We start from the raw sequence: 57,671 nt of genomic DNA on the forward strand, positions 1-57,671 counted from the left end.
TGTAGCGCCGCAGGAAGTCGAGCCGGCGTTGCTGCTGGTCGACTTCTCTTGCCAGCTTACGGATTCGCTCACCGCGCGGCGCGTGGGTGACGAGGTAGTCGGCGACCTTGTGCGCGCGTTCGCTCATCGCCAGCAGGCGGTCGACGCTCTCGCCGCCGGGAAAACGCCAGACCGGAAGGCGAACCGCGCCACGCTCGCTCATGTCGAACGGGTTGGAGTCGAAGTACATCCGGACCAGTTCGTACAACCGGCTGTAGGTCAGCGCGTTGCGCGATCCGGAGGCGACGTGGAGGTAGGCCGCGTTGCCTGGCTCGGGCGGCGTGGCGGCTGCCGCCAAGGTGGCGTTGACAACGTGGTCGACCGGCACGATGTCGCAGATCGCGTCGGCGCTGGCCGGGAACTCCGGCAGCTCGCCACGGCCGTAGGCCAGGATCAGCGGCTCGGCCATCTTGAAGCCTTCGATCCAGCCGACGTGCGGAGTCTGCAGCGCGCTCTCGATGATCGACGGGCGCAGGATCGTCACGGGCAGCGGCGCGCCGACCTCCTCGACGACGCGCTCCCCCATCGCCTTGGTGAAGGTGTAGACGTCGGTCCAGCCGAGTGAGTGCGCGCGTTCGCCGCCGGCGGAGACGAGCTTCTTGTCGACCCACTCGCGGCGCCGGCGCTCGGTGTCCTGCGCGGTGGTGATCGGCCCGGCGCGGCGGTGCTCGCGCTCGGCCTTCTTCCGCAGGCTCACCAGCACTCCCGGTGCGCGCGAGGTCTCCTCGATCCGGTCGCGCATCGCCAGACCCCAGCGCGCCTCGGTGCGCCAGTCGACCTCGTGCTCGACCGGGCCCTCGGGGATCGCGCCACGCCGGCGACCCGAGACGTACGCGGTCGACACGTGGACGTAGTGGGTGCGGGTGCCGCTCGAGTCGGCGCCCGCGACCAGCTGCTTCAGCAGCCGTTCGGTGCCGAGGACGTTGGTCTCGAACGCGACGTGGATCGGCGGGTCGAACGACACGTCGCCCGCGCAGTGGATCACGACGTCGAGGCCGGTCGGCAGCTCGGGCAGCTGGTTCAGGTCGCCCTCGACGACCTCGATGCGAGCCTCCAGCAGGGCTTCGACGCTGCCGGCTGCTTCACGTACGTTCTCGAAGATGGCCTTGCCGAGCAGTTGCTCCATGCGCGCGCGGGCGGTGAGCGAGCCCTTGCGGCGTACCAGCGCCACGACCTTGGTGTCGGGGAGGTCTCCGAGGATGCGATGCAGCAGCGCCTCGCCGACGAACCCGGTGACTCCGGTGAGAAGCACTCGCTTACCGGCGAGCCGTTGTTTCAGCCGCAATGCCGTGGCCCTCCCGGGTTTCGCCTTACGTTGCCCGTACGTCGCCTGTACTTCGTCGTACATGGACAGTCTGAGCTTAGGTGGTTGTGCCCCCTTCGCGGGACACACCCTACCCAGCAGTTAACCCCGGGCAGAAGACCGACCTATGAGACTTTCCCGACGCATACAGTGCGTGTGGCGCTGAGCCCCGCGCCAGCCTACGCGGCCGCTGCCGAAAGTGGTCACGCTGTCGTGATTGGTAGCCGGAGCGGGCGGTTGAAGTACTTTGCTGGGCAATCGCCACGGATACGACCTTCACGAGGTGACACCGGAACGGTGGAGCACACATCCGCGCCGCAGCCCGATCCGGGCCGGCCTGCCACGGCCGACGAGATCTGGGAGTCGGCGTTCGCATCGTTCCCGTGGCGGCGGTCGAGCCGGCAGCCGGAGCGGCGCCCGGGCCGGTGGTGGCGGAGGTTGGCCTGGCTGGTCCTCGTGGTGGTCGTGCTGCAGGTGCAGGGCAGCGTCAGCGCCCTGCTGAGCGACCCGGAAGCGGCCGGGGAGCTCGTGTTCCCGGGCCTGCGGGTCCCCCATGGTGCCGTCGTGCTCGGCGACGTTCCCCCCGTCGTCCCGCTGGAGTCGACGATGGACTCCAGCAGCTGGCCGGTGGTCGGGACGACGCCGGCGCCGGGCGCCGACCGGGTCCTGCTCGGGCTGGACGCGGATGCCTACGCCGTCGCGCGGGAGTTCGTCCGTGAGCTCCGGCAGGCCGGGCTCCGGCCCACGCCACAGCGGCCACGAGCCTGTGAGGACGCGGAAGGGCAGGTCACCTGCGTGATCGGGGCTCGCACCGCCGACGGCGGCACGGAGATCCTCGTCTCGATCCAGGCGCGGGATCACCTGGGGTTCGCGATCGTCGACCGGTTCGCGGCGACTGCCTCCGAAGCCGACCGGCCTGGGGGCGCCGCCGGCTGGCCGGTCGTACCAGCCGGCCGGTCGGCCTACGCCGCGGCCAGAATGCTGCGGCCGGGCGACTGGATCGCCGCCCCCGGTTTCTCGCGGTTCAACGAGCTCACGGTCGCCGACGGCAGTCGCGTGGCCGGAGGCGTCCTGCCGTGGACCGAAGGCGGCATCTACGCCGAGTGCAGCATGGGCGGCTTCGTCGCATACGTCCGGGTCAACGATCCGCGCCGGTTGGAGCAAGTGACCGAAGCGTACGAGGAGCAGGCCGGGGTCGCGGGCCTGCTCGGATGGGACGTCACGATCACGGCCGCGACCCCGCCCGGAAAGCGACCGCTCGTCCTGGTCTCCCGCTGCGGCGAATGACCAGTACCTTCACGCGGCCGGGCTGTCCGCACGAGACAGCCGGCCAGGAAACGCCACCTGGCTCAGCGCCTCGGCCAGCGCACTCGCCGGGTCGGTGGGCAAACCGGCCGAACGCCACGCGACGACGCCGTCGGGGCGGACCAGGCCGGCGCCGCCCGCAGCCAGGCCGTACGCCTGTCGGAACGCTGCCGGGTCGTCCGGCCGGAGCTCGTCGCCGATGCACTCGTAGGCGACCGAGACCCCTGTATGTTCGGCGGCCTGCTCCGCCGCGGCCGCCCAGGCCTCGGACTCGGTGAGGAGCACCCAGCCGCGCTGGAACAGGTCGAGCGTCGACAGCCGCTCGCCGTCCGCGCGGGTCAGCCACAGGTGCGGCGCGCGCGTGCCCGGCTGTCCGGCCCACTCGTCGGGGCGTGCGGCCGGCGGCAGGTCGTCGCCCGCTCCGAGCACGGCGGCCGATCGGTAGAGAATGCCGAACGCCATCGCACGGTCGTCGATGATCGTCTCGAGGTCGGCCTCTTTCCGGGCGGGGTCGTGACCGTCGGCTCGGGCGAAGATCTGCTGGTGGCACAGCCACGCGACCGGCCGGCGCTCGGCTTCGTACGTCTCGAGCAGCTCGGCCGACGACTCGCCGGACAGCACCGCGGCCAGCTTCCACGCCAGGTTGTGCGCGTCCTCGATACCGACGTTCGCGCCGTAGCCTCCGCGACTCGGCGGCAGCGTGTGCGCGGCGTCGCCGGCCAGGAACACGCGGCCGTCGGAGAACCGCTCGGCGATCGACGCGGTGACCTCCCAGCGGCCGGTCGTGATGATCTCCACCCCGATGTCCGTCCGGCCGATCGCCTGCAGGATCGCCTCCCGCTGCGCGGCTTCGTCGCGCTCGAGCTCGTCGTGGAGCATCAGCACCCACCGGCCGTCGCCGTAGGTCAGCAGAGCAGCGTCGAAGCCCGGCTGGTCGATCATGAACTGCCCGAACCCGTCGCGCAGATACTCCTCCAGCGGCGCCCGGAACAGCACGCTCAGCGACGTACGCATGTAACCGCGCCCACCGCGCTGGATGCCGAGCGTCTCCCGGACCCGGCTGCGATGGCCGTCGGCAGCGATCAGATAGCGGGAACGGACCGCGTACGGCTCGCCGCCGTCACGCGGCTGGACGACCGCGAGCGCGCCGTCGCCGTCCTGCTCGAACGACACCAACTCCAGGCCGAGCCGCAGGTCGGCGCCCAACCCGGCCGCGTGGGTACGCAGGATCGGCTCGATCCTGTCCTGCGCGAGGCCGACACCCCGGCACGGCGAGTACTCCTCGAGGTGGCCGGACGCCAGAGCCTCGGCCTGTTTCGCACCGGGCGGCGTCCAGTGGAGCTCCTCGAACCACTCGCCGGTCAGGCTCTCCACCCGGACGCGGCGCGGCACGCTCTTCCCGGTCGGCACCTCCGGAAGCACGCCCGCCAGGCCGGCGCCGCGGTAGATCTCCGCCGTCCTGGATCGCAGCCCGACCGCCCTGGGGTGCAGCGAGCTACCGAGATGCTTCTCGACCAGCATCGTCGGCACTCCGCGCGACGCCAGGAACACCGCGGCCGACAGTCCCACGAGCCCGCCGCCGACCACCAGCACCGAAGTCGTTTCCGTACGCATGATCGCTCTCCCATTCATCGATACGCCGTATCTATCAATACACTGTATCGCAGCAGACGATGTATCGTCTGCGTGTGACCATCTGGGAGCGTCCGGAACCACCGAGCCGGCCGGCGCCGAGCCCGCTGAGCAGGGAGCGGATCGTCCGCGCGGCGATCGAGCTCGCCGATCGCGACGGCCTGGCCGCGGTATCGCTGCGCAAGGTCGGAGCCGCGCTCGACGCCGGGCCGATGCGGCTCTACGGGTACCTGTCCACCAAAGCCGAGCTGCTCGACCTGATGGTCGACGTGGTCTACGCCGAGATCACCACACCCGAGCTACCCCGCGGCGACTGGCGAACCACGCTCAGGACGCTGGCCCGGCGCACCAGGCAGGCCGTCCACCGGCACGAGTGGTTCGCCGAACTGGTCGGAGGCCGGCCGCAGGTCGGTCCGAACGCGCTGGCCTACCTCGAGGCCGTGCTGGCCACGCTGAACGACGCACCGGGCGTCGGCCACATCGACACCGTGATGCAGGCGGCCCACGCGGTGAACGCCTACGTCATCGGCGCGAGCCGGTCGGAGATCATCGAGTGGCGCGCGGAACGCAGCAGTGGCCTGGACGAGCAGCAGTGGCAGCGGTCGCTCGGCCCGTACCTGCGGCAGATGCTCGACACCGGTCGCTTCCCCACGCTGGAGAAGGTAATGGTGGAGGCGACCCATCCCGGTGCGGATCAGACGTTCGAGGCCGGACTGGAGTACGTGCTCGACGGCATCGCCGCCCACTTCACCGGCTGACCGGCTGCGGTCAGTACTCGTCGCGGTGCTGGATCCACTGCATCGTCGGCCAGATCCAGCAGGACCTCCAGATCTCCCGCAAGGTCCTGACCGAGCGGCTGACGTGGCTGGTCGAGGCCGGCGTGCTCGAGCGCCGGGAATACTCCAGCCGCCCGCCGAGACACGAGTACGCACTGACCGCCAAGGGCATGGAGCTCTGCGACCTGCTGCTGGTGATGGTGCGCTGGGGCGACCGATGGCTGGCCGGCGAAGCCGGACCGCCCGTACTGTACCGCCACCACGCTTGCGGCCGGATCAGCCACGTCGAGCCGCACTGCTCGGAGTGCGACCAGCCGATGCGCGCGTCCGACGTCGACGTTCTGCCCGGACCTGGAGCCGCTGCCACAGAGATGTAACAGCCCTTATATAATTTTCGCGTGACTGAGTACCCGGACCCGACCGAGGAAAGCCGCTGGCGGCCGCTGCGTCTCCTGCTGGAGTCGATGGACGGCGAGATCGCCACGCTCTACGCCGAACGCGGTGTGACGGGCGTCCGCCCGAGGTTCACGATGCCGCTGATCCGGCTCGGGCGGCGCGGGCCGATGACGATCCGGCAGCTGGCCGACAGCCTGGACGTCACGCACTCGGCGATGAGCCAGACCGTCGGGGCGCTGCGCCGCGAAGGGCTGGTGACCAGCTCGCCAGGCTCCTCCGATGCACGGACCCGCGAGGTGACGCTGACCGACAGGGCACGCGAACTGGTGCCGTTCCTGGAGGCCGAGTGGCGCGCGACCGAGCGGGCGGTGGCCGAGCTCGAGTCGGAGCTGCCGTACCCGCTGAGCCAGGTCGTCCGCGACATCACGGACGCGCTGGCACAGCGCTCGTTCCACGACCGGATCGTCGGTCACCTGTCCGAGGCTGAGAGCGCCGAGAGCGCAGAGAGCGCCGGCGAGTGAAGGCGCTGGTCGACACCCGGCCGCTGCGGTCCAGCCCGGCGTTCCGGCGGTTGTGGATCGGAAGCACGCTCTCCGGACTCGGCGGGCAGTTGACCACGGTCGCGGTGCTGTACCAGGCCTGGCAGCTCACCGGCAGCCCGGTCAGCGTCGGCGCGATCGGGCTCGCCCAGGCGATCCCGATGGTGGTGTTCGGGCTGGTCGGCGGTGTGCTGGCCGATGCTGTCGACCGCCGCCGGCTCGTGCTGCTCACGACGCTCGGACAGATCGTTGCCGCCGGGCTGCTCGCCGGCCAGGCCGTCGCGGGCGCCGGCTCGTGGTGGGTACTGCTCGGGCTGGTCGCGCTGCAGGCGACCTGCGCGGCGCTGGGGGCGCCGGCCCGGCGTACCTTCGTGGTCCGGCTGCTGCCCGCCGATCAGGTCGCGGCCGGGATCGCGCTCACCCATCTCAGCTTCCAGGTGGCGATGCTGGCCGGTCCGGCACTCGGCGGCCTGATCATCGGACAGTGGGGCGTCAGCGCCTGCTACGCGATCGACGCTGTGACGTTCGGTGCCGCGTTGTACGGCGTGTTCGGGCTGCCCGCGCTCCGGCCGCTCGGCGAGGAGGCCGCTTCGCCACGGCCCGGCCGGGCGAACTGGGAGGGCTGGGCCACGCGGCGGAGCCGCAAGAAGGAGTGGAGCATCTGGAGCCGGCCGGTGCTGACCGGCGCGCTGCTCACCGACGTACTGGCGACCGTGCTGGCGATGCCGGTCGCGCTGTTCCCGGCGATCAACGCGGAACGTTTCGGCGACCGGCCGGAGACGCTCGGCCTGTTCCTGTCGGCGATCGCGGTCGGCGGAATCGCGGCGGGCACGGCGTCCGGCGCGGTCACGCGGACGGGCCGCCCGGGTCTGGTGATGCTCTGCTCGGCCGGCGGGTGGGGCGCCGGGCTGGCCGGGTTCGGGCTGGCGTCGCCGTTGTGGCTGGCGCTGGCCTGCCTGGTGATCGCGGGCGCGGCCGACACCCTGTCGGTGATCTCTCGCGGCTCGATCCTGCAACTCGAGACACCGGACTCCCACCGCGGCCGCGTGAGTGCCGCGGAGCACATCATCGGTGTGTCCGGCCCCGACCTCGGCAACTTCCGGGGCGGGCTGGTGGCGAGCGTGACGTCCGGGCCGTTCGCGGTGGTTTCCGGCGGGCTGCTCTGCCTGGCAGGAGTCGCCCTGGTGGCCGGCCTGAACCCGGCCCTGCGACGGTTCCGGGCGGTGCCGCCGGACAGCCGGTGGAACAGTGTGGGCACTACGGAGCAGGCCACGTCCGCCTCGTAACGCCGGCCGCGCGTGTCGGTGGTCGTTCGTAGGCTGGGAAGCGTGGACGAGCCACTGCTCCAGTCCGTCGCGGCCAGGCCCCAGCCCGCGCTCCGGCCGTGGGTCAGCCGCTACCTCGGCTACCACCTGCGCACGCGGCCGGGCAGCCACCGTGGCCTGCCCTCGCGCAACGTCACGTTCATCATCACGCTCGAGGGCACGGTCGACGTGGCCGGCCACGGTGCGTTCCCGACGCTGGCCGGCGGCCTGCACGCCACGCCCGTCCGGATCGATCATGACGGGCTGCAGCACGGCATCCAGGCCGAGTTCACGCCGCTCGGCGCGCGGGCGCTGCTCGGTCTGCCCGCCGGTGAGCTCGCCGGCGCCGTCGTCGATCTCGGCGCCCTGCTCGGCCGGCGGGCTGCCGAGCTCGCCGACCGCATACGCACGGCGACCACTTGGACCGGCCGCTTCGCCGCGCTCGACGCGATGCTCGAACGGATCGCGATGCCCGGCAGCTCCCCCAGCCCCGAGCTCGGGTGGGCCTGGAAGCGCCTGACCGAGTCCGCCGGCAGCGTCGAGATCGGCACGCTCGCCGCGGAGATCGGCTGGTCGCGGCAGCATCTGCGCACACGGTTCCAACGCGAGTACGGCCTGGCCCCGAAGGTCGCCGCCCGCGTCATGCGATTCGAGACGGCACGGAGCCTGCTGACCGATCCGAGCCCGCCGCCGCTGGCCGACGTCGCGCAGCGCTGCGGCTATGCCGACCAGGCGCACTTCAACCGCGACTGGCTCGACTTCGCCGGCACCACGCCGTCGGCCTGGCTCTCGGAGGAGATTCCATTCGTTCAAGACGACGGCGAGCTGTGTGGGCAGGCTGATCGGTATGACTGACACGAGCACCCCGACCGTCTGGGCAGGCCTGTCCTACGCCGACGCGCCCGCCGCGATCCAGTTCCTGACCAAGGCGTTCGGCTTCGTCGAGAAGCTCGTCGTGCCCGGCGCCGGCGATCGCGAGATCGCGCACGCCGAGCTGCGCTGGCCGGACGGCTCCGGCGGCGTCATGCTCGGCACCGTGCGCGACAAGGACGACCCGTTCTACATCCAGCCGGGCAAGGCCTCCGTCTACGTCGTCACCAGCGAGCCCGACGCCCTGTTCGCCCGCGCGGTCGCAGCGGGTGCCGAGGTCGTCAGCGAGCCGAAGGACGCCGAAGGTCACGAGTCGCGCGACTTCTCGGTGAGGGACCCGGAAGGCAACGCCTGGAACTTCGGCACCTACCCCGGTGCCTAGGCTTTCGGCTCGCGGTTACCAACGGTCGTGGATCTCGGGCCGGATCAGCTCGTCGTAGGTCTCGCGGACCGCGGCGAGCTGCGACTCCGACAGCGGCTCGAGGTCCGCGGCGGCCGCGTTGCCCCGCGCCTGCTCCGGGTTGCGCGCGCCCGGGATCACCACGCTCACGCCGGCCTGGTCGATCACCCAGCGCAGCGCGAACTGCGCCATCGTCGCCCCGGCCGGGACCTCCGGCAACAGCCGCTTGACGGCGGCCAGGCCGGTGCCGAAGTCGACACCGGAGAACGTCTCTCCGACGTCGAACGCCTCACCGCGCCGGTTGAACGTGCGGTGGTCGTCTGCGCCGAACACCGTGCTCTCGTCGTACCGTCCGGACAGCAGGCCGCTGGCCAGCGGCACCCGCGCGATGATGCCGACGCCGGCCTTCCGAGCAGCCGGGAGCACCGCCTCCAGCGGCTTCAGCCGGAACGCGTTCAAGATGATCTGCACGCTCGCCACACCCGGCCGCGCGATCGCCGTCAGTGCCTCGTCGCAGGTCTCGACGCTCACGCCGTACGCCGCGATCCGCTCCTCCTCGACGAGCCGGTCCAGCGCGTCGTAGACCGCGTCGGTGGAGTAGACCGGCGTCGGTGGGCAGTGCAGCTGGACCAGATCGAGCGTGTCGACGCCGAGGTTGGCGCGGGAGCGGTCGTTCCAGGCCAGGAAGTTCTCCAGCGTGTACGCCGACGGCTCCTGCGGCACCCGTCGCCCCATCTTGGTCGCGACGGTGAGCCCGGCGTCCGGTCGCTCCCGCAGCAACCTGCCGACGATCTGCTCGCTGCGCCCGTCGCCGTAGACGTCGGCGGTGTCGATGAACGTCACCCCCGCGTCGACCGCGGCATGCAGCGTCGCGAGCGCGTCGGCCTCGCTGACCTCGCCCCAGTCGGCACCGAGCTGCCAGGCTCCGAGCCCGATCACACCGACCTGACGTCCGGTCCGTCCAAGATCGCGTTTCTCCATGGGGGCCAGCCTAGGCCCGGTCGACTGGCGCAGTGCGCTCTACTGTGCCGGGCGGCCGCACCTTTCACGGCTCGGCGCCTGTCGAGCCGGCTTGGGGTGCGGCCCCCTCGTCCGCACCACCACAGCCGGCGACCAGCGCCCCAAGCCCGCCGACGTCAGCTCCTTCGCTCAGCCTTCCGAATGAGCCGGCGTCGGCTCAGCAGCCCTCTGCTGGACACCATCTAGTCCTCCCCGGCGACAAATGGTTACACCAAGGCGCCTTGCCTGATCCGAAGCGGCAAAGAGGGGACGTCAGGCCAGCAGCTGTTCGGCCCGGTTCGCGATCACTCGGTAGCCGGTCGTCCGGGCCAGGGCCAGCGCCTGCTCAGCGAACGTCCGGCGCGCGCTGATCTCGCCCTGCCGGCCGAGCAGCTCCGCCAGTGCCAGCAGGCCCCGGGCCTCCGCCGACCGGTAACCCACCGACCGCGCCAGCTCAAGCGCGTGTTCCAGCTGACCGGTCGCATCATCGGCCGGCAGCAACCGGCACATCGCCCGCTGGATGCACGCATCGGCCTCGGCCGCCGGGCCCAACGAGACCGACAGCGCCACCGCGCGGTTCGCGGTGGCCATCGCCTCCCGGTCGCGGCCGGCGTCGTGGAGGACGCCCGCGAGGTAGCCCAGCGTCTCGGCCTCGCCCAGCTTGTCGCCGGCTCGCGAGTGTTGCCGCAGCGCCGACCGCAGCGCCTCGGCCGCCTCGCCCAGCCGACCGAGGTCGTGCTGCACCAGACCCAGCCGGCACGCCACCCGGGCCAGGAACTTCGACTGGCCCAGCTCGCGGAACAGCGCGCCCGCACCGACGTACGCCTTGCCGGCGTGCTCCGGCCGGCCCAGCTTGCGCATGCCGTCGCCGAGGCTGATCAGCGTGAACGCCTCGCGCAACTGGTCGCCGACCGTACGGCTCAGTGCGATCGCCTGCAGCGCGTGCTGAACGGCCGTCTTGGCGTCGCCCAGGGCGTCCTGCGCCTGGCCGAGCCGCATGTACATCGCCGCTTCCGCGTCCCGGTCGTCGGCCTGCATGGCCGCTTCCAGACCGATCTGTGCCGCGGCCACCGACTCGACGCGGTGTGCTCGCATGCCGAGGTAGGTCGACAGCACGTCGACCACGTGCCATGCGACCGCCTGCGGCCCGCGTTTGGCGGCCTCGGCGATCAGCGTCAGCAGGTTGGAGTGCTCGCTGTCGAGCCAGGCCAGCGCGGCGTCCGGATCGTCGAACTCCAGCGGCCGGAGGTCGACGTCGACCGGCGGCAACGGCAGCCACAGCGGCGCCGGGCTGAACGTCTGCACAGCGGCCGCCGCCGAGTGGAGGTACCAGCTGAACAGCCGCCGGCGTACGGCGATCCGATCCTGCTCGTCCTCGTCCGAGCGCAGCTGCTCGCCGGCGTAGAAGCGCAGGAGGTCGACCATCGCGTACCGGCCGGGCCCGACCAGCTCGACCAGGTGCGCGGTCACCAAGACGCCGAGCAGCCGCTCGGCCTCGCGCTCGGTCGAGTTGATCAGGATCGAGACCGTGGGCGCGGCGAAGTCGGAGCCGGTGATGTGGCTCAGCCGCCGGAACAGCCGCTGCGCGAGCGGGTCCAGATCGTCGTAGGTCACGTCGAACGCCGAGTGGACGGCGCTTTCCTCGGCACCGGTGTCGGGCGTGGGCGACGGCGAGCGCCCACCGCCGAGCTTGCGGACGTACGTCGCCAGCGCGAGGTTCGGCCGGGCCGCGAGGTACGCCGCGGCGATCCGCAACGCCAGCGGGAGATGCGCGCACAGCCCCGAGAGGTTCCATGCGGATTCGGGCTCGTCGGACAGCCTTTGGTTGCCGAGCACGCCGGCCAGCAGGTCGAGCGAATGAGCCGGTGGCAGCGCGCCGAGCTGGAGCCGCCTGGCCCCTTCGCGTTCGACCAGAGCGGTGAGCGGGTCGCGGCTGGTGACCAGCGTGAGGCAGGCGGAGCTTGCCGGCAGCAGCATGCGCACCTGGTGGAAGCCCGCCGCGTCGTCGAGAACGACCAGCACCCTGCGCTGTTCGAGCAGCGAGCGGTAGAGCGCTGCCTGACCGGCCGGGTCGCCGGGCATCTCTTCACCCGGAACGCCCAGACCGCGAAGCAGTACGGCGAGCGCCTGCTGCACACCCATCGGCTCACCCGGGCCGAAGCCGCCGAGGTTGAGGTAGAGCTGACCGTCGGGGAAGCGGTCGGCGACCTGATGCGCCCAGTGGACGGTGAGTGCGGTCTTTCCGGACCCGGCGGGTCCGCAGATCGCCGCGACCGCACCGGCGTCCTCGGCCAGCAACGACCCGAGTGCCGCGAGGTCGTCGTCGCGGCCGACGAACAAGCTGGTCGGTTCGGGCAGCAGCCGCGGAACGGGCGCCTTCCGGACGGCTTCCAGCGCGGCCTCCGAAGCGGGCCGGGCCCGATCGCTCTCCGCACCGCCGGCCAGGGTCGTGGTCAGCGCGGCCTGGATCCGGTTCCAGGCGGCGACCCACGGCGTGGCCTCGGTCTCGTCCAGCCCGAGCGCGCGTAGGAGACGCTCGACGTTCTCCAGCGTGGGCAGGCCGACCCGTTCACCGCTCAGCGCGTCGGACAACGTGCTGCGAGGAACGCCGGTGAGCTGGCGCAGGCGGTCCAGCGAAGGGTCTCCCGCCCAGACCTTGAGCAGGCGTAACTGCTCGGCGAAGCCCGCGACGTCGACCGCGAGCGACGGGTTCGGCCGCACCGTTCGCGGTGTCGCCGTGTCCTCCGCTGCGTCCCTCCCCATCTCACCCATTCCTGACACCCCCATAGTGCCTGCCCCGTCATCCGCCGAGCCGAGTCTAGACCGCTGCCAGTGCCTCCTCCAGCGTGAAGTTGCCCGCGTACAGCGCGGTTCCGACGATCGCGCCCTCGACGCCGGCGGGCACGAGCTCCGCGATCGCCAGCAAATCCCGCAGGCTCGAGATGCCGCCGGACGCGACGACGGGCCGGTCGGTCGCGGCGCAGACCTCGCGGAGCAGCGTGACGTTCGGGCCTTGCAGCATGCCGTCCTTGTTGACGTCGGTGACGACGTAACGGGCGCAGCCTTCGGCGTCGAGGCGGGCCAGCGTCTCGAACAGGTCGCCGCCCTCGCGCGTCCACCCGCGGGCGGCGAGCGTGTGCCCGCGGACGTCGAGACCGACGGCGACCCGCGGGCCGTGCGTCGCGATGGCCTTCGCACACCACTCGGGGTTCTCGAGCGCGGCCGTGCCGATGTTGACCCGGGTGCAGCCGGTGCTCATAGCCCAGCCGAGGGAGTCGTCGTCGCGCAGGCCGCCCGACAACTCCACGTTGACGTCAAGCTCGGCGAGCCGGTCGATCACCGACGCCAGCAAGACCCGGTTGTCACCCCGGCCGAACGCCGCGTCCAGGTCGACGAGATGGACCCAGGAAGCTCCGGCCCGCTGCCAGCGCAGCGCCGCCTCGAGCGGGTCGCCGTACTTTCCGCCGCTTCCGGCCACGCCTTGGACGAGCTGGACCGCACCGCCTTCGACGACGTCGACGGCGGGCAGGAGGTCGAGGGATCGCGAAGAACTGGAGTTCACAGTCGGCGAGGTTAATCCACCGACCGCGTGCCGGCCAATTGCCCGTTACCTTCTGGAGGTACTTTGCCTGCCCATGCCGACGGTGCTGCCAACGACGATGCCGACCCGACCCGCCGCCGACGCGGCCGAGCGCCCCCGCCCCTGGCGTAGCCGCCGCGACGCGCTGGGCTGGCTCGGCGTGCTCGGGGTGACGCTCGTCGTCGCGCTGAGCTGGGCGCCGGTGCTGGACGCCGCCTACGGCGACAATCACGAAGGCAGGGTGTTCGCCCGGCTCGCGCTGCAGATCCGCAACCTCGACCGGATGGGCCTGGTCGGCTCGCACTTCGGTGCCGACTGGTCGCCGTACACCTCGTTCGAGGAGAGCGTGACGACGTACGCCCACCACCCGCCGCTCGCGACGCTGGTCTCGGCGCTGTTCGGCCTGCTGCCGGGCGACGGCGAGTACCAGATCCGGCTCGGGCCGTACCTCCTCGGCGTGCTCGCCATCCCGGCGGCGGCCTGGCTGCTGCGGGCGCTCCAGGTCCGCTGGGTGCCGCTGCTGCTCGCGCTCGGCCTGATGGCCGCGACCGGGCTGTTCTGGATCTACGGGCGGATGGTGTTCGAGCTCGGCCCGATCCTGATCCTCGCGGCGGCGATCGCGCAGCTGCGCCGGCGGCCGGAACCACCTGGATGGCTGATCGGGCTGGCCTGCGCGGCCGGTGTGCTGTCAGTGCTCACCGGCTGGCTGAACGTCGGGTTCGCGGCGGTCCTGGGGTTGTGGCTGTTCGCGAAGAGACGCTTCGACAGGCCGACCGTCCTGGTGGGTGCCTCGATGGTCGGTGGGCTGCTGGTCACGCTCGCGTTCGTCGTCGGGCTGTCGGGCGTCACCGATCTCAAGGCGCAGACCGAGTTCCGTACCGAGGGCGGCGGCTTCACCGTCCGGGAGTTCGTGCTGCAGCAGTGGCAGTGGCTCACCGACCTGCTGCCGGCGTGGTACCTCGTCCTCCTCCCGCTCGGGATCGTGGCGGGCCTGCTCAAGCGCAGCACGCGGTTCGTCACGGCCGCGTCCACGCTGCTCTCGATCGGCTGGATCGTGGGGTTGCCGAACGGCTCGTTCATCCACGACTACTGGATCTTCCCGATCCTGGTGCCGGGCGTGGTCGGGATGGCGGCCCTGCTGAACCTGATCTGGGTCCGGCTGCCGTCGGCCGTGGGTGCGGTGGCCGGCGTTGCCGGCGGCGGTCTGCTGGTCGCGGCGTTCGTGGGGCTCGTGACCGGTGACCAGGCCAAGGACTACGTCACCCGCCCACTCGACGCCGGCGAACTGGTCAGGACGCACGGTCCGGCGTCCGGCCAGGAGGAAGGCTGGAACGTCTCGTTCGGCGCGGTCCGCTGGCTGGCCTACTACTGGGACATCCACCCGAACCGCTTCCGTCCCGACACTGCCGCGAAGGCCCGCCCGGACGACCTCGTGCTGCTCCGGGAGGACTCCATCCCGGTCTGGCTGCGCGGGTCCGAGGTCCTCGACCACGTCGAGGCACGCAACGGCATCTACTTCCTCGTCCGTGCCTCCGACCTCGATCGGGCCATGGTCAAGCCCTGAACACCAGCAGCGACCCGTCCGACGACGCGAACACCTGCTGCCAGCGGGACGGAACCTTCAGCGGATCGCCGAACAGCTTCCGGGTGTAGCGGTAGCAGTGGTCACACGGCCACCGGCCCTTGACGCTGTAGAGCACGACGTACTCCCCCGGCTCGGGCAGCACACCCACGCTCGCCTGCACGCTCTCCGGCGGATACATCGTCCGCAGCCTGCCCGACCAGTTCACTCCGCCGGCCGGCCCGCTGAAGTACAGCGGCAGGATCCGCACCGTTCGCGCGTCCGTCCACAGCACGTCCACCTCTGAGCTGTGCGCGGCCAGCCAGCCCCGGAACTCCGACAGCTGGTACGTGTGCAGCGTCCGGTATCCCCGTTGCTGCTGCCAACCCGGCGCCGCCATCGCCAGCCCGGTCCCACCGACGGCGAGTACGCAGACGGCCGCGATGACGCCGGCACGACGGCGCAGCGGCGGAACCCGCCGGGCCAGCCACCGCGCCACCAGCCATCCGACCGCGACCCCGCCGATCACGATGGCCGGGATCACCGGGAACCAGTAGCGCGTCAGCTGCAGCCGGAGCTTCGGCGCGTCCGGGTCGAGCAGGCCGCCGAGCAGCACGAGCGGTACGTACACCAAGCCGGCCCAGACCAGCAGCCAGCCGACCCGGCGCCAGAACACCAGCCCGCCGGCCACGAACGCGGCCAGCGCGCCGAGCAGCCAGTACTTCTCCGGGCCCTCCGCCAGGCCCGCGGGCAGCCGGGTGAGGTACCACCATCGCGACTTGTCCTGGTAGGTCGCGGCCAGGTCGGGGCGGATCTCGCCGCCACCGTGCCCGGTGACCGCGCGTTCCCTGGCCAGGAAGTCGCCGTAGGTCCACTGGTTCAGCGCGAGCTCGAGCGCGCCGGTCAGCACGAGCGGCGCGAGCAGGAGCAGGTAGCCGCGCCAGCCGACCCGGCGGACCAGCAGCAGCGGGATCAGCGGCCAGGCGAACACGATGTACTCGCGGGCGAGGTAGCTCCAGCCCAGCAGCGCGCCGATCGCGAGCAGCACGATCGCGCGCCGGAGCCGCGTCCGGGTCACCGCGCCGCGGCGCTGCCGGAGGGCGACGGCCAGCACGACCGCCCAGGTGAACAGCGCGGTCGACAGCAGGTCGGGCAGCGGCTGCATCAGGTCGTAGACGATCACGTTGTTGGCGATCACCATCACCGCGGCGACCAGGCCGACCGTACGCGAGAACAGCAGCGAACCCAGTGCGAAGACCGCGAGCACCAGCGCGACGCCGGCGAACATCGCGACCGCGAAGTAGGACACCGTGGAGTAGCCGAACAGCTCGATGCACAGCCGGATCGGCAGCAGCAGGCCGTACCGCGTGAACTGGTGGACCGCCATCCCCTCCGCGGGCACCGGGAAGTCGCGGGCGCTGTCGACGTAGTTGATCTGGTCCGAGGGGTACGGCGAGGGCAGCAGCCAGAGCTGGAAGATCACCGCCGCGACGGTCAGAGCGACCGCGGCGAGCGTGGTGTAGAGGGGGCCCAGCCGGCCGGACCACCCACGCGGCCCACGCCCACTCGAGGTCCGGGCGGGTTCGGCGGTCTGCATGGTGTCCGTCATGGCGGGAGCAACTTATGGGAGTGAGCGGGGTGGAGCAAGCGGGAACACCCGGCAGACCTGCGATCGTCACGCTTCGTTCGCCAATTGTTTACGGCTCGTCAGGTCGGAATGCGATCGAGCGCTTCGGGCAGGCAGTATTCTTACGGCCCATGACGTCGTCGTTCATGCGTCTCGACCCCGCGAAGCCTGCGGCCGAGCCCCAAATGATCCCACCAGACGACCAGGGCGGCCCGCGGGTGACGGTCGTGCTCCCCTGCTACAACGAGCAGGAGCACGTGCTCGCGGAGATCGAGCGCATCACCACGACGATGGACGCCAGCGGCTACAGCTACGAGCTGCTCGTCATCGACGACGCGTCCACCGACAACACGCTCGAGGTGCTGCGGTCGGCCGAGCCCAGCTACCCGAAGATGCGGCTGTTGCCGTTCCACCGCAACGGCGGCTCCGGCACGGCGCGGCGCGTGGGCACCCAGCAGGCCCGCGGCTCCATCGTCGTCTGGACCGACGCCGACATGAGCTACCCCAACGAGCAGATCCCGGACCTCGTACGCATCCTCGAGGAAGATCCGACGATCGACCAGGTGGTGGGCGCCCGGTCGTCGGAGGAGGGAACGTACAAGTTCCTCCGAGTGCCGGCGAAGTGGCTGATCCGTAAGGTCGCGGAATACCTCAGCAACACCAAGATCCCGGATCTCAACTCCGGCCTGCGGGCGTTCCGCCGCGAGGTGTCGCTGCCCTACCTCCGGCTGCTGCCCCCCGGCTTCTCCTGCGTCACGACGATCACGATGTCGTTCCTGCACAACCAGCACGACATCCGCTACGTGCCGATCTCGTACGCGAAGCGGGCGGGGAAGTCGAAGTTCCACTTCGTGAAGGACGCCTACCGCTACATCCTGCAGGTGCTGCGGATGGTGATGTACTTCAACCCGCTCAAGGTGCTGATGCCGCCGGCGCTGATCCTGCTCCTGCTCGGCAGTGGAAAGGCGATCTACGACGTGATCGCGCATCCGGTGCGGATCGCCAACAACACGCTGTTCCTGTTCCTCGCGGGCATGATCATCGCCTCACTGGCCCTGCTGGCCGACCTGATCGTCCGCTCCCGCGACGGCTGAACCCGCCCGACCGCTCGAACTGTCGGGACGAGCCGGCAACCGGGGCGGTTGCCGGCTCGTTCCGACGGTTCTAGCGCGCGTCTGTGTCCGACTCGGGCAGCTGGGCCTTGGCCACCAGGCCCGGCCCGTGTCCGGGCACCGCCCGCTGCAGCATCCGGAACGGCAGCGTGCCGTACTGCGTCACCGCGCCCTGCAGGCCCGAGCTCGGCTGCAACAACCTTCCGCTGCCGCTGGTCAGCTCCGCCTTCGACGACGACGCGTTCGCCGTCTCCCGGCGCCGGCCGACGTAGTTGCGGCCGGCCTCCAGCACGTAGCCCAGCGGCCCGCCGAACTGCTGGACCTGCACGTTGCGCAGCCCGATGTCGTGCAGCAGCTGCGTCATCACGGGCGGGTCGTACCGCCGGAAGTGCCCGGCCATCGTGTCGGCCGGAGCGAACCGGTGCTGGAACGCCGGCGTGCTCAGCACCATCCACCCACCCGGTCGCAGCCGCTCCGCCCACTCGGTCAGCGCCTTGCGGTCGTCCTCGATGTGCTCGATCACCTCGAACGCGCACACCAGGTCGAACTTCTTGCCGTCGGGCAGCACCGACAGGTCGCCGTTGTGCACCTCGCCCCGGCCGCCGGCCGCCTTCAGGCGGGCCCGAGCGACCTCGTACGCGATCTCGTCCAGCTCGACGGCGGTGTACGAGGGGTAGTGGGACGCCAGCCGAGCGGCGAAGCCGCCCTGGCCACAGCCGACCTCGAGGACGTCACGGGCGCCGGGCGGGAGCAGCCTGGACACCAGGTCCCAGCGCATCCAGGCGTTCGGGCTGAGCGGGGGCAGGGTCACGACGACTCCTCTGGCTTCGTGGCGGGTGGCTGGGTGGGCTCGGTTACCTGGCGCAGCCGGTCGACCAGCGGTGTTGCCACCTGGTCCGGCGAGAACCGGTTGCGGGCGAGCGTACCGGCCACCGTACGCAGCCGGGCGAGCTCTCCCCTGTCACCGGCGAGCCGCGCCAGGAGCTTCGCCAGCGCAGCTGCGTCGCCGGCGGGCACGTACGCGGCGGCCTCGCCGAGGACTCGACGTTGCGGCGCCGTGTCGGAGGTGACGATCGCGCAGCCGGCCGCGGCACCCTGGAAGACCTTGTTGGGTACGACCCGTAGCGCCTTCGGGCCGGTGCCGAACACCCCGAGGCAGACGTCGTGCCCGGCGACGACCTCGGGAAGCTCGCCGGCCGGCACCCAGTCCAGCCAGCGCACTCGCGGGTTGGACGCCGCAGCGGCTTCGGCCGCGGCACGGTCCTGACCTCGCCCGATCATCGTCACCTCGATCCGTTCGTCCGCGAGCTCACCCAGCGCCTGACCGATCACCGTCGCGCCTTGCAGAGGTGTATACAGCCCGAAGAACGCCACGCGCAGCGGGCCCGCGCTGGGTCCGGCCGTGTTCGCCTCGATTTCGCCTGGGCTTTCCGCGGTCTTCTTCTCGCCGGCCGAGAACCACGCTTCCGGCGCGCCCACGGCGACCACCACGGCCTCGTCGCGGAACCGCTCCGGCAGCAGCTCGCGGTGCTCGTCGGTGTCGACGACGACCACATCGGCCGACCCGAGCGCCGCGCGGTCCAGCCACGCAAGCAGCGCTTGCTTGATCCCGCCGCTCTCGCCGCGGTCACGGGCGGTGTCGGCCGCACTGATCAGATGGTCGAGCACGATCGGTGTACGACGGAACAGCCGCCTGGCCAGCAGCACGTCGAAGTGCCCGAGGTAGCCGACCAGCACCACGTCAGGCGCGGGCAGGCGTCGCGCGCGCAGCGCCAGCGTCGCCCAGCACCGCACGATCCGCAGCGCGAGCCACGGCAGCAGCCACGGCCGGCGCAGGATCGCGACCCGCCCCGCGGTGTCGATGCCGAGCGGCTCGTTGCACTCCTCGACCCGCATGCCGTGACCACGCAGGCCGGCCGCGAGCACGCCGACGCGAGGATGCGCCCTGACGTCGTACGTCCCGAATACCAGCACTCGCACGGACGGCAGAGTAGCCGACGGAATCCATCCCGAGACGTCGCGTACGCTTCACGTCGTGCCCACTCCCAACCTCACGTTGACCGGGCTGTTTCGTGCGCTCTCCAGCCGGCCGGTCCGGGTGGGGTTCGTCGTGGTCACGGTCGCTCTGGGCGGGTACGCCGTGGTCAGCGAGTGGGGCCAGATCCGGCAGGCCCTGGACCGCCTCTCGGTCCTGGCGATCGGCGCCGCCGGTCTCGCGATCGTGATCGGGCTGGTCGCCAGCATGGGCGTGTGGCGCACACTGCTGGCCGGTCTCGGTTCGAAGCTGCCGTGGCGGGTAGCTGTTCGCGTACTGTTCATCAGCCAGCTCGGCAAGTACATCCCCGGCTCGGTCTGGCCGATGGTCGCGCAGATGGAGCTCGGCCGCGACCACGGCGTGCCGAGGCGGCGCTCGGCGACGGCTTTCGTGCTGCTGATGTTCTTCAACCTCACGACCGGACTCCTGGTCGCGTGCGCGACGCTGCCGTTCGCGGCTCTCAACTTCCCGCTGCTGCGGTGGGCGTTCGTCCTGACGCCGGTCCTGCTGATCGGCTTCCACCCGCGCGTGCTCAACCCGATGCTGGGCCTGCTGCTCCGGTTGGCCAAACGTCCGCCGCTCGAACAGCCGCTCCAGTGGCGCACCTGCCTGGTGGCCGCCGGAACCCTTGTAGTGCAGTGGATCTTCCTCGGACTGCATGTCCTCGCGTTGGTCACCGACCTCGGCGCCGACCCGGCCGAGAGCGCGCTGCTGTCGATCGGCGGGTTCGCGCTCGCGTGGGCGATCGGCCCGCTGCTCGTGATCGCACCCGCCGGACTCGGGCTGCGGGAGGTGACGATGGTCGCCGTCCTGTCCCCCGTGGTCGGCAGTGGCAACGCGATCGTCGTCGCGGTGATGTCGAGAGTTCTCATGACGATCATCGATCTGCTGCTCGCCGGGCTGTCCGCGATCTCGCTTCGAAAGAAAAGAGCAACTCTCGAAGCCCCTTCCAGCGTGGAGATGTAGGGACACGTAACGGTTAAGGACGCGCAAGATCACTTGCGCAGCTTGGCATCGTCGGACATTGTTGAAGGTAAAGGTTTGAGGTCGCGTCGATGAGGCGCGGAACGCGGAGGGCGCTGTCGTCCGTGCTTGATCTGGGTGACCTCAACAGCCAGCGACGTGGCTGGAGGGGCAACCATGTACTTGCACGACCAGGTCTTCCCGGTAGCTCCACCTGTCTTCGTCGGCCGAGAACACGAGCTGGCTCAGCTCCGTCAGGCGTTGCGATCTCCAAGCCAGGAAGACGAAACCGGTCCTGGCGTAGATTCGGACGAGCCGACCCGCGCTCCGGCCGTCGTGCTTTGGGGACCCGGTGGAATCGGTAAGAGCGTGCTCGCTCAGGCGTACGCGCACACTGAGCGACGGCGACTACAACTGCGTTGGTGGATCAGTGCCACCGGCCGGCTGGAAACGATTGCGGGTCTGGCCGAGCTGGCCGAGACCCTCGGTGTCGGCGCGCCGGACCAACGCCAGGCGGCGCAGAACGCGCTCATCCGCCTCGGCGGGCGCAAGGACTGGCTGCTGGTCTACGACGACGCCGACGATCCGGCCGTGCTGGCCGGGCTGCTGCCCGAGTCCGGTGACGGACAGGTCATCATCACCTCGCGGCACAGCGGCTGGAGCGGTGCCACCACACACGTCCGCGTCGGCCCGCTGCCCGAGGCGCCCGCCGTCGAATACCTCCGGCGCAGCAGTGGCGACAGCGACCAGGCGGGCGCGGAGTCGGTCGCCGGCGATCTCGACGGGTCGCCGCTGGCCCTCGCCCTCGCGGCGGCCTACTGCCGGCGGTCGCGCACACCCCTGGCGGCCTACCACCGCAGCTTCGTGCGCGAACGCAACAAGGTCCTGTCCGACCCGGAGTTCGCCCAGCGCGACTACTCCATGCCGGTCGTGATCGCCTGGCGGCGCTCGCTCGCCGCGGCCAAGCAGCGCCACAAAGCCGCACCTGACCTGCTGTGCGTCCTCTCCTCGTTCGCACCGATGCCGATGGCCGCGGAGCTGGTGTTCGCCGACGTACCCGCCCTGCCGCGCCGGCTGCAGCGCTGCCTCACCGAGCCCGACGGCTGGACCCGGGCGGTGCACACGCTGTCCCAGCTGGGGCTGCTCACGATCGTGTCCGGCAGCCGGCTGCTGGTGCACCGGCTCGTCCAGGAGTTGACCGGCGCGCTCTGCCCGATCGACCAGCGGCGGGCCTGTGCGCTCGGCGCGGTCGCGGCGCTGCTCGGCCGGTTCCCGCTCGACGTCACCGACCCGACCAACTGGACCGCCTGTCAAGCGCTGCTTCCGCACGTACGAGCAGCGCTCTCGCAGGCCACTCGCGTGGAGGTGGCCGGCCGGGTCGATGCCGCGCTCCGGATCCGGCTCGCCGACTATCTGGTCGAACGCGGCGAGTCCGCGCACGCCCGCGACCAGCTCACACTCGCGGTCGCGTCCCGTGAGCACGATCTCGGCGAAGACCATCCGATGACGCTGGCGGCGGTGTTGTCGCTCGTACGCATCGAGCAGGAGCTCGGGCACTTCGCCACCACCCGGGCCCGGCTGGAGCTGATGCTGCCGAAGTTCCGCAAGGTGCTCGGCGAGGGCCACCCCGACACCCTGTCCGCATCCGGCCGGCTGGCCGACGCGCAACTGCACCTCGGCGACCTCCAGTCGGCCTGGAAGGGGTACGAACGGATCCGCCGGGTCTGCCGCGACGCCTACGGCTGGGATCACACGTCGGCTCTGATCGCGACCCACAACCTCGCCGGTGTGGCGCGGGCGCTCGACCGGCCGTCCCATGCGCGGCGGCTCTACCAAGAGGTCTTCGCGGGAGCGTGCGAAGCGCTCGGCCCGGACCACCAGGTGACGCTCGCCGCGTCCAACAACCTCGCGATCGTGCTGCAGGAGCTGGGCCGGCTGGAGGACGCCCGGGGCTACCTCGAGCACAACCTCGACATCCGGCGGCGCCAGTTCGGCATGCGCCACCCCGCCGCGGTCGACGCGGCCCGCAACCTCGCGCTCGTGCTCGACCAGCTGGGCGAGCCGGCCCGGGCAGCGCACCTGCGCACCCAGCAGGGCGTGGCGCGGGTGCTGTCGTGGCGTACCCACCCCGACGACTGCGTGAGCTGGCTGGTCGACGCCGCCACCGGGCACTGCTCGGACACCGAGATCGAGGGCGCCCTGGGCGCTCTACGCCGATCCGCGCACGGCCGCCGCGAGTTCGCGGCCGCGTTCACCTGGATCATCGACGGCCACCGCGAGCCGGGGCTGGCCAACGGCCTCGACGTCGAGGAGGCCGCGATCATCCAGGAGGTGCTGCGCCGGCTGAACGGCCCTCTCAGCCTCCCCGGCCGGCCGAGCCGCCGTGAACTCTCAGCCCACCCGACCGACAGCTAGCCCCGCGTCCCGGACGACCAGCCGCGCGGACGTTCAGTAGCGCGTCGCGCGGCTGGTGAGCAGGGCCGACAGCACCGGGAACACCAACGCGGAGACCACCAGCACGCCGAACCGCAGGTACCAGCTCTGGCTCAGCAGGAAGACCACGACCTGGAGCACGAGGAACGCCGCGATCAGCAGCCCCTGCCGCCGGCGCCGCCGGTCGGCCAGCCTCCCCTGCTGCGAGCGATACCGCACCGGTCGCGGCACCCAAGCAGTCAGGGCCGCCAGCCGTTCGCGGCGGCGGCGCCGCCTCGTCTCTCGGCGTTCCCGCACCGCCGCTGCCCGGGCGACTTCCGCCGCCCGGGCCTCCCGCCGCCGTTGCCTCTCCTTGCTCACCGGACGACCCTACTCAGGGACGGGTGCCGCCTACCGGAACGCCCAGCTCTCGTCGCTCCCCAGGTACTTCTGAACGGGAGCGCCCGACCACAGCTTCTTCCCGTTCTTGTCGAGCAACCGGACCTCGAGAGCAGCCACGGAGCTCCGATCGACCCTCGGCAGCAGGTCGCAGTAGTCCGCGGTAACCGGCTGGCCGTTGGCCGCCGGCTGGCGGGCGCTCTTCTCGCCCTCGATCAGCACGTCGACGCCGGCCACCTTCGCGTCCGGGAGCTCCGTCGCCGCCAGCTGGTCCGGCACGTAGCCGTACACCTTGCAGCCCGCCTCGTCGGGCGACCACCAGAAGAAGGGTTCACGGCCTGCCAGGTCCGCCGGCACGGCGCGGGCCGCGTAGATCAGGCTTTCGCGTTGCATGCCGCTGCCTTCCAACGTGATGGTGTGCGAGGTCGTGAACACCGCTTCCAGGACGCCACCGCCCGCCGTACCGAGCCGCAGCCCGACCCACTCGCCGTCGCGGTCGAATCGCCATGGGATCTGGACGGAGGTGATCTGCTCGCGGCCGAGGTCGGAGACCTCGAGCAGCTGCAGTGCGGGCGAGAGCTCCGGGATGTAGTCGCCGCCGCTCGCCTGCTCCGCCATCTCCCTGAGCGGCGTACGCGGGTGGTCGTCCAGCACCGTGAAGTCCTCCGGCACGCCCTCGGTCTCCGGCTCGCCGGGGCCGCGCGACGCGAGGATGCGGAGTGCTCCCGGAGCTACCGGCCCAGCGAGCCGGCCCGTGACCACACCCGGCTCACTGTCCTCGTCGACCAGCGCGGTCCAGGCGCGCTCGACGTCGCCGTCCGCCTGGATGGTTGGGTCGGACGAGTACGTCAACGCCCGCACCGTCGAGTCCGGGAGCGCGACGACTGTCGGCCGCTGGTCCCGCCTGCCTGCTTCGGCCGGCAGGAGGAACGCGGCGAAACCTCCGAAGTCCGCCGGCTGGTACCACAGCGCCGGAGTCTCAGTCGGCGCGCTGCCGCGGCCCGCCGGGCCGGCCAGGCTCACGATCTGGACGGGGCTCGACTTGTCCACGCCCCGGTAGGCACCCACGACGAGGCGCTTGCCGCCGACGTCGCCGGCATACAGCACGTTGACATCCGACGCAGCCACGTCGGCCCGCCCGGCCAGCCAGCCCGCGGCCTTCCGCACGTAGGCCTGGTCGCCCGCCAGCGAACCGCGAGCCGGCCACTGCATCGGGACGCCGGCCGAGCCGTCCAGCCGGGCGGACGGCCTGTCGATCGGCTGGTTGCGGTCACCGACACCGAGCAGCCTCGGTGTCGCCACCACACCAGCGACCAGCAGTGCGACGACGCAGACGACCAGTGCTCCGGTCCGGCGCCGAGCCGACTGGACGATCCGCCGGTGCACGAGCGTGTACGGGTCCGACCGCGTGGGCAGCCCGCCGGCGCGTTGCTCGAGCTCGTCCTTGAGTCGTTCCTCGATCCGAACGCTCATGGGTTCACACCTCCCTGCAGGCGCGAGAGCGCACCATTGCCAGGCCCCTCGCCGTACGAAGTGCGCAACCGGGCCAATCCGCGGGAGGCCTGGCTCTTGACCGAACCCAGCGAACAGCCGAGCAGCTCGGCTGTCTGTGCCTCGGAAAGGTCCTCGAAGTAGCGCAGCACCAGGACGGCCCGCATCCGTGGCGGCAACGCCCGCAGCGCGGACCACAGCTCGGCCCGCTGGTCGGTGACCCCGGTCGCGTCCGGGGCGGTCTGGTCCGGTAGCCGATCGGACGGGTGCTCGAGGCGGCGCCACAGCCGGCGCCAGTGCGAGCTGGCGAGGTTCACCAGCACCTTGCGAACATAGACTTCCGGCGCGTCCACCCGATCGATGCGGTGCCAGTTGCGGTGCGTTCGCACCAGCGCGACCTGCACCAGGTCTTCGGCGTGACCGTGGTCGCCGACCAGCAGGTACGCCGTCCTCACCAGCGCCTGCCAGCGAGTCTCGACGAACTGGCGGAATGCCGTCTCAGCCGATGCATCCACAACGCCTCCCCTCTCTTTCGTTCACCCCCTCGACCCCCGGCGGTGCACGAAAGGTTGAAAGGGTCAGCGAAGAGTTGCCAGCCAGTTCGCCAGCACCTGCGCGCCCGCGTCCCCGGACTTCTCCGGGTGGAACTGCGTCGCGCACAGCGGCCCGTTCTCGACCGCTGCGACGAAGCGGTCGGGCTCGTACGGCGTCCAGGTGACCTTCGGCTGGGTCGGTCCAGGCGGCGGCTCCAGCTCCCACTCCCGCGCGGCGTAGGAGTGGACGAAGTAGAACCGCTCGTCCTCCACGCCGGCGAACAGCGTCGTGTTCTCGGGCGCCTCGATGGTGTTCCAGCCCATGTGCGGAACGATCGGCGCGTGCAGCCGCTCGACGGTGCCCGGCCACTGGCCGCAGCCCTTGGTCTCCACACCGTGCTCCACGCCGCGCTCGAACAGGATCTGCATGCCGACGCAGATGCCGAGCACCGGCCGGCCACCGGACAGCCGGCGATCGATCAGCTGGTCACCGCGTACGGACAGCAGCCCCTGCATGCAGGCCGCGAACGCGCCGACGCCCGGGACGACCAGCCCGTCGCAGTCGAGCGCGGCCTGGAAGTCGCCGGTCACCTCGACATCGGCTCCGGCCCGCGCGACCGCTCGTTCGGCCGAACGCAGGTTGCCCGAGCCGTAGTCGAGCACCACGACCTTCGGCATGCTCATCAGCGAGCCTCCTGCAGGCCGAAGTAGAGGAACACCAGCGCGAGTACGGCGAGGACCACGCGGACCCAGACCGGCCGCTTCTGCTGGAACGCCGCGATCACGCCGCCGACCAGCAGGCCGGCGATCGCGAAGAAGACGTACTCCATAGAGCTACAGCGCTCCCTTGGTGCTCGGCACACCGGTCTCGCGGGGGTCGAGCGCGACAGCGTCGCGCAGCGCCCGGGCCAGCGCCTTGAACTGTGCCTCGACGATGTGGTGTGGATCGCGGCCGGCCAGCACGCGGACGTGCAGGCAGATCTGCGCGTGGAACGCCAGCGTCTCCAGGACGTGCCGGGTCAGCGAGCCGGTGAAGTGGCCGCCGATCATGGCGTACGCCTGCCCCTCCGGCTCGCCGGTGTGGACGCAGTACGGACGGCCCGCGACGTCGACGACCGCGTGCACGAGCGACTCGTCGAGCGGCACGGTCGCGTCGGCGAACCGGCGGATGCCGCGCTTGTCGCCCAGCGCCTGCCGGAACGCCTGTCCCAGCACGATCGCGGTGTCCTCGACCGTGTGGTGGACGTCGATGTCGACGTCGCCCTGCGCCTGCACGGTCAGGTCGAACAACCCGTGCCGGCCGAGCTGGTCGAGCATGTGGTCGTAGAACGGGACGCCGGTCGACACCGCGACCTGCCCGCTGCCGTCGAGGTCGAGCTCGACCACGACCTTGCTCTCCTTGGTCTCCCGCTCGATCCGGGCCGTACGACTCACTTGACTACCTCCACGAGCGCCTTGCGGAACGCTGCCATCTCCTCCGCCGACCCGATCGACACCCTGAGCCACCCGGCCGGGCCGGTCTCCCGGATCAGCACGCCGCGGTCGAGCAGGCCCTGCCAGACCGCGTGCCGGTCCTCGAACGTACCGAACAGTGCGAAGTTGGCGTCGGAGTCGGCGACCGTGAAGCCCTGCTCGCGTAACCACGCCACCGTCTCGTCCCGTCGCTCGCGCAGCTCGGCCACCCTGGCCAGCAGCTCGGGCGCGTTGTGCAGCGCCGCACGCGCGACGGCCTGGGTGACCGCCGACAGGTGGTACGGCAGCCGGACGATGCGCAGCGCGTCGACGATCGCGGAGTCGGCGGCGAGGTAGCCCAGCCGTCCACCGGCGAACGCGAACGCCTTCGACATCGTGCGGCTGACCACCAGCTTCGGGAACCGCGGCAACAGCGTCAGCGCGCTCGGCACGCCGTCGCGGCGGAATTCGGCGTACGCCTCGTCGGCGACGATCAGGCCGGGTGCCGCCTCGCACACTGCCTCGACGACCTCGAGCGGCAGCGCGGTGCCGGTCGGGTTGTTGGGCGAGGTCAGCAGGACGACCGTCGGCTGGTGTCGCTCGATCTGCTCCAGCGCATGACCGATCTCGATCGTGAAGTCCTCTGCCCGCCGGCCCGTCACCCAGGTGGTGCAGGTGTCGCGGGCGTACTCGGGATACATGGAGTACGTCGGCGCGAACGACAGCGCCGTGCGCCCAGGCCCGCCGAACGCCTGCAGGAGCTGCAGCATGACCTCGTTGGAGCCGTTGGCCGCCCACACCTGGCCGGGCGTGAGGTCGTGGCCGAGGTAGGCGGCCAGGTCGCTGCGCAGGTCCCAGGCCTCGCGGTCGGGATAGCGGTTGAGCCCCCGGGCCGCGTCGGCGACGGCGGCCGCGATGTCGGCGACGACCTTCTCACTCGGCGGATAGGGGTTCTCGTTGACGTTGAGGAGGTACGGCACGTCGAGCTGCGGCGCGCCGTACGGCTCCTCACCGCGCAGGTCGTCGCGCAGCGGCAGGTCGCCCAGAGTCTGTCCCATGGCGCTCAGACCACCTTCGCGAGCTTGATCAGGTCGTCAAGCACGCCGGGCGTGCCGGCGACCAGGACCTGGATGCCGCTGGCCGTGGTGACCCACTCGCACGCGCCGCCACCGGCCTCGACCAGCGCGATGCCCGCCGCGACGTCCCAGAGCTTCACCTCGAAGCCGAAGTAGCCGTCCTGCTGGCCCATCGCGAGCGAGAGCAGCTCACAGGCCGACGAGCCGGACCGGCGGAAGTCGCGCGCCTGCCGGCTGAGCTCGGCGAGCAGCCCGTGGACGCGCAGCTTGTCGTCGAGCCCGCTGGGCAGGCCGATGCCGACCATGGCGTCGCCGAGCTTCGCCGTCGACGTCACGGCAGGTGGCTCGGCGCTCGAGGCCGAGGCACCGCCGCCGGCCATCGCCCAGTCGCCTTCGTACGGCCGGACGATCGCGCCGGCGACGATCTTGCCGTCGCGCTCGACACCGACCGAGACGGCGTAGTCGCGGCGGTGGTGGACGAAGTTCATCGTTCCGTCGAGCGGGTCGATCACCCAGCGCACGCCGCTGTCGCCCGCGTGCACGCCCGACTCCTCGGCCAGGATCGCGTCGTGCGGCCGCGCCGACCGGATCAGCGCGATGATCGCCTGCTCGGCCGCCTTGTCGGCGACCGTGACGAAGTCGGCGGCGTGTGCCTTGGTCTGGATCTGGAGGTCGCCCCGGCGCAGCTCCCGCAGGATCGCGTGCGCGCCTACCTGCGCGGAGGCCAGGGCGAGTTCGCCGAGCTCCGCGTCGGTCATTTCTGTCATGCGCGTTGCTCCCGGCTGTTTTCTTCCGGGGACGACCCCGGACCCCGAAAGCGGATCGTCAGGGCGGCGGCGTGGGAGGGCAGGTCTTCCGCGTCGGCCATCGCGGTCACGTGCGGGGTGACGTCGCGCAAGGCGTTCTCGTCGTACTCGATGACGTGGACGGTCTTCAGGAAGCTGCGAGCCGAGAGCCCTGAGGAGTGGCAGGCACAGCCGCCCGTGGGCAGCACGTGGTTGGAGCCCGCGCAGTAGTCGCCGAGCGGAACCGGTGACCACGGCCCGATGAAGATCGCGCCGGCGTTGCGGATCCGGGCCGCCCAGCTTCGGGCGTCGGTGGTGAGCACCTCGACGTGTTCGGAGGCGTAGGCGTCGACGACCGCGAGACCCTGCTCGAGGTCGTCGACCAGCACGATGCCGGACTGCTCGCCGGCCAGCCCGGCGGCGATCCGACCGGCGTGCTTGGCCGCCGGGACCTGGTCGACGAGCTCGCGACCTACTGCTTCGGCCAGCGCCTGGCTCGGCGTGACCAGCACGCCCGCGGCCTGCTCGCCGTGCTCGATCTCGCTGATCAGGTCGGCGGCCACGTGCACCGGATCGGCGGTCTCGTCGGCGAGGATCAGGATCTCGCTCGGTCCGGCCTCGGAGTCGATGCCGACCAGTCCCTTGACCAGGCGCTTGGCTGCGACCGTGGTGATCCGGCCCGGCCCTGCGATGAAGTCGACACGCGGGCAGACCTGAGTGCCGTAGGCGAACATTCCGACGGCGCCGACGCCGCCCACGGTGTAGACCTCGTCGATGCCGAGCAGGGCGCACACCGCCAGCACGGTCGGGTGCGGGAGCCGGCCGAACTCCTTCTGCGCCGGTGACGCCAGCGCGATGCTCTCGACGCCGGCCACCTGTGCCGGAACGACGTTCATCAGCACGGTGGATGCGAGTGCGGTGACACCGGCAGGCACGTAGAGGCCGATCCGCTGGAACGGCACCAGCCGCGACGTGACCCGGCCACCGGGCACCACTTCGACGGTCTGGTCGGCCTCGAGCTCGGCCTCGCTCACGATCCGCAGCCGCCGGATCGACTCCTCGAACGCCGCGCGTACGTCGGGGTCGAGCTCGGCCAGCGCGTTGGTGAGCGCCTCCGGTGGCACCCGCAGGTCGGTGACCTCCACTCCGTCCCGGCTCGCGATCTCCAGCACCGCCTCGTGACCGCGATGCCTGATGTCCTCCATCGTCGGGCGGATAGAGTCGAGGGCCGCCTCGACGTCGAGTTCCGCACGCGGGACAAGGGCGCGGTAGTCCAGGGTCTCTCCGGCAGCGAGCCGGCCCCGGAGGTCGATGCTTCTGATCACGTCACCGAGTGTACTGAGAGCCGGTACGCACCCCCTGCCCGTGCTGTGATCACAAACCGTGACAGGCTACTCTCAAGTATTGGATCTTGTTTGGGACTCAGGTCTATTACGCAGCCGAGGGAGGGCCCACGTGGCCGAGCGGTGGTCCACGCTCGATCAGATCCAAGCCGCCTTATCCAGGTACGAGCGCCGGATGCCCGGCTGGATTCGCCCTGACGCACATGCCGTCGGTGTGGACGACGGGCAGGGCACCCGTTTCCCGATGGTGAACGTCGGTACGCATCCGCTGCCGGCCGTCATCCTGGCCGAGGTGTGCGGACATCGCCGCTCCGGCAACTGGACCTACGTCCTGACCGTCGCAGAGCTGGAGCAGGCGATCCAGCGGCTGACGCCGGCCGAGGCCTGGCCGGGCTCCGACCATCCCAACCTCCTCGCCTGGCGGCAGATCGTCCGCGAGGTGCAGGCCAGGCCACTGGACGACCTGACGATCGTCGCGGTCTTTCTCGGTCACCTGGACCAGCCTGCTCGTGACGAGCACCAGCTGGACCTGCTCAAGGCCATCAACTCCGGACAGGATTGACCAGGCGCCCATGGCCAAGAAGAAGGCCGGCCCTCAGAAAACCAGTACCGGCACCCCCGCGGCCGTCGCCCTGCAGAAGGCTGACGTCCCCCACACTCTGCATCCGTACGAGCTGGACAAGTACGCCACGGTGCACCAGTACGGCCAGGAGGCAGCCGAGGCACTCGGCCTGTCCACCGACGTGATCTTCAAGACCCTGCTCGCGGATGTCGACGGCGGCGTCGGGCTCGCCGTGGCCGTGGTGCCGGTGAGCGCGAGCCTCGACCTGAAGGCGTTCGCGGCGGCGGCCGGCGGCAAGAAGGCCCAGCTGGCCGAGCCGACGGTGGCGGAACGAACGACCGGGTACGTCGTGGGCGGGATCAGCCCACTCGGCCAGAAGCGCGCGCTTCCGACTGTGGTGGACGCGAGCGCGCTGGACCTGGACGCGATGTACGTCTCGGCCGGACGACGAGGGCTGCAGGTGGAGCTGGCACCGCGCGATCTGGTGCGGCTCACGTCGGCCACCACCGCACCGATCGCCCGCCAATAGCAACGCGCGCCCCGCACGGCGGAGACGTCGCCGCCCGGTGGCTCGTTCGTCCAGCGGGCGGCGACGTGTACCGGATCAGCTCGCCTCGGTCAGCGCAGCGCCGGCATTGCACGGACCAGGCTCGTCCTCGACCATGGTCGTCCGAGGCCGACCGTGTCGCCGGCGTTGACGATCGCCAGCCCGATCAGCACCAGGGCGTAGACCAGGTGGTCGTCGAGGAACGGGTTCGACTCGATCGGCCACGCGGCCATCCACATCATCACCAGCAGCACGGTGCCCGCGACAGCAGCGATCCGGACACCGATACCGAGTATCAGCGCCACACCGATGGCCGCGAGGCCGACCATGAACAGCCAGTCCGCCCACGGTTCGCCGGCCATCGGGTTGAAGAAGCTGCGGAACGGTCCGTCGACGCCGGACAGGTAGCCCTCCGTCGGCGATCCGCCGTTCAGCCAGGCGCGGTCGGACGGCGTGGAGTACCCGAAGCCGAACAACTTGTCGAGGAACGCCCACAGGAACACCCACCCCAGTGCGACCCGGGTCAGTCCCCAGATCCAGTGCGGGCGGACGGCCAGATGGGCCGGTACCGTGCCGGCGGCCGGAGCTACGGCCGTGGCGGGCGGTTGCTCGCCTACCGGCACCGCGGTGGTCGGTGTGTCGTCGGTCGTGGCCTGCCCGGTCGTACCCGCCGACCGCTCCGGTGCGGGAGCCGTCGGCTGCTCGGGCACGCTGGCCCTCCGCTTCCCCGGCGCTGCCTTCGTCGATGCCTCGGCCTCGCCGGCGCCCGGTGCGTCGCGGCCTCGCTCCGCACCGGCATCCGTGCCGACACCAGTACCGGTCTCAGGGCCGGCCTCGGTGCTCGCCGGACGCTTCCCCGTGTCGGTCTGTGACCGCATCGCCGAACCGGCGTCCCGCTCGGGATCGCTCGGTGTGGATCCGGTAGTCGGTTGCGGCATGACGCCACCTCCTGCACAGGGAGAAAACAGGTTGTCTTCCCCTCGCGCTCCACATTCCCCACCGCCGCGGTCTCATACCTAGCCCCGAGGGCAAGAGGCACGGCAAAGCGGACCGGACCCGCCCGTTTGGACGAATCCGGTCCGCTTCGCTTGCCTTTGCCCCGAATCAGGGCTTGCCGGTTCTACTCCACGACCACGCGGAGGCTGTAGCTGCCGCCGTCGTCGGTGCCGGTCGTCGTGGCACCGACCGCGCGGATCGGCTGCAGCCACGCCTTGGCGTCGGCCGGAACCTTGTCGATGTAGAGCTTCTCCAGCTTGTCGACGTCGACGTACATCGCACCGGTCACGTCGGTGCTGCTGATCGCCGCCTTGAACGCTTCGGTGTCGCCCAGCTTGCCGCCGGCGAGGAGCTTGTCGGCGTACGCCTGGTCGGCCGCCACCGTGACCTTGCCGTCGCCCGAGGCGGACCCGAGCTTGAACGGCACGCCGCTGGAGGTGAGCACCTGCTGCACCTTGTTGACGACGGCCTTGCCCTTGGTGGCGTCGGTCGCGCTGCGCAGACCCACCTTGGGCAGCTTGCCTTCCTCGACCCCGCCGTTGACGAGCTCCTGCAGGCCCTCTTCGTCGAGCGCGACCGTCAGCTCGTTACCGAGCAGCGTGGACAGGTCGCCCGGGATGTCGAGCTGGAACTGCTGCTTGGCCTGCTGGACGAACAGGTCGACCTGCTCCTTGGCGTCCGGGACCTGGTTGACCTGAGCGAGCATCTTGTCCCAGTTGGTGCCGACCCACGGGCCGAGACCAGCGCTGGAGACCGCCGCTGCCGTGGTGTCGGGCAGGTCGTTCAGCTTCACGCCCTTGGCGGTGTTCGCGGAGAACGGCATCTTCACACCGCGCGCCACACCGAAGAGCTCGACGTAGTTGCTCTCGAACCGCAGCGCACCCGCCATCCGGCCGGCGTTCTGCGCGTCGACGAGGCCCATGCCCTTCAGCTCCTCGCTGGAGCCGAACGCCTGGGCCATCGAAGCGGTGTTGATCCAGTAGGACATGATGCCCTCGCCACCGACCGCGTCCATGTCGTCGGCGTAGGTCTTGTTCTTCGAGAGCGGGTTGCTCTTGCCGTCGGCGGCGAACTTGTCGGCGTTGGCCTGCGTGTTGGAGAAGATGGCGTAGTCGCCGGCGTCGCTGAACGCCCACTTGACATCCTCGCCGTCACCGGCGAACAGCTTCTTGAAGCCGGCCTCGGCCTTCTTCTTGTCGGTGATCTCCAGTGCGACCGCGGCCTGCGGCTCCTTCTTGCCTTCGGCCGGCGGGAGCATGGCGACGCCGAGGCGCTTGCCGATCCAGGGCTCGACGTCGTTTTCGTACGTGACGTTGGCGAGGTCCTTGCTCTCCGACTTGATCGCGGTGAACAGCGACTTGCGCGGGTCGTCACCTTCGCCGATGCGCTTGGCCAGCTCCGGGAACTTCTTGCTGATGTTGTACATCGCGGTCTGCTGCTGACCGGTGGGGTTCAGGTCGACGCGGAAGTATCCGATCGCCGTCGCCGGCAGCACCTCGTCGGGCTGGCCGCCGTCGTTGTTCCACCAGCTGTAGGCGGCGAAGGCGCCGCCACCGAGAGCCACGACGAGCACTGCGGCGAGAACGATCGCGATGATGCCCTTCTTGGAGCCGCCGCCGCTCTCGGGAGGCTCACCGTAAGTGGGCTGAGCGCCACCCCACCCGCCACCGGGCGGGGCCTGGCCGCCACCTTGCTGGCCGTAACCCTGCTGGCCGGGCTGCCCGTAGGGCTGGCCCGGCTGAGCTCCGCCGTAGGGCTGCTGCTGGCCGGGCTGCCCGACCGGAGGCGGCAAAGGCTGCGTCGGCTGGCCGTACGGGCCTGGCTGACCAGGCTGCTGCTGACCGCCGTACTGGGGCTGACCAGGCCCTGGGTACTGCTGCCCGCCAGGAGGCGGGTAAGCGCCCGGATTACCGGGCTGATTCGGTGTTTGGTCATGGGACACGGGTGCCACCCCCGGAGTCGTCTTTCTTCGGATGGGAGATGTAAGCCTGTCTGAACGCTAGCGCAACAGGTTCCGATGTTGCGCTAGCGCGTCAGCGATCGTGTGGATAACTACTCTGCGTTACAAATGTCTGCGTGTTACTGCATGTACGGCGTGCTTGGCGTACGCGGCCACCGCTGGTCGTCCGTGGTGGCGGGCTCGTCCCCGTCCGCCTCCTGCTCGGCGATCGGCCAGGCCCACCAGGCCAGCGGGACTACCGGCGCCAGCGCAGCGATCGGCCAGATGAGTGCTACCCCATAGGCGTGCAACTGAAGCGGCGCCGACAGCGGGGCCCATAGCTTAGCGTCAGGCTCCCACGCGAGGATGATCTCCCCGTTGCCCATGACCGTCCCTACGGTGAACGCGAGCGCCGCGGCCAGGCACGACCCGAGGACCAGCGCGATCACCATCGCCCCGGCGTGGCGTAGAAACACAGTGGCCAGCACCGAGCCGGCCACCAGCCCGATCACCCCGGCCAGGGCGGCGTACCAGCCGTCCATCGACATCAGCTGGCCGGCCTCGAGCTCGTTGACGGGGTACGGACCGACCTCCGTCATCCGCATCTCGACGTCGGGCGCCAGCTGCTGCCAGACGACACCGGCGACGACTCCGAGCACGGCAAGCACGCCGACGATGATCAGGGCGGCACGCAGTCCGCCTTGCTCAGCGGGCTCGGGGTGCCTGCGACGGCTCGGCTGTCCGGTTGGCCCGGGTTCCGGCTGCCAGCCGGAACCGGCAGCCTGCCCACCGACGTTGGCGGGATTCAGCGGCTCCGGCTGCGATGGAGGCGGGACGTATGTGTTCACCGCTGCCGATCTTATGTGGACAACCTCCACGTTCGCCGCCCACGCGGCGAACCTGCCATCCGTACACCGCCTGTCGTGTCGAAGCCCTCACGCTGTGCAGCGGCCCTCTTTGAGCGCCCGGCTTTGGGGGTGGTCGGTCCTACAGTGCTTGGTATGCCCGACCCGTTCGTCCACCTGCACGTGCACACCGAGTACTCCATGCTCGACGGTGCCGCGCGGCTGGGCGACCTGTTCGCCGAGGCGGGCCGGCTGGGCATGCCCGCCATCGCCATCACCGACCACGGCAACCTCCACGGTGCCTACGACTTCTTCGTGCAGGCCACGGCCGCCGGCATCACGCCGGTGATCGGTCTGGAGGCCTATGTCGCGCCGGAGTCGAGGCGGTTGAAGGCTCCCGTGCGCTGGGGACAGCCGCACCAGAAGGACGACGACGTGTCCGGTGCCGGCGCCTACACCCACCTCACGATCTGGGCGACCGACGCGACCGGCCTGCGCAATCTCTTCCGCCTGCAGTCGCGCGCTTCGATGGAGGGGTTCTTCCGTAAGCCCAGGGTCGACCGCGAGCTGCTCGCCGAACACTCCGCCGGGCTGGTCGCCACCACCGGCTGCCCTTCCGGCGAGGTGTCGACGAAGATCCGGCTCGGCCAGGACGAGGCAGCGCTCACGGCCGCTGCCGAGCTCCGCGACATCTTCGGCGCCGGCAACTTCTACGTCGAGCTGATGGACCACGGCATAGCGATCGACCGGAAGGCGCGGCCGGGCCTCGAGACGATCGCCCGGCGGCTCGATCTTCCGTACGTCGTCACCAACGACTCCCACTACACCCACGAACGCGAGGCGCCCGCGCACGCCGCCCTGCTGTGCGTGCAGACGGCCTCGACGCTGGCGGCTCCCACGTTCCAGTTCGAAGGCAGTGGTTACTACCTCAAGTCCGCCGACGAGATGCTGGCCGTCGACCCCTCGCCGGAGTGGCGGCAGGGGTGCCGCAACACGCTCGCGATCGCGGAGCGGATCGACACCGCCGGCATGTTCGCGCGGCGCGACCTGCTGCCGGCGTTCCCGGTGCCCGACGGCCGGAGCGCGGACGACTACTTCCACGCCCAGGTGGCCGAAGGCATGGCCAGGCGCTTCCCCGGCGGCCACGACGAGCGCTACCACCAGCGGATCTCCTACGAGTCGAGCGTGATCAGCTCGATGGGGTTCTGCTCCTACTTCCTGGTGGTCGCCGACTTCATCATGTGGGCCAAGCAGCACGGCCACTCCGTCGGCCCGGGTCGTGGCTCGGCTGCCGGCAGTCTGGTCGCGTACGCCCTCGGCATCACCGACCTCGACCCGCTCGAGCACGGGCTGATCTTCGAGCGCTTCCTCAACCCCGACCGGGTCTCGCTGCCCGACATCGACATCGACTTCGACGAGCACGGACGGGGCGAGGTGATCCGTTACGTCACGGAGAAATACGGCGCCGACCGTGTTGCGCAGATCGCGACGTTCGGCACGATCAAGGCCAAGGCCGCGATCAAGGACGCCGCCCGCGTGCTCGGCTTCCCCTACTCCGTCGGCGACCGGATCTCCAAGGCGATGCCGCCCGCGGTGACCGGCCGCGAGCTGCCGCTCCGGGCCGTCTTCGACGAGCGGCACTCGCGGCACGGCGAGGCCGTCGCCGTTCGCAACCTCTACGAGCAGGATCCCGAAGCCAAGCGGGTGATCGACACCGCGCGCGGGCTCGAAGGGCTGATCCGCCAGACCGGCGTGCACGCGGCCGGTGTGATCATGTCGGCCGAGCCGCTGATCGACCACATCCCGTTGATGAAGCGCGAAAACGACGGCGCGATCATCACACAGTTCGACTATCCCGCCTGCGAGGCGCTCGGCCTGCTGAAGATGGACTTCCTGGGCCTGCGCAACCTCACGATCATGGCCCATGCCGTACGCAACATCGAGCTGACGCAAGGCCGGCGGATCGACCTGCTGACGCTGCCGCTCGACGACCAGCCGACCTACGACCTGCTCGGCCGCGGAGAGACGGTTGGCGTGTTCCAGTTCGACTCCTCGGGCTATCGCGCGCTGCTGCGGCTGATCAAACCCGACAGTTTCGAGGACATCTCCGCGGTCGGCGCGCTCTACCGGCCGGGGCCGATGGGCGCCAACTCCCACACCAACTACGCCCTGCGCAAGAACGGCCAGCAGGAGATCACGCCGATCCATCCGGAGCTCCGCGCGGTCGGCGAGGAGCTGCTGGGCGAGACGTACGGCCTGATCGTCTATCAGGAGCAGGTGCAGCGGATCGCGCAACGCGTCGCGGGCTACACCCTCGCGCAGGCCGACCTGCTGCGGCGCGCGATCAGCAAGAAAAAGAAGGCGATCCTCGACCAGGAATACGGTCCGTTCGCGCGCGGCATGCGTGAGCGCGGCTTCTCTGATGGCGCGGTCAAGGCGCTGTGGAGCGTGCTGGTCCCGTTCTCCGACTACGCCTTCAGCAAGGCGCACTCGGCGGCGTACGGGCTGGTGTCCTACTGGACCGCCTATCTGAAGGCCAACTATCCCGCCGAATACATGGCCGCACTGCTCACGTCCGTGCAGGGCAACAAGGACCGGGTGGCGGTCTATCTCAACGAGTGCAGGCGGGCGGGGATCAAGGTGCTGCCGCCCGACGTCAACGAGTCCGCGGCCGACTTCACGCCGGTCGGCACCGACATCCGGTTCGGGCTGTCGGCGATCCGCAACATCGGCCCCCCGGTCGTCGAGTCGATCCTGGCGGTGCGTTCGGCCGAAGGGGCATTCGCCGATTTCCACGACTTCCTGTCCAAGGTGCCGGCGCACGTGTGCCACCGCCGGGTGATCGAGTCGCTGGCCAAGGCGGGCGCCTTCGACTCGCTCGGGCACCGCCGGCGCGCGCTGGTCGCTGCCCATGAGGAAGCCGTCGACTACTACCTCGACCACAAGCACCACACCGAGATCGGCCAGGACTCCCTGTTCGCCGCGTTCGACGAGTCGACCGGCGCCGCGGGTCCGGATCCGATGGCGCCCAAGCTGCCGGACGTCCCGGAGTGGGACAAGCCTCGGTTGCTCGCGCACGAGCGGGAGATGCTCGGCATGTACGTCTCCGACCATCCGCTGCACGGTCTGGAGGCCGAGCTCGCTCGCCACACCAACACCACCGTCGGCGCCCTCCTGGCCGACGAGGACCGCCCCGACGGAACGATCGTCAAGGTGGGCGGGCTGATCACCGGCCTCAACCGCAAGCTCACCCGCAAGGGAGAGTCATGGGCGGTGGTCACCTTGGAAGACCTCGAGGGCGGCATCGAGGTGATGTTCTTCCCGTCGTCCTACCAGCAGTTCTCGCTGCAACTGGTGGAGGACAACGTCGTCCTTATCAAGGCCAGACTCGACCGCCGCGAAGACCAACCCCAACTGATCGCGATGGAACTCGTCGTCCCCAACTTCAGCACCGCCGATGCTCCTGGTGGTGCCGCGGCTCCGCAACCAGGCCCGGCAGCGGCCACCGCGCCGGAGCCACCCGCGCCGGCTGCGTCCGCCGCCGGATGGCGGGCAGCAGAAGCAGGAGCCTCACCCGGCCGCGCGCACTGAGGTTGGGGCTCAGCCGGCTTCGGCGACTTCGAGGGCGTGTTCGAGGTCCGGCGGGTACGGCGAGACGAACTCCACCCATTCGCCGGTGTCGGGGTGTTCGAAGCTCAGCCTGGTCGCGTGCAGCCATTGGCGGCGCAGGCCGAGGCGTTCGGCGAGCACTGGGTCGGCGCCGTAGGTCAGGTCGCCGGCGCAGGGGTGGCGGATCGCGCTGAGGTGGACGCGGATCTGGTGGGTTCGGCCCGTCTCGAGCTTGACCTCGAGAAGCGAGGCGTGGCGCAGGGCCTCCAGCGTCTCGTAGTGGGTCACCGACGGCTTGCCGCCCGCGACCACGGCCCACTTGTAGTCGAGAGTCGGGTGGCGGTCGATCGGGGCGTCGATCGTGCCGCGGCTCGGGTCGGGATGGCCCTGCACGAGAGCGTGGTAGATCTTGTCGACCGTACGTTCCTTGAACGCCCGTTTCAGCAGCGTATAGGCCCGTTCGGACTTCGCGACGACCATCAGGCCGCTGGTGCCGACGTCGAGACGGTGGACGACGCCCTGGCGTTCGGCCGCTCCGGACGTGGAGATCCGGAAGCCCGCGGCGGCCAGGTGGCCGACGACTGTCGGGCCGGTCCAGCCGGGACTCGGGTGCGCCGCGACGCCGACCGGCTTGTCGACGACGACGATGTGGTCGTCGTCGTGGATGACGCGCATGCCCTCGACGGCTTCCGGCGTGACGGTCTCGACGCGCGGCTCGGGTATCTCGACCTCCAGCCAGGCGCCGGCCCGTACCCGGTCCGACTTGCGAACCTGTCCACCGTCGACCTGGACCAGGCCGGCCTCGGCCAGCTCGGCCGCTTTCGTACGGGAGAGGCCGAACAGCCTGGACAGCGCCTGGTCGACGCGCTCGCCTTCGAGGCCGTCGGGTACGGGCAGGCTGCGCCGCTCCCCTGCCGGCGCACTCACTCTGCCGGCTCCCCGACCTTCGGCTTGGCCGGCTCGGCCTGCTCAGCCGCGTCGGTGGGCTCCGCCGGCTTGCCCGGCTTGGCAGCTTCGACCGGCTCGACCGGCTCGTCTGCCGCCGCCGAGCCGCGTGGCTTACGCGGCTCCCGCCGCTCGATCGTGCCGTCGAGGCGCCGCCCGGACAGCGAGAGCAGCACGATCAGCACCGCCGCCGTCGACACCGACATGTCGGCGATGTTGAACACCGGCCAGTTGGGCAACTGGAGAAAGTCGATGACGTGCCCGCGCAGGAAGCCCGGCTCCCGGAACACCCGGTCGGTCAGGTTTCCGAGCGCGCCACCGAGCAGCAATCCGAGCGCGATTGCCCACGCCGTCGAGCGCAGCTTGCGTGCCATCACGATCACGACGGTGATGACGCCGATCGCCAGCAGCGACAGCACCAACGTGTAGCCCGTGCCGATACCGAACGCCGCACCAGGGTTGAGAACCAGGTTGAGCTTCAGCAAGCCGCCGGCCAGCGAGACCATGTGCCCGTCGGAGAGTTCGGCGACCGCGAGCCGCTTGGTCACGATGTCGAGCGCCAGCACGACCAGCGGCACCCCGATGAGGAACAGCAGCCGGCGCCGATCTGCCCGTGGGCGCCCGGCTGGCGCGGCCTCGGTCGCGGAGTCGGCTGTCTCGTCGGCGGAGTCGGCGGGCTCCGGCTTCGGCTCGGCGTCTATGGCTCTCGTCCTTCGTCACAGAAAGCTGAACGTCCGGGACGAAGCAGCCGCGTCAGCGACGCTCCTCCCGCTGTTTGCATGACACGCACAGTGTGGCACGAGGGTACGCCTGCAGCCGAGCCTTGCCGATCGGCCGGCCGCAGCCCTCGCAGGTGCCGTACGTACCGAGCTTGATCCGGTCCATCGCGTGCTCGGTCTGGGCCAGCAGGTCACGGGCGTTGGCGGCCAGCGACATCTCGTGCTCGCGTTCGAACGTCTTGGAGCCCGCGTCGGCCTGGTCGTCACCGGCGCCGTCACCGCCGTCGCGGAGCAGGTCGGCCAGCTCGGACTCGGTGGTGGCGAGCTCGGCCCGGAGCCGGTCGGCGTGTTCCTGCAGCTCGTCGTAGACCTCGCGCAGCTCGTCCGCCGACCAGGGCGACTCGTCCTCGCGGACGGCGAGCGCGGAAGCCTTTGCGTCCGCGGGCGCCGGCGCGGGTTCCGCGACCAGCTTGGCGGGCGCCACGTCAGCGGCTACGCCGTTCGCGGGAGCGGCCTGCGCGGGAGGAGCCTCCGCGGGCGCCGCCTTCGCGGCGGTCTTCTTCGCGGGCGCCTGCTTCTTGGCCGGCGCCGGGGACTGCTTGACGGCGGCCTTCTTGCCCGGGGCCTTCTTCGCGGCCGGCTGCTTGGCGGCGGGTGGCTTGGCGGCGGGTGGCTTGGCGGCAGGCCGCTTGGCTGGAGCCGGCGCGGCTTCGGCTGTCTTCGCCGGTGCCCGCTTCGCGGGGGCCTTCTTCGCGGGAGCCTTCTTCGCCGGTGCCTTCTTGGCTGCGGACTTCTTGGCGGTGGCCTGCTTTGCCGGGGCCTTCTTCGCCGATACCTTCTTGGCCACGGTCTTCTTCGCAGGCGCCTTCTTCGCGGTGGTCTTCTTGGCCGCGACCTTCTTCGCCATAGCACACCCCTTCATGCGCCGCTTGCTGGGCGATCCGGGCAGGATAGGCCGAACCGCCCGTGGCATCAATCACCATCGACGGTACGCGCCAAACGTCCGTGCCGCCGTCACGCACCGTCGGCGAGCAACACCCTCAGTCGCTGTTCGAGCCGTGCCACGTCGCTCGAAGTAGTGCCGCTGACCTGGACCAGCTTGTCCCGGCTGCGCTCACCCGAAACCAGCGTGACCTGCCGTGGCCGTACCCCGAACGCCTCCGCGACCGCCCGCAGCGCCGCCTCGGTAGCCCGGCCGTCCACCGCCGGCGCCGTGACCGCGACCACGATCGCCGCGCCGAGCGGCCCGTCGTACCGGCCGCCCACCCCGGCCCTGCGGGCGCCCGGCTTGACTCTTATCGGAATGCGCACCGTTCCAGCCTCTCAGTAAGGTGTGCCGAGTTTCCCTCCCACGCGTGATGAGGTTTGCAGGCAATGGCTGAGCTGGATCTGGCGACCGTCGATCGGGAAGTGCTGGCGTTCTGGGCCGAGCACGGCATTTTCGCCAGAACGATCGAGAAGACTGCCGGGCAGCCGCGCTGGACGTTCTACGAGGGTCCGCCGACGGCCAACGGCATGCCCGGCACCCACCACGTCGAGGCCCGTGTCTTCAAGGACGTCTTCCCGCGATTCCAGACGATGTGCGGCAAGTACGTCGAGCGGAAGGCCGGCTGGGACTGCCACGGCCTCCCGGTGGAGGTCGCAGTCGAGAAGGAACTCGGCATCTCAGGCAAACGCGACATCGAGAAGTACGGCGTAGCGGCGTTCAACGCCAAGTGCCGCGAGTCGGTGGAGCGGCACGTCGACGCGTTCGCCGAGCTCACCGAGCGGATGGGCTACTGGGTCGACCTGTCGCAGGCCTACCGCACGATGGACTCGAGCTACGTCGAGAGCGTCTGGTGGTCGCTGAAGCAGGTGCACGACGCCGGCCGGCTCGTTCGCGACTACCGCGTGAGCCCGTACTGCCCCCGCTGCGGCACGCCCCTGTCCGACCACGAGCTGGGCCAGCCCGACGTCTACCAGACCGTGGACGACCCGTCGATCTACGTCCGGTTCCCGATCACGACCGGGCCGCTGGCGGGAACGACCGATCTGCTGATCTGGACGACCACGCCGTGGACGCTGATCGCCGACACCATGGTCGCCGTGCATCCCGAGCTGACCTACGCCGTCGTGCGACGTGCCGGCGAGGAGCGCGCGCTGGTCGTCGCCGAGCCGCTGGTCGAGGCCGCACTGGGTGAGGGCTGGACCGTCGAGCAGACGGTGGAGGGCCGCGCGCTGGAGGGCACTGGCTACCAGCGGCCGTACGACAGCGTCGAGATCGAGGGCGCCCACACGGTCGTGCTGTCCGACGTCGTCACCGTCGAGGACGGCACCGGCCTGGTCCACATGGACCCTGCGTACGGCATCGACGACTTCGCGATCGGCCGGGCGTACGGCTTCCCGGTCGTCAACCCGATCGGCGGCGACGGGCGGTTCGACGCCGGCCTCCCGCTCGTCGGCGGGCTGTTCTTCAAGGACGCCGACCAGCCGATCATCGACGATCTGCGCGAGCGCGGGCTGCTGTTCCGTGCGGAGTCGTACGAGCACAACTACCCGCACTGCTGGCGCTGCGGCACGCCGCTGCTCTACTACGCCCTGCCGTCCTGGTTCATCACGACCACGGCGATCCAGGACGAGCTGCTGGAGCAGAACGAGCTGACCAACTGGTTCCCGTCGACGATCAAGCACGGGCGGTACGGCGAGTGGCTGCGCAACAACGTCGACTGGGCGCTGTCCCGCAGCCGTTACTGGGGTACTCCGCTGCCGATCTGGCACTGCGCCAACGACCACCTCACCAGCGTCGGATCGCTGGCGGAGCTGGGCAAACTGGCCGGCGCCGACCTGAGCGAGCTCGACCCGCACCGGCCGTATGTCGACGCGATCACGTTCGACTGCCCGGCCTGCGGTGAGACCGCGCAGCGTGTTCCGGAGGTGATCGACGCCTGGTACGACTCGGGCTCGATGCCGTTCGCGCAGTGGGGTTACCCGTGGGTCGAGGGCTCGGCGGAGCGGTTCGAACGGGCGTACCCGGCGCAGTTCATCTCCGAGGCGATCGACCAGACCCGCGGGTGGTTCTACTCGCTGATGGCGGTCGGCACGCTGACGTTCGGGCGGTCGTCGTACGAGAACGTCGTCTGCCTCGGGCTGATCCTGGCCGAGGACGGGCGCAAGATGAGCAAGCACCTCGGCAACGTGCTGCAGCCGTTGCCGCTGCTGGAGCGGCACGGCGCCGACGCCGTGCGCTGGTTCATGGCGTGCTCGGGCTCACCGTGGGCGTCGCGGCGGGTGGGTGACGCGACCATCCAGGACGTCGTGCGGAAGGTGATCCTCACGTACTGGAACACCGTCGCGTTCTTCGACCTGTACGCCGTGCTGTCCGGGTGGACGCCCGCTTCGTCCGCGCCGGCGCCTGGTGAGCGGCCGGTGCTGGACCGATGGCTGCTGTCGGAGGCGCACCGGCTGGTCGGCGAGGCCGAGGCGGCGTACGAAGGCTTCGACACCGCGCGGCTCGGGCAGCTGTTCGGGCGTTTCGTCGACGACCTGTCGAACTGGTACGTACGGCGCAGCCGGCGGCGCTTCTGGGCCGGCGACCCGGCCGCGTTGGCGACGCTGCACGAGGCGCTTCGGCTGCTGACTATGGTGATGGCGCCGCTGGTGCCGTTCATCACGGAGAAGGCGTGGCAGACGGTGGTACGGCCGGGGTCATCCGCCGAGCCGGAGTCGGTGCATCTGGCGGACTGGCCGGCCGCCGTCTCGGATCTGGTGGACGACTCGCTGGCGGCGTCGGTCGGGCTGGCCCGGCGGGTGGTCGAGCTCGGGCGCGCCGCGCGGGCCGAGGCGAAGGTGCGTACCCGGCAGCCCCTGCGGCGTGCGGTGGTCGGCTCGCGCGGCTGGACCTCGTTGTCGCCGGAGCTGCGGCGGGAGGTCGCCGACGAGCTGAACGTACTCGAGGTCGAAGGGCTGACGGAGGCCGGCGAGGCGCTGGTGTCGTACGTCGTGAAGCCCAACTTCCGTACGCTCGGGAAGCGCTTCGGCAAGGACACACCCCGCGTGGCGGCGGCTGTGACCGCGGCTGACCCGACGGTGCTGGCCGCGTCTCTGTCCGACTCGGGCTCCGCGACCGTCGTTGTCGATGGCGCGGAGGTCGTGCTGAGCGTGGACGAACTGCTGGTGTCGGAGCGACCGCAGGAAGGCTGGGCGGTGGCGAACGCCCACGGCGAGACGGTCGCACTGGACCTCGCGGTCGACGCGGAACTACGCCGGGCCGGCCTGGCCCGCGAGGCGGTCCGGGCCGTCCAGGAAGCACGGAAGGCCGCCGGCCTCGACGTGTCCGACCGCATCCACCTGTGGTGGACAGCCACCGACGACGAGACCGCGGCGGCGATCCGTGAACACCAGTCGACACTGGCCGACGAAGTCCTGGCGACGGTCGTTTCCGAAGGGCCCCCCGACACCGGAACGCCTTATACCGAAACGGTGGAGGCCCTCGGCGCGACCATCTGGCTGTCAAAGGCGGTCTGAGCCGCCAAGCCCAGCCGCACCCCGCCCGCCGCCGGCAGGTGGCGCCGGCCCGCCGGACCCGACAGCCATCACACGGTGTGCTGGACGACGACGCGTTCGCACAAGCCGCGGTCGCAGCGATGGCCTTGGTCGCAGAGATGACAGCGGTACAGGCCGGCGAGCCACCGCGGCCCCTCCGCCCGCGGTCGCAACGATGGCAGCGGCGCAGGCCACGGGGCTGCCGCGACTCCGCTGGCGCGGTCGCGGCAGCGCAGATCGGCCGACCGTCGCAGCACCGCTGGCAGCGGTGATACTGGCGCAGCGGCGATGGCGACGCATCCCGAAAATCCGCGGCGACACCTCTGCCCGCGGCAGCTCCGGTCGCCGTCGCGGGCGTGGCAGCGTGCGGTGCCCCACCGCGTCTCGCGGTCGGATGTGGGTGGTGGCTCCGCAGGTCTTCCGCCGGCGGATGGCTGGCTACAAACCGCAAGAAGCGGGCAGTGACCACGTTGCCGTGATCGCTGCCCGCTTCTTGTCGGGTTCGGTCAGCCGCTGGTCAGAGCGTGGCCTCGTCGTCGTCTTCGAGGAGGGCGTTGAGGCGGGGGGTGCCTCCGCCGGCTGCGGCGGCACGGTCGACTCGTTCCATGCGGTCGTGGCGGTCGATCGTCGGGACGGGGGCCGGCTTGTGCGAGTTGAGCGCACGTGGGCCGTTGGCCTCGACGGTCGGCAGGGCGCCGGAGTCGCCGGCGCTCTGGCCGGCCAGGACACGAAGCTGGCTCTCGAAGTAGGCCTTCAGGCGGCTGCGGGTCTGCCGCTCGAACGCACGCAGCTCGTCGACCTCACGCTGCAGGCGGGTCTTCTCCTTCTCCAGCTGACCGAAGAGCTGACCACGCTTGTCGTTGGTCTCACGCTCAAGCTGCTCGGCCTTCGAACGGGCGTCGGCTTCGAGGCGGGAGGCCATGCCACGCGCTTCGTTCTCCATCCGCTCCGCACGAGCCCGGGCGTCGGCCAGGATGCGGTTGGCCTGCTCCTTGCTCTCGGCGACCAACTGGTCGGCGTTCTGCGTAGCGATCTCGAGCAACCGCGCGGCAGCGCTGGATGCTTCGGCGACGCTGGAGGGCCCGGCCTGAGGCATCGGCTGGTGAATCGGCTCCGGTGCCTGTTCCTTGACCGGCTGGGGGTAGCTCATGCCATCGCCACGCTGGGCGGCGGCGAGCTTTTGGCGCAGGTCGTCGTTCTCGTGGTGTAGCCGCTCGAGCTCTGACTCCACCTCGTCGAGGAACTGGTCGACCTCCCCCATGTCGTAGCCCTCCCGCAGGCGGACGGGCGTGAAGCGCTTATTGCGCACGTCCTCGGGTGTCAGCGGCATGACCTCACCTCAGGGCTCGCAGGGTCGACGTGGTTTTGAGCAACCGTACCCGGTCTTGTGGTTGCCGGCAGAGGGGGCATCCCAAAACTTCTGCACGACTCCTCAGCGCCACAAGATCATCACGGCTATCGCGAGACGTCAAGGGCATGTTCGACATGATCCTTCTAGACCAGGAAAATGCTGCGTACCAGGAACTGCAGGATATAAATGATCACGACCAGAACCAGGAACGACAAGTCCAGCGCGAAGCCGCCGAACCGCAGCGGCGGGATGATCCGGCGCAGGGCCTTCACTGGCGGGTCTGTGACCGTGTAGACGCCCTCGAGCACCACGAGTAGCGGGCCCTTGGGCTCCCAAGATCTGGCAAAGAACTGCACCCAGTCAACGACCAGCCGGGCGAACAGGAACACCAGGAACAACCAGAGCGCGAAGTAGATCGCCTGACCGATGAAGAGCACACGCACTCCCTAAACAAAGCTTTACCGGCTGTTGACCCTGACCCTATCCGCGTGCTGCCACCCAGAGGGGTCACATGCGATCAACGAACGAGGCCGCGCCGGCGCTCCCTAGCTCTGGTTGAAGAAGCCTCCCTCGGCGATCAGTTCCTTGTCCTCGGCCCGAACGTTGACGTTGGCCGGCGACAGCAGGAAGACCTTCGCCGTCACGCGGTCGATGCTGCCGTGCAGCCCGAAGATCAGCCCCGCGGCGAAGTCGACCAGGCGCTTGGCGTCGGAGTCGTCCATGCCGGTGAGGTTCATGATCACGGGCGTGCCGTCCCGGAAGTGCTCTCCGATCAGGCGCGCGTCGTTGTAGGTACGCGGGTGCAGCGTGGTGATTCGCGGGGAGGACTCGGGCGTGGGCGCCACTGAGACGTGGCGACGTCCCGGAAACGGTGCGACCGTTCCCGTACGCTCCTCGTCCGGCTGAACGGGACGCACATCTCCCCGATCCTCGGCTTCGTAGCCGCCCTCGTAATCGGTTTCGTAGTCCTCGTCGTAGCGGTCACGGTCCTCGACCAGGCCGAGATAGACGGCGACCTTACGCATTGCGCCGGCCATGTGAGCTCGAGCCCTCCTACCAGGTTGGTTGGCGACGGGGCTTGACAGCTTTCGCAAACCACGTCTTTGCCGACCTTAGCGTCGCGAAGGTCGCTCACCTAGTAACCTGCGCCCAATCCGAAGGTGTGTCGCGCCGTGTGTGATCGCGGAGGTCAGATCATCACTCATCCCGGCCGAGATCCAGGTGGCTCCGGGGTGGCGTTCCCGCAGGTCGGCGGACAGTTCGGCAAGCCGCGCGAACGAAGGACCGGGATCCACACCGAGCGGCGCCACCGCCATTACGCCACCGAGCGTGAGCCCCGGCGCCTCCGCGAGCCGATCCGCGAGCTCTGCAAGGCCTTCGGGCGCCACTCCGCCCCTCCCTGGCTCGGAGTCGAAGCTCACCTGGACCAGACAGCGCAGCGGACGTTCCGTCCGCGTGGCGGCCCGGCTGAGCGCGTCGACCAGCTGCGGCCGGTCGACCGAGTGAACGACCGAGGCATAACCGGCCACCGAACGTGCCTTGTTGGTCTGCAGTTGCCCGACGAAGTGCCAGCGAACGCCTTCGCACTCTGATGCCTTGGCCGCGGCTTCCTGGTCGCGGTTCTCCCCCACGTCGACGACGCCGAGCGAGGCCAGCAACGCGACGTCGGATGCCGGGAACAGCTTGGTGATCGCGATCAACGTGACCTCTGCCGGATCGCGTCCCGCAGAGGCACACGCGCGCGTGATCTGCTGGCGTACGGCCGCGAGGTTCGCGGCCAGTTCCGCACGGCGATCTGGTGCCATGCCCGTCTTTGCTTAGTTCTTCAAGAAGTCTGGTACGTCGAGGTCGAAGTCGTCGTCCTTGGGCTTGGGCGCGGGGGCCGGACGATAGGTACGCGGAGGCGTCTCGTCGCGGCCGTTGCCACCCTGCCGGGTGTTGTTGCCCAGCAGGCGCTGCCGAAGCTCCTGCGTCGACATCTGCGTCGCCTCGGACGGACTGGTGCGCGGATGCGGCTCGGCCGCCGCCGGGGCGTCGTGGTTGGACGCCTGGTGATCCGCGCGGCCACGGTCGTCCTCGTCGTTGCCGGACTCCTCCGGCTGCTCGCTGCGCGAAACGGGCGCGGGCTGGACGGGTGCGGGCCGGCCGAGCTCACCCGGACGCCGGGTCGGCCCGGACGGCTGGGTGTTGGGCTGCGACGCCGACTGAGGCTGCGGCTGGGACGGAGGTTGTGATGGTGACTTCGGTGCCGGCCGCTGAGCCGGCGGACCCGGGGTCGAACCCGAGCCCCCCGATCCACCGAACGCACTGCCTCGCTCGGCCTCTCGCCGGCTCGGCATTCCGCCGTCGAACCCGGCCGCGATCACCGTGACGCGTACCTCGTCGCCCAGGCCGTCGTCGATGACCGCACCGAAGATGATGTTGGAGTCGGCATGCGCCGCCTGCGACACCAGTTGGGCGGCCTCGTTGATCTCGAACAGTCCGAGATCCGAACCACCCGCGATCGACAACAACACACCGTGGGCGCCGTCGATCGACGCCTCGAGTAACGGCGACGAGATCGCCATCTCGGCCGCGGCGACCGAGCGGTTCTCACCGCGCGCCGAACCTATGCCCATCAGCGCCGAGCCGGCGTTGCTCATCACGCTCTTGACGTCGGCGAAGTCGAGGTTGATCAGGCCGGGCGTCGTGATCAGGTCGGTGATGCCGGAAACACCTTGCAGCAGCACCTGGTCGGCCTGCTTGAACGCGTCGAGCACGCTGACCTGCCGGTCGCTGATCGACAGCAGCCGGTCGTTGGGGATCACGATCAACGTGTCGACCTCGTCGCGAAGGGCGTTGATGCCCTCCTCGGCCTGGGTCGCACGCTTCTTGCCCTCGAACGCGAACGGCCGGGTCACCACACCTATCGTCAGCGCGCCGAGCGACCGCGCGATCCGGGCCACGACGGGCGCGCCACCGGTGCCGGTGCCACCGCCCTCGCCGGCCGTCACGAACACCATGTCGGCGCCCTTGAGCACCTCTTCGATGTCTTCTGCGTGGTCTTCAGCGGCTTTGCTGCCCACACTCGGGTTGGCTCCGGCACCAAGGCCGCGGGTGAGCTCGCGACCGATGTCGAGCTTGACGTCGGCATCGCTCATCAACAGCGCTTGCGCGTCGGTATTGATCGCGATGAACTCCACGCCCTTGAGGCCAACCTCGATCATTCGGTTGACCGCGTTGACACCTCCGCCGCCGATGCCGACGACCTTGATGACCGCGAGGTAGTTCTGCGGTGCCGCCACGTGACACGCCTCTCGGGTTGTGATGATTCCGTCCAGCCCGGTTTGGAGACCCCATAACTCTCACCCTCAACTCAAGGGTTATAGTTATGTTAACTTCAAACCATGTCCAGCACGGTACGGAGCCTCAGGCAGCCTTTCCAAGGCGACACGCCGCATGCCCTCGTGCGCCTTGTCATGTTCTTTTTGGAGGGATCCGGCCGCACGGAGTCAGCTTCTCGTGGTGGGATACGTCGGAACGCTGACGTCGTAGATCCTGATCCCGCGTTCCGGGCGTTGTTTCAGCAGTGCCGTGAGCACTTTCGCCTTCTGCGCCGACTGTTCCGCGCTCCCCCAGACCACCGTCGCGCCAGAACTCAGCGACAACCGCACGGTGTCGGGTGACTGTGCGGAGATGCTCGCGACCTGCCCGCGCAGGCCGGCCGGCAGCGCGGTCAGCACGTCGACAGCAGAACGGAGGGTGGGCTCGGTCTTCTGCCTCGGCTTGGGCTGGACCGTGATCGGCACCAGGCCCGCCGGTGGGGACGAGACCGTACGGAACGCCACGCTGTCGGCGTCGACCAGTTGGTACGACCCGCCCGAACGCCAGGCCGCCACCGGCTTACGCTCGGTGACCTCGACCAGCACGTCGTGCGGCCAGGCACGGCTCACGGTCGCCGACTTGACGGCGGGAAGCTTGCGCACACCGGCGGCCGCCGCGTCGAGGTCGACGCGAGCCAGCGGCTCGCTCATCGGCACCCGAGCAGCCGTCCGGACGTCGGCAACGGTCAACGGCGAGCCCTTCGGCAGCCCGGTCACCGTGACCGTACGAACGTCGAACAACGAGGAGAACCACACCGCCCACACCGCGAACGCGGCAATCACCACCAGTGCAACCAGCACCAGCACCGGACGCGCCCGCCGCAGCCGACGCTTCCACTGCCGGCGAGCGAACCGTCTGGCCGAGGTCTGCGAGACCGCGGTTCCCTTCCGGCGGTCTGCTGCCGTGCCCGTACCGGGGGGTGTGGGGGGTCGTCCCCCCGCTGTCATTTCAGCGGGGAACTGGCCCGCGCTTCCCGCGGGCACACCCCTCCCATTCCCCGATGGTGCTGAGCGCGTGCCACTCACTGCTGCTTCGCTCCGAGGAGCTCGAGCAGCTCCGGCCCGATCAGGGCGACGTCCGGCGCGCCCATCGTCACCACCAGGTCGCCAGGCTTGACGCGCTCGGCCACCCGCGCCGGCGTGGCGGAGAACGACTGCTCGTAACCGATCCGCTCGGCCGGGAGCGGGATGTGCGGCAGGATCAGCGCGCCGGTCACGCCCGGAATCGGGTCGTCGCCGGTCGGGTCCATCAGCACGATCTCGTCGGCCAGGCCGAGCGCCTCGCCGATCTCCTTGTAGAAGAACTGTGTGCGCGTGTGGCGCAGCGGCCGGAAGCACACCACGACGCGGCCGTCGCCGGCGGCGCGGCGCGCGGCGTGCATGTTGACGACCATCTCGGTCGGGTGGTGGGCGTAGTCGTCGAAGACGCGCACTCCCCCGGCCTCGCCTTTGTACTCGAAGCGCCGCCGCGTGCCCGTGAAGCCCGACAGGCCGTCGCGCACCTTGTCCTCGGGAAAGCCGAGTCCGACCGCGGCGGTGTAGGCGGCCGCGGCGTTGAGCAGGTGGTGCCGGCCGGCGACCTTCACCTCGACCGGCCCGGCCGGCTTGCCATCGACAACGACGGTGAACGTCGCGCCGAGCGGCCGCAGCTGCACCTCGTCGACCCGGACGTCGGCGTCGGCGGACTCGCCGTAGGTACGCACGTCGATCCCGCGCGCCCGCGCCGACTCCGCCAGCCGGCGCGCGCCCTCGTCGTCGGCGCAGGCGACCAGGAAGCCGCCCGGCACGATCCGGTCGGCGAACTCGTCGAACGCCTGGTGGTAGTCCTCGGGCGAGTCGTACATGTCGAGGTGGTCGGGGTCGACGTTGGTCACGACCGCGGCGGTCGGTGAGTACGACAGGAACGCCCGGTCGGACTCGTCGGCCTCGACGACGAAGGTGTCGCCGGTGCCGTGATGGGCGTTGGTGCCGGTGTCGTTGAGGTTGCCGCCGATCGCGAACGAGGGGTCGGCGCCGCAGTGCTGCAACGTCACCGCGAGCATCGACGACGTGGTGGTCTTGCCGTGCGCACCGGACACCGCGGCGACGCGGTAACCCTCCATCACAGACGTCAGCGCCGCCGCTCTGGACAGCAGCCGCAGTCCGAGCCGCTGGGCCTCGACGACCTCGGGGTTGGTCTCCTTGATCGCGGTCGAGATCACCAACGTGTCGGCGCCATGCACCTGCGAGGCCGTGTGACCGACGTAGCACGTCACGCCGAGCGCACGCAGCCCGGTCAGTGCCATGGACTCCTTGGCGTCACTGCCGCTCACCTCGATGCCACGCGCCCGCATGATCCGCGCGATGCCGGACAGCCCGGCACCGCCGATGCCGATGAAATGGACGTGGCCGAGCTTCTCTGCCGGCAGCAGCTCGGCGGGCGGAGGAACGATCATCGCTCACCTTTCTCGGCGACCTCGCGGACCAGCTCCGCGATCCGGTCGTCAGCACCCGCGGGAAGGATGTCCTGCGCGGACTTGCCCATCGCGGCCAGCTTGTCGGCACTGCCGGAGTCGGTCAGCAGCGAGATCACGTGCTCGCGTACCCACTGCGACGACAGGTCGGCATCGGGCAGCAGGATGCCACCGCCGGCGTCGACGACCGGCTTGGCGTTCAGCCACTGCTCGCCGTTGCCGACGGGATAGGGCACGTAGACCGCGGGCAGGCCGACCGCCGCGAACTCCGTGACGGTGTTGGCGCCGGCCCGGGCCACCGCGAGGTCGGAGGCGGCGTAGGCCAGGTCCATCCGGTCGATGTAGGGCGTCGCGACGTACGGCGGCGAGCCGTCGGGCAGCACGACGTCGATCTGGTTGCGTGGCCCGAAGTGGTGCAGCACCTGGATGCCCGCGGCCGCGAGGTCGGTCGCGGCGCCGCTGACAGCGGTGTTGATCGAACGCGCGCCCTGCGAGCCACCGGTGACGAACAGCGTCGGACGGTCGGGGTCGAGGCCGAAGAAGTCACGTGCCTCGGCCCGCATCGCGGGCCGGTCGAGCGTGGCGATCGCCTGCCGGACGGGCAGCCCGAGCGGTTTGCCGTGGCGCAGTGGGGTGCCCGGGAACGAGATCACGACGTGGGTGGTGACGAACCGCGCCGCGAACCGGTTGGCGATGCCGGGCCGGGCGTTCTGCTCGTGGACGACGACGGGCACCTTCGCGCGCCGCGCGGCGACGTAGGCCGGCATCGCGACGTAGCCACCCATGCCGACCACCACGTCGGCCTTGACGCGTTCGAGGATCTTCGCGGTCGTGCCGACTGCTCCGGCCAGCCGGCCGGGCACAGTGAACAGACGAGGCGTGAGCTGGCGCGGCAGGGGCACCCGCGGAATCAGCGCGAGGTCGTAGCCGGCCTCCGGGACCAGGCGCGCCTCCAGGCCTTCCTCGGTTCCGAGGAACGTGATCCCGACGTCGGGGTCGAGCCTGCGAAGCGCGGCGGCGACCGCGATGGCAGGGCTGATGTGACCGGCGCTGCCTCCTCCGGCCAGAACGACGTGCACGGTCTACTCCTTGTCGTCGGCGGCCAGGCGAGCTTCCCGAGCCTCCCGCGCAGCCCGCCGGCGTTCGGCCTTGGCCTCCGCCTTCGCTGTGAGGGCGGCGCGGGCGGCGGGCTCACTCCTGGCGAACGATACAAGGACTCCGAGTGCGAACAGCGTCGGGAGCATCGCCGAACCGCCGTAGGAGACCAGCGGCAGCGGGATGCCGGTGATCGGCAACAGGCCGAGCACCGCACCCATGTTGACCATGGCCTGCGTGATCAGCCATCCGACGATGGCCGAGGCGCCCAGCCTGGTGAACAGGTCGGGCGCGCGCATGGCGATCCGGATGCCGACGAACGCCAGGATGAGGAACAGCGCGAGCACGGCCAGCGTGCCGAACAGGCCGAGCTCCTCACCGATGACGGCGTAGATGAAGTCGGTGTGGGCTTCTGGGAGGTAGTCCCACTTCTGCCGGCTCGCGCCGACGCCGACGCCCCACCAGCCACCGGTGCCGAGTGCGAACAGCGAGTGGACGCCCTGCCAGCCGGTGCCGTGGTAGTCGGAGAACGGGTCGAGGAAGTTGGTCAGCCGGTCGAGCCGATAGCCCTCGGTGACTGCCAGCAGCGAGACGATCGCGCCCACTCCCCCGACGAAGATCCCGAAGAACCGCAACGGCATCCCGACCACGAACAGGAACACCAGCACCATGGAGAACAGCACGAGCGCGGTGCCGAGGTCACCCTGGCCGAGCACGAGCGCCAGCACGGCACCACAGATCGGCACGAACGGGATCAGGAGATGCTTGCTCTGGTCGAGCAGCTTCTCCTTGCGAGCAAGCAGGTCGGCACCCCACAGCGCGAGCGCCAGCTTGGCCATCTCGCTCGGCTGCAGCATGAACGGGCCGCCGAGGTCGAGCCAGTTGCGGTTGCCGTTGACCTCGCGGCCGAGCGGGGTGTAGGTGAGCACGAGCAGGACGACGCTGCCGAGCAGCAGGGGGTAGGCGAGGGTACGCAGCAGCCGGCTCGGCAGCCGCGACGCGGCGAACCCCAGCGGCAGGCCGGCCAGCACCCAAATCAGCTGCTTCTTGAAGATCGCGAACGAGTCGCCGGACTCCTGGAAGGAGAACACCGAGGACGCGGAGGCCACCATCACCAGGCCGAGCGACAGCAGCAGCCCGCCGACACCGATCAGCAGGTGATAGGACGTCAGCGGCCGGTCGAGAGTCTGGCGCAACGTGGTGAGCCAGCTCTGCTGCGGCTGTGGGTCCAGCTCCTCGTCGAGCGCGTCGTCCAGCTCGTCCGGACCGTCGGATCCGTCCGGCTGGTCCGGCTGGCGTTCGCTGTCGAGAGTGCTGTCGCCGGCGGTCGTGGTCACGATGATTCCTCCTCCCCGAAATCCGTCGCCTCTTTAGTTTCGGCTGGATCGCGGCGGATCTCGTGGAGGTCGGCTACGCGTGTCGTGCTTTTGGGCCGCTAGGTTCCGGTGACCCATTCGGCGTAGAAGATTCCGATACCGGCTGCGACACAGATGCCACAGATGATCCAGAACCGGATCGTGATCGTGATCTCGTCCCACCCCTTCAGCTCGAAGTGGTGGTGGATGGGTGCCATCCGGAAGATCCGCCGGGGCGTACCAGTCCGCCACCGCGTGAACTTGAAGAAGCTCGTCTGCATGATCACCGACGCCGCCTCGACCAGGAACAGCCCACCGATCAGGATCAGCAGCAACTCGGTGCGCGTCATGATCGCGAAGCCCGCCACCGCACCGCCCAGGCCAAGCGCACCGGTGTCGCCCATGATGATCTTCGCGGGCGCGGCGTTCCACCACAGGAAGCCGAAACAGGCCGCGGCCAACGCGAACGCCACCACCGCCAGGTCGTACGGATCTCGGACCTCGTAACACTGTGCGGCTGTGTCGGACGGCACGTTGGCGCAGCCCTGGTTGAACTGCCACACACAGATCAGTGTGTACGCGGCGAACACCATCACGCACGCACCTGTCGCCAGGCCGTCCAGGCCGTCGGTCAGGTTCACGCCGTTGGACGCCGCCGAGATCATGAACAGCACCCAGATCACGAACGGGATCGAGAACGCCATCGACAGCGGCAGCCAGTCGATGTCACGGATGAACGACACGAACGGCGAGGCCGGCGTCACGTCCCGGTCGTCGGGGAACTGCAACGCCATCACCGCGAACACCACCGCGATGCCCGTCTGCCCGATCAGCTTCGCCTTCGCCCGCAAGCCCAGGCTGCGCTGCCGCGACACCTTCAGGTAGTCGTCGAGGAAGCCGACGACGCCGAGGCCGACCGTCAGCAACAGCAACAGCAACGCGGACGGCGAGGGCAGCCGCATGGTGTAGAGGTGCGCGGCGGTGTAGCCCGCGACCGCACCGAGCAGGATGACCGTGCCACCCATCGTCGGGGTTCCACGCTTGGTGTGGTGGGTGGTAGGGCCGTCGTCACGGATGATCTGGCCGTAGCCACGCCTGGCCAGGATCCGGATCGCGATCGGCGTACCGAACATCGCGAACGCGAGAGCGACAGCTCCGGCGAGCAGGATCGCCTTCACTCGACGCCTCCGTCCGCGACATCGGCAACGTCCCCGACGTCGGCGACCAACTTGTCGCCCAGGTAGCGCAACCCGGCGTCCCGGGACGACTTCACCAGCACGATGTCGCCCGGCCGCAGCTGCTCGCGCAGCAACTCCAACGCGGCCCCGGCATCGGGCACGAACGCGGTGCTCACAGGCACCGGCTCCTCTCCGCTCGCTGTGTGTTGGCGACTCGCACCGGAAAGGATCGGGCGAGCACCTTCTCCGACGGCGACCAGCCGGTCCACTCCCTGGCGGACGGCCAGCTCGCCGAGCTTCTCGTGCTCGGTACGGGACACCGCGCCGAGCTCCAGCATCTCGCCTAAGACGGCCCAGGTGCGCCGCCGGTTGCCCATCTCCGAACCACTGCCGGATCCCGCCAGAACGGGCAGCGTCTCCAGTGCCGCACGCATCGAGTCGGGATTGGCGTTGTACGCGTCGTTGACGATCGTCACGCCGTCGGGCCGGTCGCTCACCTGCATCCGCCAGCGCGACTCCCGCTTGGCAGACGACAGCGCGGCCGCCACCTCGGTCGGCTTCAGCCCGGCCTCGAGCCCGACCGCGGCCACCGCGAGCGCGTTCGCGACGTGGTGCCGCCCGACCAGGCCGAGCCGGACCTCGGCCTCTCCGTCGGGCGTGCTCAGGCCGAACGCGGCGTGCCCGTCGGCGTCCAGCTGGACGTTGACCGCGCGTACCTCCGCGTCGTCGGCCTCGCCGACCAGCACCACCCGCGCGGACGTGCGGCTCGCCATCGCCCGGACGTACGGATCGTCGGCGTTGAGCACGGCGACGCCGCCGTCGGCAGCGGCCGGCAGTGCCTCGACCAGCTCTCCCTTGGCCTGGGCGATCTGCTCGCGGCCGCCGAACTCCCCCACATGCGCGAGGCCGACGTTGAGCACGATGCCGATCCGCGGCCGGACCAGCCCGGTGAGGTACGTGAGGTGCCCGATGCCACGCGCGCCCATCTCCAGCACGAGGTAGCGGGTGCCGACCTCGGCGCGCAGCGCGGTCAGCGGCATGCCGAGCTCGTCGTTCAGCGACTCTTTCGGGGCGATCGTCGGGCCGGCCGTCGACAGCACGTGGGCCAGCAGGTCCTTCGTACTCGTCTTGCCGGCCGAGCCGGTCAGCGCGACCACCGTGCAACTGGTCAGCCGTCCACCCACCGCACGGGCGAGCCGGCCGATCGCGACCACGGAGGCGTCGAGGGTGTAGTCGGGTGCCGGCGGCGCGAGTACGCACGGGACCCCGGCCGGCAGCGGCCGGCTGGCGAGCACGGCCACGGCACCCCGGCCCACCGCGTCCGCGGCGAACTCGTGACCTCGGCCGTCGGCGACGAACAGGCCTCCAGGCGAAGCCGTGCGCGAGTCGGCGACCACCGGTCCGGTGACCAACGTGCCCGGGTCGGCGCTCCAGAGCTCGCCACCGACGATCTCCGCGATCTCCGCGAGTGTCATGGCGATCATTGCCGCGCTCCTGCCAGAGCCTCCCGCACTTCAGCCCCATCGTCGAAGGGGTGCACCACGCCTGCGATCTCCTGCCCCTGTTCGTGTCCCTTGCCGAGCACCATGACGATGTCGTCTGGCCCGGCCTGTCCGATCGCCCACCGGATGGCTTCGCGCCGGTCGGCGATCTCCACTACGTCTGCTCTCTCCGCCTCGGGCACGAGCTTCGTACCCTCGAGCGCGGCCGCCCGAATCGTCGCGGCGTCCTCCGAACGCGGGTTGTCGTCGGTGACGACTGCCACGTCGGCGCCCGCGGCGGCCGCGCGGCCCATCAGCGGGCGCTTGACCTGGTCGCGGTCTCCGCCACAGCCGAACACCACGAACAGCCGGCCGGGTACGACCGGTGCGATCGCCGACAGCGCGACCGCGATGGCGTCCGGCGTGTGGGCGTAGTCGACCAGGACGTACTTCGGCCCGGCGACGCCGCTCGGCCCGGTGAAGCGTTCCATCCGTCCAGGCACGGTCGCCGCGGCCAGAGCGGTGGCGACGGTCTTCGCCTCCAGCCCGGCGGCCTCCAGCATGACCAGCGCGAGAGCCGCGTTCGCGACGTTGAACTCGCCTGGGATGCCGACCTCGGCGGTCAGCTCGACGCCGCCCGGTCCGAGCAGGTCGAAAGCTGTACCACCGTACGCCGTCGCCCGGCGGTTCCGCACCCGCCAGTCGGCCTCGGCGCCCGACGGCGAGAGCGTGACGACCGGGATCGTCGCCTCCCGGGCCAGCCGCGCGCCGTGCGCGTCGT

At 70.2% G+C, this 57,671-nt stretch carries 51 protein-coding genes (2 of these 51 only partly in view); 15 read left to right on the top strand and 36 right to left on the bottom strand.

Features of this window, described 5'->3' with window-relative positions; genetic code table 11:
• Positions 1–1,387 carry the 5' portion of an HAD-IB family hydrolase gene (locus tag ACYVF6_RS35390; protein WP_460527836.1) on the bottom strand. Its footprint begins 959 nt before the window's first position, so the window shows 1,387 of its 2,346 coding nt (coding positions 1–1,387); its start codon is at positions 1,385–1,387; its stop codon lies beyond the left edge, outside the window.
• A gap of 252 nt (positions 1,388–1,639) precedes the next feature.
• Here ACYVF6_RS35390 and ACYVF6_RS35395 point away from each other — a divergent pair, with 252 nt between their 5' ends.
• Entirely contained in the window at positions 1,640–2,629 is a 990-nt protein-coding gene (locus ACYVF6_RS35395) for a hypothetical protein (RefSeq protein ID WP_460527838.1), read from the top strand.
• Between the two features lie 9 nt (positions 2,630–2,638).
• Here the strand turns inward: ACYVF6_RS35395 and ACYVF6_RS35400 are convergent, their stop codons facing one another.
• Positions 2,639–4,261, bottom strand: coding sequence for an FAD-dependent monooxygenase (locus tag ACYVF6_RS35400; RefSeq protein WP_460527840.1), 1,623 nt, complete (start codon positions 4,259–4,261; stop codon positions 2,639–2,641).
• Between the two features lie 74 nt (positions 4,262–4,335).
• Between ACYVF6_RS35400 and ACYVF6_RS35405 the strand changes: the two genes are divergently transcribed.
• Genes ACYVF6_RS35405 through ACYVF6_RS35430 form a run of 6 tightly spaced genes read left to right on the top strand, consistent with a single transcriptional unit; the run spans position 4,336 to position 8,546 of the window.
• Positions 4,336–5,037 (top strand): TetR/AcrR family transcriptional regulator C-terminal domain-containing protein, encoded by a 702-nt coding sequence (locus ACYVF6_RS35405; protein ID WP_460527842.1) that lies wholly within the window; start codon positions 4,336–4,338, stop codon positions 5,035–5,037.
• Between the two features lie 53 nt (positions 5,038–5,090).
• Positions 5,091–5,432, top strand: a complete 342-nt coding sequence (locus tag ACYVF6_RS35410) for a winged helix-turn-helix transcriptional regulator (RefSeq protein WP_460527971.1) — start codon at positions 5,091–5,093, stop codon at positions 5,430–5,432.
• Between the two features lie 21 nt (positions 5,433–5,453).
• Entirely contained in the window at positions 5,454–5,972 is a 519-nt protein-coding gene (locus ACYVF6_RS35415) for a MarR family winged helix-turn-helix transcriptional regulator (protein ID WP_460527844.1), read from the top strand.
• The gene (locus ACYVF6_RS35420; protein ID WP_460527846.1) at positions 5,969–7,276 is read left to right on the top strand and encodes an MFS transporter; all 1,308 of its coding nucleotides are present in this window, start codon (positions 5,969–5,971) and stop codon (positions 7,274–7,276) included. The genes ACYVF6_RS35415 and ACYVF6_RS35420 overlap by 4 nt, the downstream gene beginning before the upstream one ends.
• 42 nt (positions 7,277–7,318) lie before the next feature.
• On the top strand, positions 7,319–8,149 hold the full coding sequence (locus tag ACYVF6_RS35425; protein ID WP_460527848.1) for an AraC family transcriptional regulator: 831 nt from the start codon (positions 7,319–7,321) through the stop codon (positions 8,147–8,149).
• Positions 8,142–8,546, top strand: coding sequence for a VOC family protein (locus ACYVF6_RS35430; protein ID WP_460527850.1), 405 nt, complete (start codon positions 8,142–8,144; stop codon positions 8,544–8,546). Before ACYVF6_RS35425 ends, ACYVF6_RS35430 begins: the two co-directional genes overlap by 8 nt.
• A 15-nt stretch (positions 8,547–8,561) precedes the next feature.
• Here ACYVF6_RS35430 and ACYVF6_RS35435 read toward each other — a convergent pair whose 3' ends face one another.
• From ACYVF6_RS35435 to priA, 3 genes are all read right to left on the bottom strand, one after another.
• Positions 8,562–9,545: an aldo/keto reductase gene (locus ACYVF6_RS35435; RefSeq protein ID WP_460527851.1), complete on the bottom strand. Its 984-nt coding sequence runs from the start codon at positions 9,543–9,545 to the stop codon at positions 8,562–8,564.
• A 291-nt stretch (positions 9,546–9,836) separates the two neighbouring features.
• Entirely contained in the window at positions 9,837–12,335 is a 2,499-nt protein-coding gene (locus tag ACYVF6_RS35440) for an ATP-binding protein (protein WP_460527853.1), read from the bottom strand.
• A gap of 46 nt (positions 12,336–12,381) precedes the next feature.
• Positions 12,382–13,125 carry a 1-(5-phosphoribosyl)-5-[(5-phosphoribosylamino)methylideneamino] imidazole-4-carboxamide isomerase gene (gene priA / locus ACYVF6_RS35445; protein WP_460527855.1) on the bottom strand — a complete coding sequence of 248 codons (744 nt, stop codon included), beginning with the start codon at positions 13,123–13,125 and terminating at the stop codon, positions 12,382–12,384.
• A 73-nt stretch (positions 13,126–13,198) separates the two neighbouring features.
• Here priA and ACYVF6_RS35450 point away from each other — a divergent pair, with 73 nt between their 5' ends.
• Positions 13,199–14,707, top strand: a complete 1,509-nt coding sequence (locus ACYVF6_RS35450; RefSeq protein ID WP_460527858.1) for an ArnT family glycosyltransferase — start codon at positions 13,199–13,201, stop codon at positions 14,705–14,707.
• Here the strand turns inward: ACYVF6_RS35450 and ACYVF6_RS35455 are convergent.
• A complete protein-coding gene (locus ACYVF6_RS35455) occupies positions 14,697–16,313 on the bottom strand; it encodes a hypothetical protein (protein WP_460527860.1) in 1,617 nt (538 codons plus the stop codon). The genes ACYVF6_RS35450 and ACYVF6_RS35455 overlap by 11 nt on opposite strands.
• Before the next feature lie 149 nt (positions 16,314–16,462).
• Here ACYVF6_RS35455 and ACYVF6_RS35460 point away from each other — a divergent pair, with 149 nt between their 5' ends.
• Positions 16,463–17,425: a glycosyltransferase family 2 protein gene (locus ACYVF6_RS35460; RefSeq protein ID WP_460527862.1), complete on the top strand. Its 963-nt coding sequence runs from the start codon at positions 16,463–16,465 to the stop codon at positions 17,423–17,425.
• Between the two features lie 70 nt (positions 17,426–17,495).
• Here the strand turns inward: ACYVF6_RS35460 and ACYVF6_RS35465 are convergent, their stop codons facing one another.
• On the bottom strand, positions 17,496–18,254 hold the full coding sequence (locus ACYVF6_RS35465) for a class I SAM-dependent methyltransferase (protein ID WP_460527864.1): 759 nt from the start codon (positions 18,252–18,254) through the stop codon (positions 17,496–17,498).
• Positions 18,251–19,423, bottom strand: coding sequence for a glycosyltransferase (locus ACYVF6_RS35470; RefSeq protein WP_460527866.1), 1,173 nt, complete (start codon positions 19,421–19,423; stop codon positions 18,251–18,253). The genes ACYVF6_RS35465 and ACYVF6_RS35470 overlap by 4 nt, the downstream gene beginning before the upstream one ends.
• A 55-nt stretch (positions 19,424–19,478) precedes the next feature.
• Here ACYVF6_RS35470 and ACYVF6_RS35475 point away from each other — a divergent pair, with 55 nt between their 5' ends.
• Both ACYVF6_RS35475 and fxsT read left to right on the top strand, forming a co-directional pair.
• On the top strand, positions 19,479–20,444 hold the full coding sequence (locus ACYVF6_RS35475) for a lysylphosphatidylglycerol synthase transmembrane domain-containing protein (RefSeq protein ID WP_460527868.1): 966 nt from the start codon (positions 19,479–19,481) through the stop codon (positions 20,442–20,444).
• A gap of 174 nt (positions 20,445–20,618) precedes the next feature.
• Positions 20,619–22,856, top strand: coding sequence for an FxSxx-COOH system tetratricopeptide repeat protein (fxsT, locus tag ACYVF6_RS35480; RefSeq protein ID WP_460527870.1), 2,238 nt, complete (start codon positions 20,619–20,621; stop codon positions 22,854–22,856).
• A 33-nt stretch (positions 22,857–22,889) separates the two neighbouring features.
• Here fxsT and ACYVF6_RS35485 read toward each other — a convergent pair whose 3' ends face one another.
• The 9 genes from ACYVF6_RS35485 to hisD all read right to left on the bottom strand — a co-directional run bounded on the left by ACYVF6_RS35485 (position 22,890) and on the right by hisD (position 29,914).
• On the bottom strand, positions 22,890–23,234 hold the full coding sequence (locus ACYVF6_RS35485) for a hypothetical protein (RefSeq protein WP_460527872.1): 345 nt from the start codon (positions 23,232–23,234) through the stop codon (positions 22,890–22,892).
• Positions 23,235–23,264: 30 nt separating this feature from the next.
• Entirely contained in the window at positions 23,265–24,725 is a 1,461-nt protein-coding gene (locus ACYVF6_RS35490; RefSeq protein WP_460527874.1) for a hypothetical protein, read from the bottom strand.
• The gene (locus ACYVF6_RS35495) at positions 24,722–25,258 is read right to left on the bottom strand and encodes a SigE family RNA polymerase sigma factor (protein ID WP_460527876.1); all 537 of its coding nucleotides are present in this window, start codon (positions 25,256–25,258) and stop codon (positions 24,722–24,724) included. The genes ACYVF6_RS35490 and ACYVF6_RS35495 overlap by 4 nt, the downstream gene beginning before the upstream one ends.
• A 63-nt stretch (positions 25,259–25,321) precedes the next feature.
• Positions 25,322–25,960, bottom strand: coding sequence for an imidazole glycerol phosphate synthase subunit HisH (hisH, locus tag ACYVF6_RS35500; RefSeq protein ID WP_460527878.1), 639 nt, complete (start codon positions 25,958–25,960; stop codon positions 25,322–25,324).
• Positions 25,960–26,106, bottom strand: coding sequence for a hypothetical protein (locus ACYVF6_RS35505; protein WP_460527880.1), 147 nt, complete (start codon positions 26,104–26,106; stop codon positions 25,960–25,962). The genes hisH and ACYVF6_RS35505 overlap by 1 nt, the downstream gene beginning before the upstream one ends.
• A gap of 4 nt (positions 26,107–26,110) precedes the next feature.
• Positions 26,111–26,710, bottom strand: a complete 600-nt coding sequence (hisB, locus tag ACYVF6_RS35510) for an imidazoleglycerol-phosphate dehydratase (RefSeq protein WP_460527882.1) — start codon at positions 26,708–26,710, stop codon at positions 26,111–26,113.
• Entirely contained in the window at positions 26,707–27,786 is a 1,080-nt protein-coding gene (locus tag ACYVF6_RS35515; protein WP_460527884.1) for a histidinol-phosphate transaminase, read from the bottom strand. Before ACYVF6_RS35515 ends, hisB begins: the two co-directional genes overlap by 4 nt.
• Before the next feature lie 5 nt (positions 27,787–27,791).
• Positions 27,792–28,571: an inositol monophosphatase family protein gene (locus tag ACYVF6_RS35520; RefSeq protein ID WP_460527886.1), complete on the bottom strand. Its 780-nt coding sequence runs from the start codon at positions 28,569–28,571 to the stop codon at positions 27,792–27,794.
• Positions 28,568–29,914 carry a histidinol dehydrogenase gene (gene hisD, locus ACYVF6_RS35525; RefSeq protein WP_460527888.1) on the bottom strand — a complete coding sequence of 449 codons (1,347 nt, stop codon included), beginning with the start codon at positions 29,912–29,914 and terminating at the stop codon, positions 28,568–28,570. Before hisD ends, ACYVF6_RS35520 begins: the two co-directional genes overlap by 4 nt.
• Before the next feature lie 130 nt (positions 29,915–30,044).
• Here hisD and ACYVF6_RS35530 point away from each other — a divergent pair, with 130 nt between their 5' ends.
• Positions 30,045–30,494 carry a hypothetical protein gene (locus ACYVF6_RS35530; RefSeq protein WP_460527890.1) on the top strand — a complete coding sequence of 150 codons (450 nt, stop codon included), beginning with the start codon at positions 30,045–30,047 and terminating at the stop codon, positions 30,492–30,494.
• A 10-nt stretch (positions 30,495–30,504) separates the two neighbouring features.
• Entirely contained in the window at positions 30,505–31,023 is a 519-nt protein-coding gene (gene ybaK / locus ACYVF6_RS35535; protein WP_460527892.1) for an aminoacyl-tRNA deacylase, read from the top strand.
• A gap of 89 nt (positions 31,024–31,112) precedes the next feature.
• Here the strand turns inward: ybaK and ACYVF6_RS35540 are convergent, their stop codons facing one another.
• The 3 genes from ACYVF6_RS35540 to ACYVF6_RS35550 form a co-directional block, all read right to left on the bottom strand.
• The gene (locus ACYVF6_RS35540; protein WP_460527894.1) at positions 31,113–31,979 is read right to left on the bottom strand and encodes a DoxX family protein; all 867 of its coding nucleotides are present in this window, start codon (positions 31,977–31,979) and stop codon (positions 31,113–31,115) included.
• A 182-nt stretch (positions 31,980–32,161) separates the two neighbouring features.
• Entirely contained in the window at positions 32,162–33,979 is a 1,818-nt protein-coding gene (locus ACYVF6_RS35545; protein ID WP_460527896.1) for a DUF3352 domain-containing protein, read from the bottom strand.
• A 137-nt stretch (positions 33,980–34,116) separates the two neighbouring features.
• Positions 34,117–34,824: a hypothetical protein gene (locus tag ACYVF6_RS35550; protein ID WP_460527898.1), complete on the bottom strand. Its 708-nt coding sequence runs from the start codon at positions 34,822–34,824 to the stop codon at positions 34,117–34,119.
• A 153-nt stretch (positions 34,825–34,977) separates the two neighbouring features.
• Here ACYVF6_RS35550 and dnaE point away from each other — a divergent pair, with 153 nt between their 5' ends.
• Positions 34,978–38,412 (top strand): DNA polymerase III subunit alpha, encoded by a 3,435-nt coding sequence (gene dnaE / locus ACYVF6_RS35555; RefSeq protein ID WP_460527900.1) that lies wholly within the window; start codon positions 34,978–34,980, stop codon positions 38,410–38,412.
• Between the two features lie 9 nt (positions 38,413–38,421).
• Here the strand turns inward: dnaE and ACYVF6_RS35560 are convergent, their stop codons facing one another.
• The 4 genes from ACYVF6_RS35560 to ACYVF6_RS35575 form a co-directional block, all read right to left on the bottom strand.
• Entirely contained in the window at positions 38,422–39,357 is a 936-nt protein-coding gene (locus ACYVF6_RS35560) for an RluA family pseudouridine synthase (protein ID WP_460527902.1), read from the bottom strand.
• Positions 39,354–40,076, bottom strand: coding sequence for a signal peptidase II (lspA, locus tag ACYVF6_RS35565; RefSeq protein ID WP_460527973.1), 723 nt, complete (start codon positions 40,074–40,076; stop codon positions 39,354–39,356). The genes ACYVF6_RS35560 and lspA overlap by 4 nt, the downstream gene beginning before the upstream one ends.
• Positions 40,077–40,128: 52 nt before the next feature.
• A complete protein-coding gene (locus ACYVF6_RS35570) occupies positions 40,129–41,001 on the bottom strand; it encodes a TraR/DksA family transcriptional regulator (protein WP_460527904.1) in 873 nt (290 codons plus the stop codon).
• Positions 41,002–41,108: 107 nt separating this feature from the next.
• Entirely contained in the window at positions 41,109–41,405 is a 297-nt protein-coding gene (locus tag ACYVF6_RS35575) for a DUF167 domain-containing protein (RefSeq protein WP_460527906.1), read from the bottom strand.
• 63 nt (positions 41,406–41,468) lie between these two features.
• Here ACYVF6_RS35575 and ileS point away from each other — a divergent pair, with 63 nt between their 5' ends.
• A complete protein-coding gene (ileS, locus tag ACYVF6_RS35580; protein WP_460527908.1) occupies positions 41,469–44,597 on the top strand; it encodes an isoleucine--tRNA ligase in 3,129 nt (1,042 codons plus the stop codon).
• Positions 44,598–45,132: 535 nt separating this feature from the next.
• On the opposite strand, the gene ACYVF6_RS35585 is transcribed toward ileS, so the two are convergent.
• The 12 genes from ACYVF6_RS35585 to ACYVF6_RS35640 all read right to left on the bottom strand — a co-directional run.
• Complete coding sequence (locus tag ACYVF6_RS35585; RefSeq protein ID WP_460527910.1) at positions 45,133–45,945, bottom strand: DivIVA domain-containing protein; 813 nt, start codon at positions 45,943–45,945, stop codon at positions 45,133–45,135.
• A 164-nt stretch (positions 45,946–46,109) separates the two neighbouring features.
• Positions 46,110–46,403 carry a YggT family protein gene (locus ACYVF6_RS35590; protein ID WP_460527912.1) on the bottom strand — a complete coding sequence of 98 codons (294 nt, stop codon included), beginning with the start codon at positions 46,401–46,403 and terminating at the stop codon, positions 46,110–46,112.
• 108 nt (positions 46,404–46,511) lie between these two features.
• A complete protein-coding gene (locus ACYVF6_RS35595) occupies positions 46,512–47,003 on the bottom strand; it encodes a cell division protein SepF (RefSeq protein WP_460527914.1) in 492 nt (163 codons plus the stop codon).
• 75 nt (positions 47,004–47,078) lie between these two features.
• Positions 47,079–47,771, bottom strand: coding sequence for a YggS family pyridoxal phosphate enzyme (locus ACYVF6_RS35600; RefSeq protein ID WP_460527916.1), 693 nt, complete (start codon positions 47,769–47,771; stop codon positions 47,079–47,081).
• Between the two features lie 12 nt (positions 47,772–47,783).
• On the bottom strand, positions 47,784–49,250 hold the full coding sequence (gene ftsZ / locus ACYVF6_RS35605; protein WP_460527918.1) for a cell division protein FtsZ: 1,467 nt from the start codon (positions 49,248–49,250) through the stop codon (positions 47,784–47,786).
• A 207-nt stretch (positions 49,251–49,457) separates the two neighbouring features.
• Positions 49,458–50,135: a cell division protein FtsQ/DivIB gene (locus tag ACYVF6_RS35610; protein WP_460527920.1), complete on the bottom strand. Its 678-nt coding sequence runs from the start codon at positions 50,133–50,135 to the stop codon at positions 49,458–49,460.
• A 215-nt stretch (positions 50,136–50,350) separates the two neighbouring features.
• Positions 50,351–51,763: a UDP-N-acetylmuramate--L-alanine ligase gene (gene murC / locus ACYVF6_RS35615; protein WP_460527922.1), complete on the bottom strand. Its 1,413-nt coding sequence runs from the start codon at positions 51,761–51,763 to the stop codon at positions 50,351–50,353.
• A complete protein-coding gene (murG, locus tag ACYVF6_RS35620) occupies positions 51,760–52,860 on the bottom strand; it encodes a UDP-N-acetylglucosamine--N-acetylmuramyl-(pentapeptide) pyrophosphoryl-undecaprenol N-acetylglucosamine transferase (RefSeq protein WP_460527924.1) in 1,101 nt (366 codons plus the stop codon). Before murG ends, murC begins: the two co-directional genes overlap by 4 nt.
• A 3-nt stretch (positions 52,861–52,863) precedes the next feature.
• Positions 52,864–54,213 carry an FtsW/RodA/SpoVE family cell cycle protein gene (gene ftsW / locus ACYVF6_RS35625; protein WP_460527926.1) on the bottom strand — a complete coding sequence of 450 codons (1,350 nt, stop codon included), beginning with the start codon at positions 54,211–54,213 and terminating at the stop codon, positions 52,864–52,866.
• A gap of 98 nt (positions 54,214–54,311) precedes the next feature.
• Entirely contained in the window at positions 54,312–55,409 is a 1,098-nt protein-coding gene (gene mraY, locus ACYVF6_RS35630) for a phospho-N-acetylmuramoyl-pentapeptide-transferase (protein WP_460527928.1), read from the bottom strand.
• A complete protein-coding gene (locus tag ACYVF6_RS35635) occupies positions 55,406–56,893 on the bottom strand; it encodes a UDP-N-acetylmuramoyl-tripeptide--D-alanyl-D-alanine ligase (protein ID WP_460527930.1) in 1,488 nt (495 codons plus the stop codon). The genes mraY and ACYVF6_RS35635 overlap by 4 nt, the downstream gene beginning before the upstream one ends.
• Positions 56,890–57,671 carry the 3' end of a UDP-N-acetylmuramoyl-L-alanyl-D-glutamate--2,6-diaminopimelate ligase gene (locus ACYVF6_RS35640; protein WP_460527932.1) on the bottom strand. 805 nt of this gene lie beyond the right edge of the window, so 782 of the gene's 1,587 nt are visible here — the last part of the coding sequence; the start codon falls outside the window, past its right edge; it ends in the stop codon at positions 56,890–56,892. The genes ACYVF6_RS35635 and ACYVF6_RS35640 overlap by 4 nt, the downstream gene beginning before the upstream one ends.

The organism is Flindersiella endophytica (assembly GCF_054779015.1).

Bases quoted from the DNA above. Each gene is read 5' to 3' on its own strand.
- ACYVF6_RS35400 (WP_460527840.1), bottom strand. From the start codon at position 4,261: ATGCGTACGGAAACGACTTCGGTGCTGGTGGTCGGCGGCGGGCTCGTG.
- murC (WP_460527922.1), bottom strand. From the start codon at position 51,763: ATGATCGTTCCTCCGCCCGCCGAGCTGCTGCCGGCAGAGAAGCTCGGC.
- ACYVF6_RS35450 (WP_460527858.1), top strand. From the start codon at position 13,199: ATGCCGACGGTGCTGCCAACGACGATGCCGACCCGACCCGCCGCCGAC.
- ACYVF6_RS35635 (WP_460527930.1), bottom strand. From the start codon at position 56,893: ATGATCGCCATGACACTCGCGGAGATCGCGGAGATCGTCGGTGGCGAG.
- hisH (WP_460527878.1), bottom strand. From the start codon at position 25,960: ATGAGCATGCCGAAGGTCGTGGTGCTCGACTACGGCTCGGGCAACCTG.
- ybaK (WP_460527892.1), top strand. From the start codon at position 30,505: ATGGCCAAGAAGAAGGCCGGCCCTCAGAAAACCAGTACCGGCACCCCC.
- ACYVF6_RS35515 (WP_460527884.1), bottom strand. From the start codon at position 27,786: ATGGGACAGACTCTGGGCGACCTGCCGCTGCGCGACGACCTGCGCGGT.
- ACYVF6_RS35460 (WP_460527862.1), top strand. From the start codon at position 16,463: ATGACGTCGTCGTTCATGCGTCTCGACCCCGCGAAGCCTGCGGCCGAG.
- dnaE (WP_460527900.1), top strand. From the start codon at position 34,978: ATGCCCGACCCGTTCGTCCACCTGCACGTGCACACCGAGTACTCCATG.
- ACYVF6_RS35490 (WP_460527874.1), bottom strand. From the start codon at position 24,725: ATGAGCGTTCGGATCGAGGAACGACTCAAGGACGAGCTCGAGCAACGC.
- ACYVF6_RS35520 (WP_460527886.1), bottom strand. From the start codon at position 28,571: ATGACAGAAATGACCGACGCGGAGCTCGGCGAACTCGCCCTGGCCTCC.
- ACYVF6_RS35455 (WP_460527860.1), bottom strand. From the start codon at position 16,313: ATGACGGACACCATGCAGACCGCCGAACCCGCCCGGACCTCGAGTGGG.
- ACYVF6_RS35540 (WP_460527894.1), bottom strand. From the start codon at position 31,979: ATGCCGCAACCGACTACCGGATCCACACCGAGCGATCCCGAGCGGGAC.
- fxsT (WP_460527870.1), top strand. From the start codon at position 20,619: ATGTACTTGCACGACCAGGTCTTCCCGGTAGCTCCACCTGTCTTCGTC.
- ACYVF6_RS35570 (WP_460527904.1), bottom strand. From the start codon at position 41,001: ATGGCGAAGAAGGTCGCGGCCAAGAAGACCACCGCGAAGAAGGCGCCT.
- ACYVF6_RS35585 (WP_460527910.1), bottom strand. From the start codon at position 45,945: ATGCCGCTGACACCCGAGGACGTGCGCAATAAGCGCTTCACGCCCGTC.
- ACYVF6_RS35505 (WP_460527880.1), bottom strand. From the start codon at position 26,106: ATGGAGTACGTCTTCTTCGCGATCGCCGGCCTGCTGGTCGGCGGCGTG.
- ACYVF6_RS35600 (WP_460527916.1), bottom strand. From the start codon at position 47,771: ATGGCACCAGATCGCCGTGCGGAACTGGCCGCGAACCTCGCGGCCGTA.
- ACYVF6_RS35430 (WP_460527850.1), top strand. From the start codon at position 8,142: ATGACTGACACGAGCACCCCGACCGTCTGGGCAGGCCTGTCCTACGCC.
- ACYVF6_RS35595 (WP_460527914.1), bottom strand. From the start codon at position 47,003: ATGGCCGGCGCAATGCGTAAGGTCGCCGTCTATCTCGGCCTGGTCGAG.
- ACYVF6_RS35440 (WP_460527853.1), bottom strand. From the start codon at position 12,335: ATGGGTGAGATGGGGAGGGACGCAGCGGAGGACACGGCGACACCGCGA.
- ACYVF6_RS35435 (WP_460527851.1), bottom strand. From the start codon at position 9,545: ATGGAGAAACGCGATCTTGGACGGACCGGACGTCAGGTCGGTGTGATC.
- ileS (WP_460527908.1), top strand. From the start codon at position 41,469: ATGGCTGAGCTGGATCTGGCGACCGTCGATCGGGAAGTGCTGGCGTTC.